Below are 57,671 nucleotides of genomic sequence, written 5' to 3'. Positions count from 1 at the left end.
CGTGGTGGTGATCGCGCTCGCGGTCAGCAACGCGCTCACCCGCTACAACGCGGCGCAGACCGTCTTCCTGCTGCCCTGGGCGGTCCTGGCCGTGCCGCTGGCCACCGCGGTCTACCCGTCGCTGGCCGCGGCCGCGAGCCGCGGCGACGAGGACACCTACCGCACGGCGCTGTCCGGCGCCGCACGGTCGGTGGTACTGCTGGCCGGGCTCGGCGCCGCCGCCCTCGCCGCGCTGGCCGGACCAGCGGCGTACCTGGTCGGCACGGCCCCCGCCTCGTCCGGCATCGCGGGCTTCGCCCCCGGCCTGTTCGGTTACGCTCTGTTTGCCCTGCTCTCCCGGGCGTTGTACGCGCGTGGCGCGACCGTCGCCGCCGCCGTCGCCACGGCGGCCGGTTGGCTGGTCGCCGCCGGGGCCGCGCTCGCCCTCGCCGGGCTCGGCGACGAGCGCCAGGTGCTCGGGCTGGGCCTCGCGAACTCGGCGGGCATGACGGTCCTCGGCGTGTTGCTGGTGCTCGCGGTGCGCCGGCACGCGGGCGCCGCGGCGCTGACCGGGCTGGCCCGCGCGACTACCGTCGGTATCGTTGCCGCCGGAGCGGCCGCGCTCGCTGGATTCGGCGTAGTGACCGGAATCGGACACCTGGCCGGCGCCGACCCGACCGTCGGCGGCAGCCTCGCGCAGGGCATGCTGGGCGGGCTCACCGTGCTGGCCGTGTTCGGCGCGGTGGCTTTCGTCCTCGACCGGCGTTCCGTGGGCGGCCTGTTCGCGCGGCTGCGGCGGCGCGGCTGATCGGCGCGGTTGATCGGCGCGGCTGAGAAGAAGGGGTGTTTTCTTCCGTGGAAGACGGATGGCGCGGCTCGGTGGCTCTCCTGCTCGCCTCGAGCACCGGCGGCATCGGGCAGCACGTCGCCTCGCTGGCCCGCGGCCTGGCCGCGGCCGGCTGCGAGGTCATGGTCTGTGGGCCGGCCGCCACCGATGACCTGTTCGGCTTCTCCGCCGCCGAGGGTGTGACCTTCGTCGCCGTGGAGATCCCCGCCAATCCGGGCGCCTCGGACGCCGGCGTGGTCCGCAAGCTGCGCGGGGTCCTCGCCTCCCGCCCGATCGACGTCGTGCACGCGCACGGCCTGCGGGCCGGCCTGGTCGCCGGGCTGGCCCGGGGGAGCGTCCCGCTGATCGTCACCTGGCACAACTCCGTGCTCGCCAAGGGCCTGCGCGGCCAGGCGTCGGCGCTGGTCGAGCGGGTCGTCGCCCGCAGCGCCACGCTCACCCTCGGCGCGTCCGACGATCTCGTCGCCCGGGCCAGGGTGCTCGGCGCGCGCAACGTCCGGCTCGGCGCGGTCGCCGCCCCCACGCTCGCCCCGCCCAAGCGCTCTCGCGCCGCCGTACGCGCCGAGTTCCGGCTCGCGGCCGGCGTCCCGCTGATCCTGTCGGTCGGGCGGCTGCACCCGCAGAAGCGCTACGACCTGCTCATCGACGCGTCCGCCCGGTGGCGCGAGCTCACCCCGGCCCCGGTTGTCGTGGTGGCCGGCTCCGGGCCCAGCTACATGTCGCTCGCCCAGCAGTCCTCCGAGCGGCACGCGCCGTTCCACCTGCTCGGCCGCCGCCCCGACGTGCCCGATCTGCTCGGCGGCGCCGACCTCGCGGTGGTCACCAGCGATTGGGAGGCGCGGCAGCTGTTCGCCCAGGAGGCGCTGACCGCCGGCACGCCGCTGGTGGCCACGGCCGTGGGTGGGGTGCCCGGGCTGGTCGGCGACGCCGCGCTGCTGATACCGCCCGGCGACGTGGACGCGCTCGACGACGCCGTCCGGCGGATGCTCGCCGACCCGCAACTGCGGGCCGATTACGCGCGGCGCGGGCCGGCGCGGGCGGCGGCGTGGCCGACCGAGCAGGACACCGTGGCCGCCGTGCGGGCCGCGTACGCCGAAGTCACGGCCCGGGTATGAGGCGCATCTGGATCCCGTACGTCCTGGTGCTGCTCGCGGTCGGGGCGAGCCTCGGTGGTCTGGCCGTGCGCCCGGCCGCCGGCGCGCCGCAGAGCACGGTCGACTACGTGATCGTCGCGGGGGCGGCCGGGCTGCGCTGGGACGACCTCGACCCGCAGCGGACCCCGGCGCTGTGGCAGGAGGCGTCCAACGGCTCGATCGGCTGGCTGTCGGTGCGCTCGGCGCAGCGGGTCACCTGTCCGTCCGACGGGTGGGTCACGCTCGGCGCCGGCAACTACGCGGCGTACCCGAGGGTGGCCGGGGCCGGCGGATGCGAGACGCCGAGGCCCGACCTCGAGCAGCCCGACGCGATCGGCGCGAACATCGTCAATCAGCGCAACGTCGTGCAGGACAACCAGGACCGGCTGCCGTACGGCGCGGTGCCGGGCGCGCTGGCCGAGTCGGTGCGCTGCACGGTCGCGGTCGGGCCGGGCGCGGCCATCGCGGCGGCCCGCCCCTTCGGCCGGGTCGACAAGTACCAGGCCGAGCTGCCGGCCGATCCCCGGAGCCTGCTGTCGGACTGCGTGCTCAGCTTCGTCGACCTCGGCACCATCACCGGCTCGGGCGCGTCCCGCGCGGCGCTGGTCGAGCAGGCCGACGCCACCCTGGCCAAGGTCGTCGCGGCCCGTCCCGACCGGTCGCTGCTGCTGGTCGCCGGCGTCTCGGACACCGACCAGGGCTCCCGGCTGCACGTGGCGATCGCCGAGGGCGAGGGCTGGGACGGCGGCTGGCTCACCTCGGCCGGCACCGGCCGCGACGGCTACCTCCAGCTGATCGACCTGGCCCCGACGATCCTCACCGCGCTCGGCAAGTCGTCGCCCGGGAAGCTCTTCGCCGGGCGGGCGGCCAGCATCGTGCCGGGCAAGCCCGTGAGCGTCGCCCAGGCGGTGCAGGGCGACCACAACGCCGACCGGCGGGCCGGCGCCCAGCGCGGCGTCGCCACGATCTTCTTCACCGTGCTGGCGATCCTGCAGTTCGTGCTGTTCGCCGTGATCGTGCCGGTGATGGTGCGGGCGCGCCGGCACAGCGGTCCCAAGGGTCCGGCGCTGCCGTCGGCGCGGGTGGTCGGGGCGGTGGAGCTCGCGCTGATCGCGGCCGCGCTGGCCATCCCGGCCGCGCTGCTCGCCGACGCCTCGCCCTGGTGGCGCGCCGCCCACCCGGCCTGGATCTTCGGCATCGTCACCGGCGCGCTGATCATCGCCGGCACCGCAGCGGTCCGCCTCGTCCCGCGCTACAAGCGCACCCTGTGGCCGCTGACCGCGGTCGCCGCGTTCGGGGCGGTGGTGGTCGGCCTCGACCTGATCACCGGCGCCCAGCTCCAGCTCAACGGCGTGGCCGGGTACTCGGCGATCAACGGCGCCCGGTACGCGGGCGTCGGCGGCGTCGGCCTCGGCGTCTTCGTGACCGGCCTGCTCGTGCTGGCCGGCTGCCTCGCCCAGTGGGTGCGCAAGCCGTTCCGGCCGCTGGTCGTGGTGGTGCTCGGCGGCCTCGGCGTGGTGATGGTGGGCAGCCCGTACCTGGGCGCCGACCCGATCGGCGCGATCGCGGTGACCGCGGGCGTGTGCGTGGCGGCGGCGCTGAGCACCGGCGGCTGGCTGACCTTCCCGCGCTTCGCCTGGTCGGCGCTGGCCGGACTCGTGGTGACCATCGGGTTCGCGGCGGTCGACCTGCGGCGCCCCGAGCTCGAGCAGGGCAGCCTCGGCCGGTTCCTCTCCGAGCTCGCCAGCGGCAGCGCCGGCCCGGCCCTGCAGCGGATGGCCGCCGCGAACGGCGAGACGCTGCTGGGCAGCCCGCTGACCGTCCTCGCGGTGCTCGGCGCCGTGATGATCGCGTTCTGCCAGTTCTCCCCGTGGGGCGGCCTGAACCGCCTGTTCGGCTTGCATCCGGCGATCCGCGCGGCCTTCGCGGGCACGACCGTGGCCACGCTGATCGCGGGGGTGCTGGGCGGGTCGGCGCTGACGGTCGCCGGGGCGGCCGCCGCGCTCCTGGTGCCGGCCGCCGTGCTCACCACGCTGCGGGTGCTGCTGCACGCCGCCGACCGCACGCGGCCCGAGGGCGAGACCGACGGTCCCGGGGGCCCGCTGCTGCGCAAAACGGACCATGATCATTTAATGCCCCGCTGACACGCGCTGCGAGCAGCCCGAACGTGCGCCCGCGTTCGCAGGTGTTACGGTGGACTCCCGTGGATGGGGCTGTGAGCCCCGGTCTGCATGTCCGACCACAGACAACCCACGGGAGCGGGCGTTGGCTTCATCAGTGCGCGACACGCGGCACATCTTCGTCACCGGGGGCGTCGCCTCCTCGCTGGGCAAAGGCCTCACCGCCTCGAGCCTCGGCAATCTTCTGACCGCGCGCGGACTGCGGGTCGTCATGCAGAAGCTCGACCCCTATCTCAACGTCGATCCCGGCACGATGAACCCCTTCCAGCACGGTGAGGTCTTCGTCACGGAAGACGGCGCCGAGACCGACCTCGACGTCGGCCACTACGAGCGGTTCCTCGACCGGGCGCTTTCGGGCAAGGCGAACGTGACGACCGGGCAGGTCTACTCGACGGTCATCGCGCGCGAGCGGCGCGGCGAATACCTGGGCGACACCGTCCAGGTCATCCCGCACATCACCAACGAGATCAAGAGCCGGATCTTCGCGATGGCCGACCCGGACGAGTCCGGCCGGGTCCCCGACGTCGTGATCACCGAGGTCGGCGGCACTGTCGGCGACATGGAATCGCTGCCGTTCCTCGAGGCGATCCGCCAGGTGCGCCACGAGGTCGGCCGCGACCACGTCTTCTACCTGCACGTCTCGCTGGTGCCCTACCTGGCGCCCTCGGGCGAGCTGAAGACCAAGCCGACCCAGCACTCGGTGGCGGCGCTGCGCAACATCGGTATCCAGCCGGACGCGCTGATCTGCCGCAGCGACCGGGAGATCCCCGAGAAGCTCAAGCACAAGCTGGCGCTGTACTGCGACGTCGACCGCGAGGCCGTCATCGCCTGCCCCGACGCGCCGAGCATCTACGACATCCCCAAGGTGCTGCATCGGGAAGGCCTTGACGCGTACGTGGTGCGCCGGCTGAGCCTGTCGTTCCGCGACGTCGACTGGCACACCTGGGACGACCTGCTGCACCGGGTGCACCACCCGAAGCGCACCATCACGATCGCGCTGGTCGGCAAGTACGTCGACCTGCCGGACGCGTACCTGTCGGTGAGCGAGGCCATCCGCGCGGCCGGCTTCGCGAACAATGTCAAGATTCAGATCCGCTGGGTGCCGAGCGACGACTGCGAGACGACGGCCGGCGCCGCCACCGCCCTCAAGGGCGTCGACGGCATCGTCATCCCCGGCGGGTTCGGCGTGCGCGGCATCGAGGGCAAGGTCAACACCTCGACGTACGCGCGGGAGCACCAGATCCCGATTCTCGGCCTCTGCCTCGGCCTGCAGTGCATGACGATCGACGCGGCCCGCAACATGGCGGGGCTCGCGGGGGCGAACTCGCTGGAGTTCGACGAGCGGGCGCCGTACCCGGTGATCTCGACGATGGCCGACCAGGAGGACATCGTGGCCGGCAAGGGCGACCTGGGCGGCACGATGCGGCTCGGCGCCTACCCGGCCGAGCTGACCGAGGGCTCGATCGTCGCCGAGGTCTACGGCGCCACCGAGATCTCCGAGCGGCACCGCCACCGGTACGAGGTCAACAACGACTACCGGGAGAAGCTGTCCCAGGCCGGCCTGGTCTTCTCGGGCACGTCCCCCGACGGGCGGCTCGTCGAGTTCATCGAGCTGGACCGGGCGGCGCACCCGTACTTCGTGGCGACCCAGGCGCACCCGGAACTCAAGTCGCGGCCGACCCGGCCGCACCCGCTCTTCGACGGCCTGGTCCGGGCCGCCGTCGAGTATGCGAAGGCGGACGAGCTGCCGGTCGCGGTGGACCCGTCGTGACGGCGTTCGCGCACGAGACGGTGTCGCGGACGCCGCGTTACCACGGCGCCATCTTCGACGTCGTCTCCGACCAGGTCACGATGTCGGGCGGCGGCACGGTCAACCGCGACGTGGTGCAGGCCAAGAGCGCGGTCGGCGTCGTGGCGATCGACGACATGGACCGGGTGGTGCTGATCCGTCAGTACCGGCACGCCGTCGGCGGCTACCTGTGGGAGCTGCCGGCCGGGCTGCGCGACGTGACCGGCGAGAACCTGGTCACCGGCGCGGCCCGCGAGCTGGCCGAGGAGGCCGACCTCAACGCCGGCCGCTACGACCTGCTGATCGACCTGCACACGTCGCCCGGCTTCACCGACGAGAAGATCCGGATCTTCCTGGCCCGTGACCTCTCCGAGGTGCCCGCGGAGCAGCGGCACGTGCGCACCGACGAGGAGGCCGACCTCGAGATCACCTGGGTCGACCTCGACGAGGCACTCGCCATGATCTCCCGCGGCGAGATCACCAACGCCGCGGCGGTCGGGGGTCTCCTCGCGGCCGCCCGCGCCCGCGACGAGGGCTGGGCAACGCTGCGCCCGGTGGAGACGCCCGAGCCGTGACGTGTTGACTCGTCAACGTTGATGCAGTCAACACGTCAACACGTCAAGTCAATGCGTACGAAGCGCCGGCCCTGGTTGATCAGGGCCGGCGCTTTTGTTCGGTCGGCTCAATCGTTGTCCGGCGCCGGGATGGAGGCGCCCGGCACCTTCGCCGGCGGGACGATGGACGACTCGCCCGGGTAGGGCTTCTTCCAGTCGTGCGACTGGTACCAGGAGAAGTGGTTCATCTGCGCCGGGTTGGCGAAGTCCGCCTTCGCGGTCGGCCCGGTCAGGCGCTGCTGCGCCTTCCACGTCTCCCACTGCGACGCGACCGCCTGCTCGGCCGCCGGGACCACTCCCGAAGGCGCCGGCGCGGCGTTGACGTCCTGGGGCGCCGGCACGTCGGCCCCGCACGGCGGCGGCGCCGCCAGGCCCGCCGTCAGCGAGGTGCGGTTGGGCAGCGCGGTGAACGGAGCGTAGTTGGGCTTCGAGGTGAAGGCGGCCGCCATCGGGGTGGCCGCGCTGTCCTTCTGGTTCATCGGGTGGATCCCGAGGATCTGCTCGATGGTCCGGATCATCGTGATCTGCGAGTAGTAGTGGCTGTCCACCACGCCCCGCTTGGCGTACGGGCTGATGATCTGGATCGGCGCCCGGTGACCATCGATGTGGTCGAGGCCCGCCTGGGAGTCGTCCTCGACCACGAAGATCGCGGAGTCCTTCCAGTACCTGCTGTGCGAGATGGTGTCGACCAGCTTGCCGACCGCGAGGTCGTTGTCGGCGACCTGGGCGGCGCCGTTCGGCGGGCCGCCGGTGTGGTCGCTGGAGAACCAGAACATGTTCAGGTTCGCCGGGCCGTTCTTCTCGAAGTCCTTCTTCCAGATCTCGTACCGGTAGATGTCCGGCACGTCGGTGTCGAACTTCGGGAACCCGGCGACCGAGACGCTGTTCAGCGACGGGATCGGAGAAGACGAGACCATCGGGTACGCGGTGTCCGCACCCGTGGCTGCCATGTTCTTGGTGTCGCAGTAGAGGTTCTGCCAGGTCGCCCCGGCCGGCTTGGTGAGGAACTGGTGGAACTCGCCGAAGTCGCGCACCGACTTGCCGGACGCCTGGGCCCCGGTCCAGATGAAGCCGCTCTTCTGGTGGCCGAGCGCGTCGTCCTCGGTGTCGTAGCTGCGGATGTACTCGCCGGCCGAGGACTCGGTGTACTCGGGGTCGTCGGCCTGCATCAGCCAGTTGTGCCCCTCGGCCGAGTTGGTGCCGATGTCGTACGTGTTGTCGAAGAGCCCGAACTGCTGCGCCAGAGCGTGGTTGTTCGGCGTCACGTTCGCGCCGTACTCGGCCAGGGCCGGGTCGCCGTTGCCGCTCGTGACGTCGCCGAACATCTGGTCGTACGTCCGGTTCTCCTTGACGACCAGGAACACGTGCTTGATCATCGAAGGGTCGCCGATCCGGTCGGGGACCGGTTTTTGCGCCGCGCGGTGATCTTTGGCGAGGGCGACCGATCCCGGCGTCCAGCCGTTCTGAGCGAACACCTTGGCCGTCGAAGCGCGGATCACCCGGTCGCTCGGCAGCGTGAACCGCACCAGGCTCGACGTCGTGTCGTGCGTGCCGTGCCCGGCCGCGGTGGTCGGCCGGCGGGCGTCGACGCCCCGCGTGTTGGACACGACGATCTCGTTGCCGACCGTGGCGATCTCGGCCGGGAAGTAGTCGGCGGGCAGCAGGCCGACGTAGCTGACCGGCTCGAGCGGGCTCGCGTAGCGGTAGACCGCGATGGCGTTCGCCCGGCCCAGCGTGACCAGCAGGTGGCCGTCCTTGGTGAGGGTCGCCGCGTTGGGCTCGTAGCCGACCGAGGCCTCCGGCCAGGGCTGGGTGGCGATGGTCTGGGTGACCTTGTCGCGTGCGGTGTCGATGACCGACACCGTGTTGCTGGCCGTGTTGGTGACGAAGACGGCGCGGCCCTTGGCGTACACCGCGGTCGGGTGCAGGCCGACGGTGATGCTCTTCACGCCCGTGGCGGCGACGTCGATCACGCTGACCGTGCCGGTGGTGGTCGCGCCGGTGACCGGGCTGGCCGGCACCGCAGTGTTGTACGAGTTGATCGTCGTGTCGCCCGGCTGCGCCGTACGCCCGCCCTCGTTGCTCACGTAGAGCTTGTTGCCCACCAAGGCCAGGTCCCGCGGGGCGTTGCCCACCGCCCAGCTCTGCTTGATCGCTCCGGAGGCCGCGTCGAGCGCGACGACCCGGTTCTGCCCGTTGACCGCCGAGTACACGGTCGCGCCGTCGGGCGAGAACACCGCTTGGGCCACGAGCGCCCGCTTGGCGCCGTCCGCCGGGATCGTGACGAACATCGGATTGGCCAGCGACCCGTCCGCGTTGACCGTGAACCGTCGGTAGCCGTCGGCCTGGCTCAGCCACAGCTGCGAGCCGTCCGGCGAGTACGCGGGACCCTCCTGGCCCACGTCGTTGCCGCTGATGCGCAGGTCGGCGGCCGCGTTGTTGCCGATGAGCTGCTGCACCTTGAACGTCTGGAGGTCGACGATCGCCAGGGCCATCCCGCCGTCGGCGACCGCGGCCGCGACGTGGGTGCCGTCCGGGCTGACGACCGACGACATGATCTTGCCGTTGGTGATGACGAGGCGCTTGCCGATCGGGTCGATGTACTGGTCGGCGGAGACGACCTGGCCCCGGCGTGTGGTCTGGCCGACCTGGTCGGTGCCGAACTGGTACGTCTGGGCCACCGCCGCGCCGCCGCCGGCCGCCACGACGACGGCCGTCGCGCCGGCGGAGACGAGCAACAATCGGCGGCCCTTCGCGACCTGCCGCCTTCGGCGTGTCACCTGCATGCGCTATCCCTTCGGAAGGAGCTCGACGGTGCCGTCGAACTGCCAGAGCGGGTTGGGCGCGTCCCCGGCCGGGGTGCGCACCAGGAAGTAGCCATTGACCTCCTTGGGGCCGTCGCCGTCCGCGACGAAACGCCCGTCCGGGGTGATGTCGAGCTGGTAGATCGCGCTGCCGACCGCCGTCGTGTCGGGCAGGCGCCAGGAGACGACGCAGCGCCAGTCGTTGCCGGGGCCCTCGGGGTCGGTCTGCCCACCGCCGCGGGTGCATGCCGCGCTCGCGCCGAGCTGGGCCTCGGTGACGTCGGGCCGGTTCAGCTGTCCGGTCTGGACGCGGTAGAGGTGCGCAAACGCGGTCGCGAGCGAGCGTTGCACCTTGTCCTGCCCGATTCCCGAGCCGGCGCCGAGGCCCGCGACCGCGAGGACCACGACGGTCGCGGCGCCCAGCGCGATCAGGGGGAGGGCGCCGGCCAGGACGGCGCGCCGCGCGGAGCCGTCGTGGTTCAGGTTCGTGAAATCGCGGCGTACGAAGATCAGGTACGCGAGCGCGGTCGCTGTCAGCGCCCAGATCAGGCCGGCCACGACGCTGATCAGCACCGATCGGAGCTGCATCGGGCTCGTGAAAAGGCCGTTCCAGTTGTAGCCCGGCAGCGCGAGACGCACCGCGACGGGCAGCGGGAGCATCTGGGCGAGCTCGATCGCCAGCGCGAAGACCGCGGGCAGCAGCAGCCCCATCGGGGAGCGCCCGAGCGCCACCGACCCCAGCAGGCCGATCCCGGCGAGAGCGAGGGTGGGCGCGAGCGCGCAGAGCCACGCGAGCGCGACCCGCCCGGCGGCGTCGCCCGTGGCGAGCAGGTGGCCGTCCAGGCCGACCAGTGGCCGGTCGCCGACCGCGAGCAGGCCGCCGGCCGTGCTGGACACGAACAACCCGGTGACCATCAGCAGGATCACGGTGAGGCTGGCGAGGGCCTTGGCCACGAAGATCCGGCGTGGCGAGCGGACCGCGACGAGCAGGTGCCGCCACGTGCCGAGCCGGTCCTCGGCCGCGAACACGTCGCCGGCCACCAAGGACGTCAGCAGCGGCAGCGCCCACTGGCCGGCGAAGCCCAGCAGCACGAGCGGGCCGGCCCAGGCGGTGGCGTGCATCCACCGGCCGAAGAGCGTGTCGACCGGCAGCGTGGCCTGCTGGCTCACCCCCGCGACGAAGAGCGCCGGCGCTACCCAGCAGGCGAGCACGACCAGGCGGATCCGCCACTGGGAGACGAGCTTGACCCACTCGAAGCGGTAGCCCCTCGTCACCGGGACCCGCATCGCCGCCGTGGTCATCGGCGCTCCTCGTCGGTCAGGGCCAGGAATGCCGCCTCGAGCGGTGACACCACCGGTGTGAGCTCTCGGAGGGCGATTCCCGCGTCCACGAGCCGCCGGACCAGGTCGTCCAGGGCGGGCGTCAGGGCGCGGACCGCGAGCGGCTCGGCCTTCTCGATCACGGTGACGCCGTTGGTCTCGCCGGCGATCCGGCGAGCGCGGGGCGGGTCGCCGGTGAGCAGGCGGTAGTCGAGCTCACGGTTCTCGGCGGCCAGCTTGCCCAGCGGTCCGGAGAACGCGATCCGCCCGGCGGCGAGGATGGTGACCTCCGAGCAGAGCGCCTCGACGTCGTCCATGCGGTGGCTGGAGAGCACGACGCTCGTGCCGTCCGCGGCGAGCCGGGTGAGCACGTTCTGGACCTGCCGTTTGCCGGCCGGGTCGAGCCCGTTGGACGGCTCGTCGAGGATCAGCAGGCGGGGCCGGGTGAGCAGGGCCGCGGCGAGGCCGAGGCGCTGGCGCATGCCGAGGGAGAAGCCGTTGGCCCGGTCGTCGGCGACGTCGGTGAGGCCGACCCGATCGAGCACGTCGTCGATGTCGTCGCCCTGGTCGCCGCGGAGCCTCGCCAGCGCGGCCAGGTTCTGCCGCGCGGTGAGCGAGGGATAGAGGCCGGGGCCGTCGACGAAGCCGGCGACGCCGTCCGGGCCGGCCAGCGCGCGCCGGACCGGGGCGCCGAGGATCTCGAGCGTGCCACCGTCGGCCACCGACAGGCCCAGCAGCAGGCCGAGCAGCGTCGTCTTGCCGGCGCCGTTCGGGCCGACCAGCCCGTGGATCTGGCCCTTGGGCACGTCCAGGTCCACGCCGTCGAGCGCGACGACCTCGCCGAAGCACTTGGTCAGCCCGCGCGCCCGGACCGCTCTCATGGTTCCTCCCCGCGCCTCCTACGAGGCGTAGGGATAGATATACGTGGCAGTTGCGGACCGCCGGTTGAACTCCCCTGAAACGTCAGACGGCAGGAATCTGCCGCTATCGATACTCGACGATCGTCTAATCAGGCCGGTTTGCCGAACGGCCCGTGCAGGGCCGCCCATTGCAGCAGCATGATGGTCTTCGCGTCGGCGATGCGGCCGTCGGTGGTGCCGGCCAGGGCCTCGTCGAAGGGGAGCTCGATCGCCTCGATGTCCTCGCCCTCGTCGGCCACGCCGCCGCCGGCGGTAGTGCGGCTCGCCGGGGTGTAGGGCGCGGCGTAGAAATGCAGGCGCTCGGTCACCGAGCCCGGGCTCATCCAGGCGCCGAAGACGTGCTCCAGCTCGCCGACCTCGACGCCCAGCTCCTCGGCGGCCTCGCGGCGGATCGCGCCCGCCGGGTCGTCGCCGTCCAGCAGGCCCGCGGCGGCCTCGACGAGCATGCCGTCGGGGTGCCCGTTCACGTAAACCGGGAAGCGGAACTGCCGCGCGAGCAGCACCGTGCGCCGGTCGGGGTCGTAGAGCAGGATCGTCGCGCCATCGCCGCGGTCGTACGTCTCACGTTGCTCGCGGGTCCAGCGGCCGTCGGCGTGCCGGTAGTCGAACGTGGTGCGCCGCAGCACGTGCCAGGCCGTGGCCAGCAGCTCGACGTCGCGGATCACGACATCGGAGTTCCCGGTGAGGTCGCGGCCGATCTGGTCGAGGCCGGTGCGGCCGCGCGCGTCGGGGACGTCGATCCCTGGTGTGGTCATGCCGGGGAACGTACACTCTGAAACGCGCAACAGTCGACAAGAATGAGGATTAACACGCATGCTGGCCGCCGAGCGGCGCGACTTCCTGCTGGCCCGGCTGCGGTCGGAGGGCAAGGTCGTCGCCAAGGACATCGCCGCCGAGATCGGCGTCGCGGAAGACAACATCCGGCGCGACCTGCGCGAGCTCGCGTCGGCAGGGCTGTGCACCCGGGTGTACGGGGGAGCGCTGCCCGCCGCGGCGGCTGCGGCCGACTACGCGACGCGCATTGCCGTCGCGCCGGACAGCAAGCGCAGGGTCGCTGCTGTTGCCGCCGCACTGATCCGGCCGGGCAGCACTGTCCTGCTCGACGGTGGCACCACGGCGCTGGCGCTGGCGGCCGCGCTGCCGCCCGAATTGCCGGTCACGATCGTCACGCACAGCGTGACGGTTGCCGCGGCGCTGGTCACGCACCCGACGATCGAGGTGCAGGTGCTGGGCGGGCGGCTGTTCAAGCATTCCGCGGTGACCTGCGGTGCGGCCGCGGCCGAGGCGGCCGGCCGGGTCAGCGCCGATCTGTTCTTCCTCGGGGTCACCGGTGTTCACCATCGGGCCGGGCTCACCACCGGGGACGCCGACGAGGCCGCGATGAAGCGTGCGCTGGCATCCCGGGCGGCCGAGACGTACGTGCTGGCCAGCGCCGAGAAGATCGGGGCGGCGTCACCGTTCGCGGTGCTGCCGCTGAGCGGCGTCGCCGGCATCGTCACCGACGTCCCCGCCGACGATCCCGAGCTGCGCCGGCTCGTCGAGGCCGGCGCGCACGTGCTCTAAACCGCCACCCGCATCCGCTCGCAGAGGCCCCGCAGTTCGGCGCCGCCGGCCCGCACGTTGGACCGTTCCAGCAGCGTGCGGGCCGACTCCCGGACGTCGGCCGAAGTGTGCACGTGCTGCGGGGCGAGCCGTTCCGCGGTGAGCAGCAAGCGGATCGCCGCCTCGTCGCGGCCGCCCAGCTGGGTCAGGGCGCGCGCGGTGTCGACGTAGTAGAAGACCTGGCGGAAGCCGGCCGCGATGGCGGCGGGTGTGGTGTGCCGGGCGATCTCGGCGGCGCGGGCCGGGTCGCCGCCCAGGTCGGCCTCCATGCTGATCCGCCAGATGGCGACGTTCGTCGGGCCGAAGAACATGCCCATCGTCGTGGTCTCGCCGGTGCGCCGGGCCAGCTCCGCCGCCTCGGCCAGATAGGCACGGCTCTCGTCGAGGCGATCGCGGTCGCGGCCGCGGTTCGCGTACGCGCTGATCAGGTGCAGCGAGCCGAGTGTCTCCGCGCCGCCCGGCCGGGCGAAGTGGCCTTGCAGGTCTTCGGCCGCGCGCTCGGCGAGCGTCAGCGCACGCTGGTACGACCCGCATGCGATGGCCGCGTTCGCCAGCGTGGAGGCGGCCAGGCCACGCAGCACCGGGTCGCCGGTCGCCTCGGCCGCCTCCCGGCACCGTTCACCGCCGACCCACGCGTCCGTGACGTGCCCGAGGTTGCGCAGCACCGACGACGCGACGAAGGTCGCGTCGCAGAGCAGCCGCAGGGCCCGGCCCCGCTCCGGGCCGGCGGTCTCGGCGTGCAGGTCGCGCAGCAGGGCCGGCAGCAGGCGGGCGGCGCCGGCGTAGTCGCAGGCCTGCCGCAACGCGTCGGCCAGGCTCAGCGTCCTGGCGAGCTCGGCGAGCGGCGGCGTCAGATCGGCGGCGGACTCGGCGCCGGGTTCGGCGAGGTCGATGTCGATCAGGGCACGGCGGATGCCGTCGACGCCGGCGAGCGCGGCGGCCGCGGCCCGGTCGGTGGCCGGCACCGGCATCCCGGCCAGGTCGGCGGGGGAGCACTCCAGCGCCGCGGCGATGTCCGCCAGCATGAACCGGTTGTCCGCCGCCTGTCGCCCCCGTTCGATCCTGCTCCAGGTGGCGTGCGAGATCCCGGCCCGGCTGGCGGCGTACCGCATGCTCCACCCGCGCAGCAGGCGGCGCGCCCGGATCCGTTCCCCGATCCCGGGATCGGCGGTCGGTCGTGGAGTCATGCCGGAACCGTAACCCCGCTCGCAGCTTGCGGTGGTACATGTCTGAACCATGTCCGATCTACTGATTCGGCCGCTGCGCGCGGGCGAGGCCGGCCTCTTCGAGTCGCTGCCCGACCCGGGGCTGGTCGGGTTCGCCGCGTTCGGCGACAGCTACACGGCCGGCGCCTACCGTCCGGAGTGGAGTTGGGTCGCGCTGCGCGACGGGGTGGTGGTGGCGCGGGCCGCGTGGTGGGGCGGGCCGGGCGACACCGTGCCGCTGGCCCTCGACTGGTTCGACTTCACCGATCGCGACGCGGCGGTGCGTCTGCTGCTCTCGTCCGGTCTGCGCGCGGAGTACTCGATCAAGGTTCCGGTCGGCTGGCGCACCGTGCCGGCGGTGCGGCGGGAGGCCGAGAAGAGGATCGAGGCGGCCGGGCAGGCGGGTCTGCTTCCGCTGGTGGAGAGATATCGGTACGAGTGGACGCGGGCCTTCGGTCTGCCGGGTTCCGCCGGCCGTCTCGCGCTCCGCCCCGAACCCGACGACGAGGCGTTCCTGGACGCGTTCCGCCTCGTCCACACCGGCACGCTGGACGCGCATGCCCGGCGGACGATCGCGGCCGGCGGCGTCGACGCGGCGGCGCGTGAGGCGGTCGAGCTGCTGCGCTGGATGCCGAGCCCCCGGGAGTGGTGGCGGCTCGCCTACACGCGCGACGGCGAGCTGGCCGGCCTGGCCGTCCCGTGCCGCAACCACAGCGAGCCGGTGATCGGCTACATCGGCGTGGTCCCCGCGCAGCGCGGCCACGGCTACGCCTACGACCTGCTCGCCGAGGCCACGCACCTGCTGGTGGGCTGGGGCGCCGATCGGATCGGCGCCGACACGGACCAGGACAACCACCCGATGGCGGCGGCCTTCGCCCGTGCCGGCTATCCGATCGTCCACGAACACATAGATCTTTTCTGACGGCGTACTCAAGGTCTCCGGCAACAAGCTGGTCAACAAGTCGACCGGCGCGACCGTCAAGCTCTACGGGATCAACCGCTCCGGCGGCGAGTTCGCCTGCATCCAGGGCAACGGCTTCTGGGACGGCCCGATGGACCAGGCGTCGATCACCGCGATGCGTACGTGGAAGGTCCGCGTCGTCCGGGTGCCGCTCAACGAGGAGTGCTGGCTGGGCACGGCCGACGTCCCGGCCGCGTACGGCGGCACGGCCTATCAGAACCAGGTCAAGGCGTACGTGAACCTGCTCGTCCAGAACGGGATCACGCCGATCGTCGAGATGCACTGGAGCTACGGCCTCTACACCGGCAACTCCTCCGGGTGCGGCGACGTCAAGGCGACCTGCCAGAAGCCGATGCCCGACGCGCAGTACGCGCCCTCGTTCTGGACCGGCGTGGCGAACGCGTTCAAGGGCAACGATGCGGTCATCCTCGACCTGTTCAACGAGCCCTACCCGGAGCGGGCCACCGGCGATGAGACCTCGGGCTGGAAGTGCTGGCGCGACGGCGGCACCTGCACCGGCATCGGCTACCAGGTGGCCGGCTTCCAGTCGCTGGTCACCACCGTGCGGGCGACCGGCGCCACCAACATCATCATGATCGGCGGGCTCGCGTACTCGAACAACATGAGCCAGTGGCTGGCCTACAAGCCTGCCGACAGCCTTTCCAACCTGGCCGCGTTCGCGCACATCTACAACTTCAACACCTGCGCGAACACCTCCTGCTGGGACAGCCAGATCGGCGCCACCGCGCAGACCGTGCCGGTGACGCTCACCGAGATCGGCGAGAACGACTGCGCGCACGGCTTCGTCGACTCGCTGATGAATTGGGCCGACGCGCACAACATCGGCTACCTCGGCTGGACCTGGAACACGTGGGACTGCTCGAGCGGCCCGTCGCTGATCAGCAACTACGACGGCACCGCCACCGCGTACGGCCAGGGGCTCAAGGCGCGCGCCTCGCGACCGTCTCCAACTGAATTGTCGTGAACACCCGGGTCTTCGGACCCGGGTGTTCGGACCATATCGACGCCGCGCTATTGACTCTGCCCCGAGGGGAGACTCCACTGTGTGACGGGAACGCAACCCGAACGGGGGTCGTCATGATCAAGCGCCTCGCCGTCCTGCTCGCGGTCCTGCTCGGTCTGGTCACCACGCCGGCCGCGGCTCTCGCCTCCCCGGCATGCCGCGTGCAGGGCCAGATCGTCCGGGCCGGCCATCTGCGCGTCCAGGTGCTCAGCCCGACGCTGCTGCGGTTGGAATACTCCGCCGCCGACTCGTTCGAAGACCGTGCCACCTTCAACGCCGTCGATCGCTCACCGGCCCGCACCTGGTTCCGGGCGAGCACGACCGGCGGCGAGCTGCGGGTCGAGACCAGCGCGGTCACCCTGCACTACCGCATCGGCAGCGGCCCGGTCACCGAAGACAACACCACCCTCGACCTCACCGTCGCCGGCCGGCGAACCAGCGTGCACCCCGAGTTCGGCACCCCGGTCCGCGACGACGCGCTCGGCGGCTGGTATCGCGGGCTCGACTACTACGCCGGCCAGGCCGGCCCGGTCGACCAGCTCACCCTGCACCCCGGCATGCTCAACCGCGGCGGGTGGTACCTGCTCGACGACACCGCCACCGCGCTGCGCACCGGCGACGACTGGCTCACCCCGCGGCCCACCCCGAGCGGCGCCTACCAAGACGGTTACCTGTTCGGCTACGGCCACGACTACAAGCGGGGGCTTGCCGACCTGCGTACGCTGACCGGCCCCTCCCTCCTGCCGCCCGAGTGGTCCTTCGGCACCTGGTTCTCGAAGTACCAGGCGTACAGCACCAACGACTACCGCACCCAGCTGCTGCCCGCCTTCAAGCAGCACAACGTGCCGCTCGACAACCTGGTCGTCGACACCGACTGGAAGGCGCCGAACGCCTGGGCCGGGTGGAACTGGAACTCCAGCCTGTTCCCCGACCCCGAGCCGTTCCTGGCCGAGCTGAAGAAGCAGGGCATCAACACGACGCTCAACGTGCACGCCGCGATCAGCGGCGACGACCCGCGCTTCGCCGCCGCCCAGGCCATCGCGAAAGACAAGCTGAAGCCCGCCGCCAGCAGCTTCGCGCCCAACCCGTACCGGTTCGACTGGGGCGACGCCGACCAGGCCGCGGCCTACGAGGCGCTGCACGACCCGTTCGAGGCGCAGGGCGTGCAGCAGTGGTGGCTCGACTACTGCTGCGACGACAGCCTGGTCAGCACGCCCGGCGTCACCGCCGACGGCTGGGTCAACGAGCTTTACAAGCGCGACGGCGACGCCCGCGGGCAGCGCGGCTTCTCGCTCGCCCGCATCGGCGCCTCGTATCCCGCCTACACGGTGCCCGGCGGCTCCGGCCCGTGGAGCGAGCACCGCAGCACCGTCCATTTCACCGGCGACACCCGGCCCGATTTCGCCACGCTCGCCTTCGCCGCCAAGATGACGCCCGCCGAGGGCAGCATCGGCATGTCCTACGTCAGCCACGACATCGGCAGCTTCGCCGGCAAGCACCTTCCCGACGACCTCTACCTGCGGTGGGTGCAGCTGGGCGCGTTCCAGCCGATCCTGCGCCTGCACTCCGACCACGGCGACCGGCTGCCGTGGGAGTACTCGAACGCGGTGAGCGGCCCGGCCGCCGACTTCCTGCGGCTGCGCGAGTCCCTGGTGCCCTACCTCTACACGGCCGCCCGGCAGAGCTTCGACACCGGTGTGCCGATGGCCCGGGCGCTCTACCTCCAGTGGCCCGAGCTGAACCAGGCCTACCAGCACGACACGCAATACCTGCTGGGCGACGACCTGCTCGTCGCGCCGGTCACCACGCCCGGACTGAGCACCACCACCTCGGTCTGGTTCCCGCCCGGCACCTGGACCGACTTCTTCACCGGCGCCACCTTCCGCGGGCCGGCCACCCGCACGGTCGGGGCCACGCCCGACCACATGCCGGTCTACGTGCGGGCCGGCGGCATAGTCGCGCAGAACACCGGCACGGCCAACGTCGCCAACCAGCCGAAAGACCGGCTCACGCTCACGGCGTACCCGCACGGCGACGGCGCCACCACGGTCTACCGCGACGCCGGCGACGGCCTCGGCTACCAGTCGGGGCAGTACCAGCGGATTCCGGTCCGCTACGACGAGGGCCGCACCTCGTCGCTGACCGTCGGGCCGGTGGCCGGCAGCTACCCCGGAGCGCCCGCCGCCCGCTCCTACACGGCCGCCTTCGCCGGCGTGAGCCGCCCCCACACCGTCACCGTCGGCGGCCACCGGGCTGCCTTCTCCTACGACGCCGCGAAGCACCTGCTGACGGTGGCGGTCCCCGCGACCGCGAACGGCCGGTCCGTCACCGTCACGCACGACGGCGACCCGCTCACGATCAGCCAGCAGCCCGCCGTCGACGTCGCCTTCGAGGCGCCCGACGGCCTGCAGTCCGGCGCTACCAGCCGGCTCGTCACGACCGTCCGCAACGTCGGGCCGGGCACGATCCGCAACGTCGCCGCGAGCGTCGAGGCCCCCGACGGCTGGGTGATCGAGCCGCGCGGCGCCACCACACGGTCGTCGCTGGCCGCCGGCGGCACCTTCACGGTCACGTACGACGTCACTCCGGCCGGTGCATCGCCGCGCACGGCGAACGTGATCGCGCGGGTCGCGTACCGCAACCCCGACGGCACCACGGCCAGCGTGCCGGCCTCGCTCACCGTGCCCATCCGCCCGGTCGCGGTGACCTTCCGCGTGCTCGCGCCGCCGGGCACGCCACCCGACGCGAAGCTGTTCCTGCCCGGCAACATCGACCTGCTCGGCCCGTGGGACCCCGGCAAGCAGGCGATGACCAACCGCGGCGACGGCATCTGGGAGACCACGATCAGCGTGCTGGACGGCACCGACATCCAGTACAAGTACACCCGCGGCACCTGGGAGACGGTGGAGGACTGGGGCTCGATCACCGGCACCGTCAACCGCGACGTGGTCGTCGACGGCGGCATCACCCAGACCATGCTGGTCGACGACACCTCCACCCAGTGGGGTGTCCCCGGCGTGCCCGACGACCACTTGGCCATCCAGTACTGGCGCGACCCGCTGGTCGTCTCCACGAGCGCCGCCGCCGACGCGGTGACCGTGCGCTTCCAACGCGACATCCAGCCCACCGGCGCCGACTTCAGCACCTCCGTCGAGGTGAGCGGCGTCTTCGGCGAGATCGCCGGCTCGGTCGCCGAGACCGCCCCCGGCGTGCTGGCGTGGACCCCGACCGAGGCCTTGCCGCCCGGCACCTACAGCGGCGTGGTCGGCAACGTCAGCAGCACGGGCCCAGGAGGTGTGCCGATCCGGGAGCCCTACACGTTCACCTTCACCATCTCGTAGGCGCCCACCATGGCCACCACGGTGTCGGCCGGCCCTCGCAGACTCAGGAACACCATCGACAGTGGGGTCACCACGCACAGGCCGAACCAGGTGATCCCGGTCAGCAACTCAACGGTGATCCGCAGAGCCACCTGCCGGATGCCGATCCTCGTGCCGGCGACGATCACGCCCGCGCCGATGGTCCGGCACACCACGGATTGCGCCTGGGTCACCGCGTCTTCGCCCGGCGAGAGAACGGGGATGATCATCAGCATGAGTCCGGCGGCCATGAGGGGCCACGCGAATGGGCTCCAACCAGCCGGTACAGGTTCCATGGCCGGATGCTAGAAGCCCCGTGAGCTCAATCAGGGGCCGTGCACACAACCCTCCCAACACCTTCACGCTATGGTCCACCGGCCGAGCCGACGCCACCCTCGCCGCCTTCGGACTCATGCGAGGGTGTTCCGGTTGGAGCACCGCTGTGCTCGGATGAGCGGGTGAGATTCGACGTCGACACGAAGGCCTCGCCCGCGCAGGTGCGGCGGGCCTTCACCGACTTCACCGACCGCCGGCCGCGAATCTTGAGTCGCACACTCGACCCGAAGACCTACGAGGTGCGCGAGCAGGGTGACACCTGGGCGGTCGCCCGGGAAAGCACCCCGGGATCGCCGTTCTGGGTGGTCGCCCGGTACGACTGGTCGGAGCCCGACGCGATCCGCTGGACGGTCACGGAGAGCAGCTACGGCGGTGGCGGCGACGGGTTCGTGCGGATCGCGGCGAGGGACGGCGGAGGCAGCCGGGTGCACGCCGAGTGGACCAGCACGGGGGCGCGTCGCTCGCAGAAGCCCCTGCTTTTCCTCCTGCATCACGGCCCCATGCACCGGCTGATCGCGCGAATGTGGACCTCCACTCTGGACCGGTACGCCCGCGAGTCGAGCGGCTGACGGCGCGGGACCGCTACCTCGACTCCCGGCGGGTGGCCGGCAAGGCCGAGCAGGTCGCCGCCGGTGCGGACCCCGACCGGCGGCCCGGCGCGTACGCCCAGGTCGCCGCCGCGCTGACGCAGGATCCGTTGTTCCTGGTCAGCGCGCTGCTTACGGTGGTGGGCGGGTTAATCGATGGCGCGGCGCGATAGCATGAGCGGGCAGGGCGTTGATGGGGACGAGTACCGCCGCACGCAGCCACGAGAGACCCGGGGACGGTGGAAGCCCGGGGGACTGCGCGGCGAGAAGATCACCCCGGAGCCGTCGGAGGAAAGGCCGGTAGGGCCGAGTAGAACCGACCAAGAGTGGGCCGCTTCCCGCGAAGAAGCGGTCAAGGAGGGTGGTACCGCGGGGCCCGCAAAGCCTCGTCCCTTCGTCGGAGCAACGATGACGGAGGAACGCGATGTACCGCCCCGTGCCGGCCCAGGTCGATCTGCCCGCGCTCGACCACGAGATCCTCGGCCTCTGGCGCCGTGAGCGGATCTTCGAGCGCAGCCTCGAGCAGTCCCGCGGCCGCCCGGAATGGGTGTTCTACGAGGGGCCGCCGACCGCGAACGGCATGCCGGGCGCCCACCACATCGAGGCCCGCGTCTTCAAGGACGTGTTTCCGCGCTACCGCACGATGAAGGGCTTCCACGTCGAGCGCAAGGCCGGCTGGGACTGTCACGGCCTGCCGGTCGAGCTCGCCGTCGAGAAGGAGCTCGGCTTCACCGGCAAGAAGGACATCGAGGCGTACGGGATCGCCGCGTTCAACGAGCGCTGCCGCGAGTCCGTGACCCGGCACACCGACGCGTTCGCCGAGCTCACCGAGCGGATGGGCTACTGGGTCGACCTCGACGACGCGTACCGGACGATGGACCCGGCGTACATCGACTCGGTGTGGTGGTCGCTCAAGCAGATCTTCGACAAGGGGCTGCTGGTCGAGGACTTCCGGGTCGCGCCCTGGTGCCCCCGCGACCAGACGACGCTCTCGGACCACGAGCTGGCCCAGGGGTACGAGACCGACGTCGACCCCGCCGTGACCGTCCGTTTCCCGCTCACCTCCGGGCCGCTCGAAGGCCGGGCCAGCCTGCTGATCTGGACGACCACCCCCTGGACCCTCGTCTCCAACACCGCCGTGGCCGTGCACCCGGAGGTGACCTACGTCGTCGCCACCGACGGCAACGAGAACATCGTGGTGGCCGAGCAGCTGATCCCCGACAAATTCCAGCGGACCGGCGAACGCTTCCAGGGCAAGGAGATGGAGCGCTGGACCTACCAGCCCCCGCTCGACCTGGTCGAGGTGCCCGACGCGCACATCGTCATCCTCGCCACCTACGTCACCACCGAAAGCGGCACAGGCCTGGTGCACCAGTCGCCCGCGTTCGGCCCCGACGACCTGGCCAACTGCCGGGCGTACGGCCTGCCGATGGTCAACCCGGTGTTGCGCGACGGCACGTTCGAGCCCGAGGTGCCGCTGGTCGGCGGGCTGTTCTTCCGGGCGGCGAACGAGCCGATCGTGGCCGACCTGCGCGAACGGGGGCTGCTGTTCAAGCACGAGCCGTACGAGCACCAGTACCCGCACTGCTGGCGCTGCCACACGGCGCTGATCTACTACGCGATGCCGTCCTGGTATGTGCGGACCACGGCCGTACGCGATGCCCTGTTGCGCGAGAACGAGAAGACCACCTGGCAGCCCGAGACGGTGAAGCACGGCCGCTACGGGGACTGGCTCACCAACAACGTCGACTGGGCGCTCTCGCGCAACCGCTTCTGGGGCACGCCGCTGCCGATCTGGCGCTGCGCCGAGGGTCACCTCACCTGCGTCGGCTCGCGCGAGGAGCTGAGCCGCCTGACAAATCGAGATTTGTCCGATCTGGACCCGCATCGGCCGTTCATCGATGAAATCACGCTCGACTGCCCCGCATGTGGCAAAAAATCCCAGCGCGTCGAGGAGGTCATCGACGCCTGGTACGACTCCGGGTCGATGCCGTTCGCGCAGTTCGGCTACCCGTACGCGAACAAGGATCTTTTCGAGAAGCGGTTCCCGGCCCAGTTCATCTCGGAGGCGATCGACCAGACCCGCGGCTGGTTCTACACCTTGATGGCCGTGAGCACCCTCGTCTTCGGCCGCTCGTCGTACGAGACCGTCGTCTGCCTCGGCCTCATCCTCGCCGAGGACGGCCGCAAGATGTCCAAGCACCTCGGCAACATCGTCGAGCCGATCCCGCTGATGGACACGCACGGCGCCGACGCGGTCCGCTGGTTCATGGCCGCGGTCGGCTCGCCCTGGTCGGCGCGGCGCGTCGGGAACACCGCGCTGCAGGAGGTCGTCCGCAAGATCCTGCTGACGTACTGGAACACGGTCGCCTTCCAGGCCCTCTACGGCCGCACCGCCGGTTGGCAGCCGTCGTCCGCCGACCCGGAAGATCGTCCGGTCCTCGACCGCTGGTTGCGGTCGGAGCTGGCGGCGCTCGTCGAGAACGTCGATGCCGCGTACGCGAGCTACGACACGCAGGAGGCCGGCCGCCTGCTCGCCGCCTTCGTCGACGACCTTTCCAACTGGTACGTGCGCCGCAGCCGCCGCCGCTTCTGGCGCGGCGACCCGGCCGCCCTCGCCACCCTGCATGAGGCGCTGCGCACCGTCACGTTGCTGATGGCGCCGCTGACCCCGTTCATCGCCGAGCGGGTCTGGCAAGACTTGATCCTGCCGGTGGAGCCGGATGCCGCGCCGTCCGTGCACCTGGCGGCGTTCCCCTCGGCCAGGCCGGAGCGGCGTGATCCGGAGCTTTCCGCCCAGATGGCGGTCGCGCGGCGGCTGGTCGAGCTGGGCCGGGCCGCCCGCGCCGAGTCCGGCCTGAAGGTTCGCCAGCCTCTCGCGCGGGCCGTGGCGTCGAACGCCGACCTGCCGGAAGACCTGCTCGCCGAGATCGCCGGCGAGCTCAACGTCGGCGCCGTCGCCCCGCTCACCGGGTCGTTCGTCGATTCCACGGCCAAGGCCAATTTCCGTACGCTGGGCAAGCGTTTCGGGAAGCTGGTGCAAGAGGTCGCTCGCGCGATCGCCGGATCCGACGCCGCCGTGCTGGCAGCCGATCTGCGGTCCACCGGGACGACCACGATCACGGTCGACGGCGAGACCGTCACGCTCGGCCCCGACGAGGTCGTCATCACCGAGACGCCGCGGGCCGGCTGGGCCGTCGCCTCCGACGCCGGCGCGACCGTGGCGCTCGACCTGGAGCTCACGCCCGCACTGCTGCGCGCGGGCCGGGCCCGGGAGGCGATCCGCCAGATCCAGGAGGCCCGCAAGGCCAGCGGCCTCGACGTCGCCGACCGCATCGCGCTGGGCTACGCGACCGACGACGACGAGACCGCCCTGTCCTTGACCGAGCACGCCGGCCTGGTGGCCGACGAGGTCCTCGCGACGGAGTTCGGCTCCGGGGCGCCCGATCAGGACGCCCGGATCTTCACCGACGAGTCACTCGGTCTGCGGTTCTGGCTTCAGATCGCGGGATCGTCCCAGAACACGTAGACCGCGCCGTAGGGAACCTGCACCGTCTGCCCGGCGGTGCAGGATCCGGCCGGCGCCGCCCCGCCCGACGTGTAGAGCCGGTTGATCCAGTCGGCCTTGGTCAGGATCCCCTTGCCGCTGTGGCTGTTCACCTTGAGCAGCAGCTCCGGGATGGTCCCGTCCCGCGGCGGCCCCGCCTTGTCGCGCACGGCGGTGACCAGCGAGCCGTCCCGCAGCGACTGCCAGCTCGGCCCCCCGAAGTGGTGCAGCCTGCCGCCGGTGCCGATGAGCTGTGCCTCCGGAACCGACGCCCCTGTGTAGGCGCCCGTGGTCGCACCTTCGGCGACGACGCAGGTGTAGTTCTGCGTTCCCTTGGTAACCACGAAGGCCCCGATCGGACGTGATCCGGCCGGGGGCTTGATATCGGTGGGAATGGCCGGGATCGCGACGGAGCGCGCGTCCGGCGCCGTGGTGGCCGCGCTGGCGTCGTAGCTCACCGCGCCGACAGCGGCGACGACGACGGCCATGCCGGCCACGGACAGCGCGCGCACGCGCGACCGAGTCGTGCTGAACAATATGTCCCCCCAGGGTTGTATGGCGGGTCCCTGTCACCCGCCATCCCGTCTCACGGGGAAGCGCCGCCCATCGATTTAGATCAACTTGGATATTGCCCGTTCGTACCATGTGGACGCTCCGATCATCGGAGCCGTTCCGCGATACGCAGCGCGGTGCCCGAGCACCCCGGTCAGGCAGCCGGCGGGTCAGCGCAGCCGGATGCCGTCACTGTTGCCCACGATCATGGCGCGCATGGCGCTCGATCGTAGGCGCCGGCCGCATCTTCTCCAGCAACGGCACGTCCTCGGCCGGCGTGGCGAGCAGGACCCGGGCCAGCACGGTGGCGTGCGCGACCGGGTCGGCCGCGGCGACCGGCACGAGGCGGCGCAGCTGCGCGGCGAGGCGCGGACCGGGGCCGGAGGCCACGACGATGGCCGCGGAGAGGCGCGCGGCGATCAGCGGGCGCATCCCGGGATCGGGCACGGCGTCGCGCCCGGGATCGCGCCCCGCGATGTGGGTCGGCGGCCGCCCCGGGTCGGGTCCGGCCTGCCCTTCGGCGAAACGGGCGGCGGCCGGGTCGCGCAGCAGGGCGCCGGCGGCTTCGAACGGGTCGGGCGGGGCCGGCCACCAGTGCTCCAGGAACGCGGCGACCCGGGCGGTGTCGCGGGCCCGCAGCGCCCGGTCGGGGTTGGCGCGGGCCGCGGCCTCGGCGGCGTCCAGCGCTATCCGGATCGACTCGGTGTCGCACGGCGCGACGATCGACACCGACTCGGCGAGGGTCAGCCCCGCCATCGCGGCGTGGCCGAGCGGCAGCGCCAATGCCGTGGCCACCAGTTCCGCCGCGACGGGAACGCCGCCGGGCAGCCGGGTGTACGCCTCGGCCAGCGCGGCCAGGTGACGCTGCTCCGACCCGTACGCGCCGGCATTTGCCTCTTTTGCGGCCTCGGCAAGAGCCCGGGCTCGGCGGTGCTCGAGTTCGTGGCCGGCGGCCGGGTCTCCCGCCATGTGGACTCGGGCCAGCAGCGCGACCTCGAGACCGTCGCGGAGCTCCGCCCGGGTGAGCAGCGCCATCATGCTGCTGACCAGGTCCGCGAGGGCCGGCGTCGCCGTTGCCGGATCCATGACGACCAATGGTAGTTACTCAGTGTGATTAAGGGTATCGATTGAGTGGTCGGATCCTGTGCCGTTCTGGCATGGGCGGGTTCCGGAAAGTGACCAACCGGTGACTATCCCTCGCCACCTGCCCGGACCTACATTTTGTAGGTGGAGGAGGCGATGATGCCTGGCGAGTTCAAGGTGGGCGATCTGGTCACGGTCCTGCCGCCGTACGACCGTGATCCGTACATCCTGAACTTCCAGCATTACGGACGGATAGCCGCGGTCGAGCACCGCGAGAACATGGCCACCGACCATTACATGGTCGAGCTCGACGCGACCCTGCCGCCCCGCCGCCGGGTGGGGCCGTTCCCGGCCGGGCGCCTCGCCAAGGGCTGGCGCGATCAGAATGGCCGCTGGCTGTAGGGCTCTCTTCGACGAGCACGGCCCGCGCGGTCTAGTTCTTGACGGCGACGCCGCCCGACATCTGGACGTGGGTGTCCTCGATCGCGGCGGCTTCGGCGTCCGGACGCCAGCGGTTGACCAGCACCACTCCCGGGTCAACCAGGTCGAGGCCGCGGAACAGGGCGGTCACCTCGTCGTCCGTGCGCTCCTTGGCCGGGATGCCGCGGGCGCGATAGACCGCCGCGGCCTCCACCGCCTGCGGGTTGTGGGCGGTCACCGTCGAGATGGCCAGGGTGCTGCCCGCGGGGAAGGGCGCCAGCAGGCCGTCGATGATGGCGTGGGCCTCGTCCTCGGAGGTGATGAACTGCAGCACCGCGATCAGGCTGATCGAGACCGGCTGCGTGACGTCGATGTTCTGCTTCACCTCGGGCGACGTCAGGATGGTTTCGACGTCGCGCAGGTCGGCGTCGATGTACGCGGTCGCGCCCCGCGGGTCCGAGGTGAGCAGGGCTCGGGCGTGGACCAGCACGATCGGGTCGTTGTCGACGTACACGATCGTCGACGTCGCGTCGACGGACTGGACCACCTCGTGCAGGTTGGGGGAGGTGGGCAGGCCGGTGCCGATGTCGAGGAACTGCCGGATGCCGCGCTCGGCGGCCAGGTAGTGGGCCACCCGCGCCATGTACTGCCGGTTCGCCCGCATGGAGATGGGCAGGCTCGGCGCCGACTCGACGATGGCGGCGGCGGCCTGGCGATCGGCCTCGAAGTTGTCCTTGCCGCCGAGCAGGAAGTCGTAGATGCGGGCCGAGTGCGGCACCGCGGTGTTGAGATCAACCGGCATGAGAAGAACTTATCTCACGGTCCATTTGATACGCCGACGGAGTTCGATCTCTGAGACCGGACAAATCGGCCCTTAAGGCGGCCGTGGCGGGGGTAATCTGCGCGATGACGGGACGTCACCTCAGCGTTGAGAAAGGACGGTGTCGGCTGTGAAGGTCGGCATTCCCACCGAGATCAAGAACAACGAATTCCGGGTGGCCATCACCCCCGCGGGCGTCTACGAGTTCGCCCGGTCCGGGCACGAGGTCGTGGTGCAGTCGGGCGCCGGCGCCGGGTCGTCGATCACCGACGGTGACTTCAAGGCGGCCGGCGCGACGATTCTGCCGACCGCCGACGACATCTGGGAGACCGGCGAGCTGATCCTCAAGGTCAAGGAGCCGATCGCCGAGGAGTACCCGCGCATGCGGGCCGGCCAGGTTCTGTTCACCTATCTGCACCTCGCCGCCTCCAAGGAGTGCACCGATGCGCTGGTCGACAGAAAGGTCACCGGCATCGCGTACGAGACGGTAGAGCTGCCCGACCGCTCGTTGCCGTTGCTCGCCCCCATGTCCGAGGTCGCGGGCCGCCTCGCCCCGCAGGTCGGCTCGTACCATCTGATGCGCTCGGGCGGCGGGCGCGGCGTGCTGATGGGCGGCGTGCCCGGGGTCTACGCCGCCAAGGTGGTGGTCATCGGCGCGGGCGTCTCCGGCATGAACGCGGCCGCGATCGCGCTGGGCATGCAGGCGGAGGTCCTCGTGCTCGACCGCAACATCGCGAAGCTTCGCGCGGCGGACGCGGACTATCGCGGCCATCTGCAGACGATCGCCTCCAACGCGTACGAGGTCGAGAAGGCCGTCGTGGACGCCGACCTGGTGATCGGCGCCGTGCTGGTGCCCGGAGCGAAAGCCCCGAATCTGATCTCGAACGAGCTGGTGAGCCGGATGAAGCCGGGCAGCGTGCTCGTCGACATCGCCATCGACCAGGGCGGCTGCTTCGAGGACTCGCGGCCGACCACGCACGCCGACCCGGTCTACCGCGTGCACGAGTCGATGTTCTACTGCGTGGCCAACATGCCGGGCGCGGTGCCGCACACCAGCACCTACGCGCTCACCAACGTCACTTTGCCGTACGCTCTGGAGCTGGCCAACCTGGGCTGCCGCGCGGCGCTCAAGGCCGATCCCGCGCTCGCGCTGGGGCTCAACACGTTCGACGGCAAGGTCACCTACGGACCGGTCGCGGAGGCGCACGGCATGCCGGTTCTGCCCACAGCCGAGGTGCTCAGCTGAGCATCTCCCGTGCCATCGACACCTATCTCGACCATCTGACGGTCGAGCGTGGGCTGTCGCGCAACACCCTCGCCTCCTACCGGCGCGACCTCGACCGGTACGCGGGTTTTCTCGCCTCGTCCGGGCTTTCGTCGCTGGGTGAGGTGCGTGCCGCCGACGTCAGCGAGCACCTCGCCGGGCTGCGCGAGGAGGGGCTGGCGTCGGCGAGTGCCGCGCGGGCCATCAGCGCGGTCCGCGGGTTGCACCGGTTCGCCGTGCGGGAGGGTCTGGTCGCGGTCGACGTCGCGGCCGAGGTCAAGCCGCCCGCGCCACCGAAAAGGCTGCCCAAGGCGCTCGACGTCGACCAGGTCGAGCGGCTGCTCGCGGTCGGCGGCGACACGCCGCTCGGCCTGCGCGACAAGGCTCTGCTGGAGTTCCTCTACGGCACGGGCGCGCGGATCTCGGAGGCGGTCGGCGCGGCCATCGACGATCTCGATCTCGACGGCGAGCCGTCGGCCGTGCTGCACGGCAAGGGCGGGCGCACGCGGGTGGTCCCGGTGGGCGGTTACGCCAAGGCCGCGATCGAGGCTTACATCGTACGGGGACGGCCGGCGCTCGCCGCCAACGGCAAGGGCACACCGGCCGTCTTCCTGAATGCCCGCGGTGGACGGCTGTCGCGGCAGAGCGCGTGGACGATCCTGCACCGCGCCGCGGCCGCGGCCGGCATCCCGGCCGTGAGCCCGCACACGCTTCGCCATTCGTATGCCACCCATCTGCTCGACGGCGGCGCCGACGTGCGGGTCGTCCAGGAATTGCTCGGGCACGCGTCGGTGACCACGACGCAGGTGTACACGCTGGTCACCGTGGACCGGCTACGCGAGGTGTACGCGACCGCACACCCCCGCGCTCGTTAGACGCTGCGCACCCATAGATGGCGACACGCCGGACCGGTGCCCCGACCGGACGGCCCCCGTGGCGTACAGTCGGGCATCGGCTGAGCCGGCCCGCGGCGGAAAACAATTGCCAAACCGGGTCAGAGGCGCGAGTCGGAAGGGGGTGGGGGCCATGGCAGACAAGGGATCACGGGCGGAGGCCTGGACCTCCGCGCTGCGCGATCAACAGAACTCCCTGGACCTCGGCGCCGACCTCGGTCCGGCCGACCCCACGGCGTACACGATGCGCCGCCCGATCCCCGAGCCGATGCCGACCGATCGGCACGGCCCCGCGCGGATCATCGCCCTGGCCAACCAGAAGGGTGGCGTCGGCAAGACGACGACGACCATCAATCTGGGCGCGGCCCTGGCCGAGTACGGCCGGAAGGTCCTGCTCGTCGACTTCGACCCGCAGGGCGCCTGCTCGGTCGGTCTCGGTGTCAACCCGCACAACCTCGACCTGAGCATCTACAACCTGCTCATGCAGGACGACGTCGCCACCGAAGACGTGATCATCAAGACCGACGTGGCCGGCCTGCACCTGCTGCCGGCCAACATCGACCTGTCGGCCGCCGAGATCCAGCTGGTCAACGAGGTCGCCCGCGAGATGGCGCTCGCCCGGGCGCTGCGCTCGGTCCGCAAGGAATACGACTTCATCCTGATCGACTGCCAGCCCTCGCTGGGCCTGCTGGCGATCAACGCGCTGACCATCGCGCACGGCGTGCTCGTCCCGCTCGAGTGCGAGTTCTTCTCGCTGCGCGGCGTGGCGCTGCTGCTCGACACGATCGACAAGGTGCGCGAGCGGCTCAACTTCGACCTCGAGCTCGAGGGCATCCTCGCCACCATGTACGACTCGCGCACCACCCACTGCCGCCAGGTGCTGCAGCGCGTGGTCGAGGCGTTCGGCGACAAGGTGTACCAGACGGTCATCACCAAGACGGTCAAATTCCCCGAGTCCACCGTGGCCGGCGCCCCCATCACCAGTCTCGACCCGGCCTCCTCCGGCGCGCGCAACTACCGCCAGCTCGCCCGCGAGGTCATCGCCGCCAAGGTCGAGCGCGGCTGATCCGTGCTCTTCGCCCTCTCGACGCCGGTGGCGTTCGCCGCCCTCGTCGCGTCCTTCCTGCTCGGCCTCGTGCTGCGCGCCGTCGCGATCCGGATAGCCGCCCGCCGCCTCGGCTTCGCCCACCGCGGCGAGTCGATCACCCCGCGCCTGCGCGAGGACGTCGACCCGTTCGGCGCCGTCGCCGCCGCGATCGGTGGCATGGGCTGGGGCCGGCAGCTCTCGGTCGACGAGATCCCGCGCAACCGCGGCCGCGGCCGGGCCGCCATGGTCTTCCTCGCCGGCCCGCTGACCTGCATCGTCATCGGCGAGATCCTGGTCGCGGCGTACGCGCTCGCGTTCTCGGGAGATCTCCTGACGTTCATCGGCCCCGCCGACGTGCTGCTCGGCATCGACCTGCCGGTGGGCCAGACCATCCTGCTGTCGCTCGGGGTGGGGCTGCTCAGCTTCGGCCTGCTCGCGCTGATCCCCATCCCGCCGCTCGACGGGTTCGGCGTCCTCCACAGCGCGCTGCGCCGCCCCGGCAACGGCATGCAGTGGATGCGGCTGTGGTTCGAGGACAAGAACATCGGCGTACTGATCCTGCTGATCTGCTGCCTGTTCCCCCTGCCGTACTCGTTCCTGCTGCGCATCCTCGACGCGCTCGGGCTGTTCTTCGTACGCGTGTGGGGCTGATCTTCGCTGCGCCCCAGTCACCTGTGCTGACCTGCGGCGTTGAAAGGTGGTTGTGAGCCCGGAACAGCTTGTCGTGCCCGTGGTCTACGGTCAGCAGGTGCCTGAAGACGCTGTGCCCCCCACCTCCGACGACGTCGACGTAGCGCCGGGTGCGGAAGATTCGGGCAAATTCACCGTACGGCTGCAGAACTTCACCGGCCCGTTCGACCTGCTGCTGCAGCTGATCGGCAAGCACAAGCTCGACGTCACCGAGGTCGCCCTGCACACGGTGACCGACGACTTCATCGCCTACATCCGCGCCATGGGCGACGACTGGGACCTCGGCGAGGCCAGCGAGTTCCTGCTGGTGGCCGCGACCCTGCTCGACCTCAAGGCGGCCCGGTTGCTGCCGGCCGCCGAGGTGGAAGACGAAGAAGACCTGGCCCTGCTGGAGGCGCGCGACCTGCTCTTCGCGCGGCTGCTGCAATACAAGGCGTTCAAGGAAGCGGCGGCCTACATCTCCGACCTCGAAGGCACGGGGGCCAAACGCTACCCGCGCGCGGTGTCGATGGAGCCGCGGTACGCGGAGGCGCTGCCCGACCTGGTGCTCGGCATCGGGGTGGAGCGCCTGTTCAAGCTGGCGTTGAAGCAGTTTTCGCCCAAGCCCGGGCCGCCGCAGGTGTCGATCGCGCACATCCACCAGGTGCGGGTGAGCGTCCGCGAGCACGCCCAGCTGCTCCGCGACCGCCTGCGGCGCGCGGGGAGCGCCACGTTCACGCTGCTGATCGCCGACTGCGAGAACACGCTCGAGGTGGTGGCGCGGTTCCTGGCGTTGCTGGAGCTCTATCGCGAGGGGCTGATCGAATTCGAGCAGCCGGTGTCGCTCGAGGAGCTGACGGTCCGCTGGGTCGGCGGCGACGCGGCCGACGTCGAGCTGGACATCGACGACTACGAGGGCAGCAAGCTCGACCCCGATCAAGCGGGCGCGCCGCCGCCGGATGAGTCGGATATGGCGGGGGATTCGGATTTGTCCGCTGAAGACGGCGACGACGATGTTGCCCGCGACGGCGATGTTGCGGGCGACGGCGATGTTGCGGGCGACGGCGATGTTGCGGGCGACGGCGATGTTGCGGGCGACGGCGACGTTGCGGGCGACGACGACGTTGCGGGCGACGGCGACGTTGCGGGCGACGGCGACGTTCTGGGTGGCGGCGACGTTGCGGGCGACGGTGGCGGGGCAGTTGAGGCGGCCGTTGGATTTGACGTGGGCGAGGATCGCGGTGATCTTGGCGGGGGAGATGACGAGACGGCCTCGGCCGTGGTGGAGGAGCGATCGTGAGCAACGACGAGCGGTCCGAGTCGCTGGCCCAGCAAGCCGCCTCGTGGGTGCCGCCCTGGGAGCGGCAGCAGCGGCCGCCCGATCGGGCATATCAGGCCGAGGCCGAGGCGCGCGCGGCGGCCGGGGAGGCCTCCGACGATGTCGAGGACCAACCCGACGACGAAGAGGTTCGGTCGGAGGCCGGGTTCTCCGACGATGACGACTACGACAAGGCCTTCGAGGGGACGAATCCGCCCGGATACTGGTCGCCCGGCTCGCCGGAAGCGCCGGCCGAGACCGACCAGGACGACGTCGATGCGGGCCACGTTGACGAGGGCGACGCTGACGACGGCGAGACCGACGAGGACGACGCTGACGAGGACGAGACCGACGAAGGCGAGACCGACGAGGACGACGCCTATGCCGGGGAGCCCGAAGAGGCGGCTCTGAGCGGGGCGGCGGACGATGAGCCGGTCGGTGTGGATCAGCCGCTCGAGGTCGCCGGGGAGGAGCCGGAGCCGTCGGCGGGCGAGATCGGGCCAGAGCTGCCGATGCCGGAGGCCGTCGAGGAGGCGGCTGAGGAGGCCGAGGACGAGGACGAGGCTCCCGTGGACGCGCCGCTCCCGGCGGACGGCGATGATGCGGGGGACGTGTTCGATCGGGCGGCCGATGACGATGTCAGCGATGACGGGGTCGATGACCTGCCGTTCGGGGACGGGGATGACGCTTCGGGGGAGGACCCTGACGGGCGGCCGGCCGCGGGCGCTGACGGGCCGGCAGCGGACTCCGGCGCGGCGCCGGGCGTAGGCGGGGGCGATCTCGGTGGCTCGGCGGGGGTCGCAGCGGCGGGAGCATTTGCGGCGGGGACAGTGGCGGCGGGGGCCGTTGTGGCCGGGGAAGTGGCGGGAGATCCGTCGAGCACGCTGCCGGCGGCGGGCGACGTGGCCGAGCGGGCGCGTGCTGTCAACGCGGTGCCCGAGCAGGGGCGACGGCGGAAGGACCCCGCTGCTGCGGTTGAGGACGCGGCATCCCGTACGGATAATGATCTTCCGGAATTGGTGGATGACGGTGAGTTGAGCGCGGCGCTCGAGGCGATCCTGCTTGTCGTCGATGAGCCGGTGGCCGAGATGCAGCTTGCGCAGATTCTGGAGCAGCCGACCGAGCGTGTGGCGGCGATGCTGGAGGACATCTCGGCGCGGTACACGGCGGCGGGGCATGGGTTTGATCTGCGGCGGGCTGCTGGTGGCTGGCGTCTCTACACGCGTCCGGAATATGCGGCCTACGTCGAGCGGTTCGTGCTCGACGGGCAGTCGGTCCGGCTGACCCAGGCGGCGCTCGAGACTCTTGCGGTCGTCGCCTACAAGCAGCCGGTGACCCGGTCGCGGATCTCGGCCATCCGCGGCGTCAACTGCGACGGGGTCATGCGTACGCTTGTCACGCGCGGCCTGATCGAGGAATGCGGCATCGAGGGCGAGACGGGGGCTCACCTGTATCGCACCACGCCGCTGTTCCTCGAGAAGCTGGGTCTCAACTCGGTCGATCAGCTGCCGCCGCTCGCCCCATTCCTGCCCGACGATGTGGAAGAAGTACTCGATGCCCCAGGCTGACACCGCCGAACGCCTCCAGAAAGTGCTGGCCGCCGCCGGTGTGGGGTCCCGCCGCGCCTGCGAAGATCTGATCTTCCGGCGGCGGGTCACCGTCAACGGCAAGGTCGCCAAGCTCGGCGACAAGGTCGACCCCGCCACCGCCGAGATCCTTGTCGACGGGCAGCGGGTGATCACCGACACCAAGCTCGTCTACATCGCGATGAACAAGCCCCGCGGCGTCGTCACCTCCCTCGACGACGAGAAGGGGCGCACCGAGCTCGCCGACTTCCTCGGCCAGTTCGACCAGCGGCTCTTCCACGTCGGGCGCCTCGACGCCGACAGCGAGGGCCTGCTGCTGATCACCAACGACGGCGAGCTGACGAACAAGCTCACCCACCCGTCGTACGGGATCTCCAAGACCTATCTCGCCGAGGTGGTCGGGCCGCTGCCCCGCAACGTCGGCCGGCAGCTGCTCGGCGGGGTCGAGCTCGAGGACGGGCCGGCGCGCGTCGACGCGTTCAAGCTCGTCGACGCGCTCGGCAAGACCGCCCAGGTCGAGATCGTGCTGCACGAGGGGCGCACGCACATCGTGCGCCGGATGATGGACGCCGTCGGCCACCCGGTCACCCGGCTGATCCGTACGGCGGTGGGCCCGATCCGGCTCGGTGACCTGCGGCCGGGCGGGTTCCGGCACCTGTCGAACGCGGAGATCGCCGCGCTCTTCAAGGCCGTGTCACGCGACGACGACTAGTTTTCCGACGGTGTGCTCGCGGGCGAAATCGGTCAGCGCCCGCGGGCCCTCGTCGAGCGTGTAGCGCCTCGTGACCGTCGGGGTCAGGTGGATGATCTTGTCGATGCCGCTCTCCATGTCGAGCACCATCTCGAAGGTGACGTCGTCGCGGTCGATGAACTCCGGCTTCGGCGCCGGGAACGTGATCGTGTAGAGGCGGCCGCCGGGGTTGAGGCTTTTCGCCGCTTCCTTGAGTTCGTTGGTCGGTAGCACCAGGTTGAGGACCACGTCCACGTCGATCGGGTACTCGCCGTAGGCGGTCGGCTCTGCCCCCATTTCTCGGATAAATCCGGCGTCGTCGGGTTTGGCCGTGGCGATGATCTTTCCGGCTTCGAGGGCGGGGAGCAGCGTCGTGCCTACCCCGCCGGTTGCGCCGATCACCAGGACCGTCTCGCCGGGCTGGATCTTGGCCTGGGCCAGCAGGGCGTTGGTAGTCAGGCCTACCGTCGGCAGCGCGGCCGCGGTGATCGCATCGAGCTCGGGCGGCCTTTTCGCGATGAAGGGCGTGTCGGCCTCGAAAACCGCATATTCCGCTAGCGTCCCGGTGGTCAGGCTCGGCTTCGGGAACGGCAGCATCCCCGCCATCGCCCGCGGAATGCCATGACCAAAGATCAAATCCCCTGGCGCGTACGTCGTCACGCCGTCACCGACCTCGGTGACCGTTCCCGCGAAGTCGCACCCCGGCACGTGCGGGAACGTCAGGTCGACGATCCCATGGAAGGCGCCGCTCGCGACCCGCAGGTCGATCGCGTTCAGCGAGGCCGCCGCGATCCGCGCCTGGATCTGCCCCGGGCCGGCATGCGGGGTGGGGATGTCGCCGACCGTGTATTCGCCGCACTTCTCGACCAGCACAGCCTTCATCGCTGCTCCTCAGCTCTGCGTCACCGCTCTAAGCGGACCGTGCGGTCACGTTAGGCATAACCGGACCGGACGGTCAACTTGTTAGGGTCGCTGCTGTGACCCGAGCCCTGCGCGCCGACGCCGCGCGCAACCGATCGCTGCTGCTGGCGGCGGCCACCGAGGAGTTCGCTTCCCGGGGCATGGATGCGTCGGTGGCCGACATCGCCCGGCGGGCCGGGGTCGGCAAGGGCACGGTCTTCCGCCACTTCCCGACCAAGGACGACCTGATCGCCGCGATCGTGCTGGACCGGGTCGATTCGCTCGCCGAGCTGGCCCGCTCGCTGTATCAGGCGCCGGACGCCGGGGCGGCGCTGTTCGAGTTCCTCGCCGCGGCCGCGGGGAAACAGCAGCAGCTCGACTTCTCGTTCCTGCGGGACGCCGGAGAGATCAACGACCGGCTGGCCTCGGCGCGGGAGCGGCTCTTCGCGGCGATCGTCGCGCTGGTGGAGAGGGCGCAGGGAGCCGGAGCGGTGCGGACGGACGTCACCGGGCTCGACGTGATCCTGATGATGTGCGTGCCGTCGCACGTGGTCAGCTTCGTGCCGGGGGCGGGGCCAGAGCTGTGGCGGCGTTACCTGGCGCTGGTGATCGACGGGTTGCGGCCGGAGGGGGCGCATCCACTCGGGCCGGCATCGCCGATGAGCGTCTAACGGCCGAGCAGGGCGGAGTCGGGTGCGTTTCCGCTCTCCGCGTTCAGGGCCGCCAGCACGGAGGCGTACATGCGCGTCTTGATTGTCTGCAGTGCGGGACCGGCCTTGGAAGCGTGCTGCTGAGCGAGGGCGATCGCACGACCCCGCACCTCGGATTCGGGCAGCGCTTCGTCGACGATCTGCTTCCCGTACGCGTCAATGCCGCCGAAACGACGGGCCGTGACCATGGCCTCGTGGGCGGTCTGCGGCGTCAGCCGCGACTGGATCAGCGCGCTCATCCCCACCGAGAAGGGGATGTTGATGTCGGCCTCGGGCAGGCACCAGTAGCCGCGGTCGGCGCGCATCACCCGGAGGTCGTGGCAGAGGCTGAGCATGGCGCCGGCGGCGAATGTGTGCCCCTGAAGGGCGGCCACGGTGACCACCGGTAGACTGAGTACGCGGGCGAAGAGCGCGTGCACCGCGGTCGTGTACGCGGTGAACTGCTCGGAATGCTCCATCAACCACTCGAGGTCGAGACCGTTCGACCAGATCTTGCCGGTCGCCGTGGTGACCAGGGCGCGCGGCTCGTCGCCCTTCTCGACCTCGTCGAGCAGGGAGTTGACCGCGGTCAACCAGTCGGGGTGGAAGCGGTTCTCGGTGTCGCCGAGATCGAGCACGAAGACGGCGTCGTGACGGTCGAGTGTGGGCATGGTCTCGCTCCCTCCGCGTTACTCGTCGGTAACATACCCTAGTTCGTCGATCCTTACCACGGCGGGCACAATGGGAGGGTTGGGTCGGGCGGGCGAACTCAGGAGGAACGGTGGCGGAAGAAGTACGGCCGGAGAAATGCGTGGTGGCCGTCGACGGGCCTTCGGGTTCGGGCAAGTCCACCGTCTCCCGGCGACTCGCCGCCGCCATCGACGGGGTGTATCTCGACACCGGCGCGATGTACCGCGCGGTGACCTGGGCGGTGCTGCAGGCCGGCGTCGACCTGGCCGACCCCGAGGCGATCGCCAAGATTGTCCTGGAGACCGAGTTGTCGATCGGCACCGATCCGTCCGCCCCGCACTTCGCGGCGAACGGCGTCCCGGTCGACGGGCCCATCCGCGGGCCCGAGGTGACCGGGGCGGTCTCCGCGGTCGCCGCCGTGCCCGCCGTCCGCCGGCAGTTGGTCGCGCTGCAGCGGGCGATCATCGCCGGGCAGCCGCGGATCGTGGTCGAGGGGCGGGACATCGCCTCGGTGGTGGCCCCCGACGCCGACCTGAAGGTGTATCTGACCGCGTCGCCCGCCGCCCGCGCGGCCCGGCGCAGCGCCGAGGACGCCACCGATGTGGCCGCCACCTCGGCCGACCTGGCACGCCGCGACCAACTCGACTCCTCCCGGGCCGCCGATCCGCTGCGCCAGGCCTCCGACGCCCTCGAGGTCGACACGACCGGCATGGGGATCGACGAGGTCGTCGCGTACCTCTTGAAGCTTCTCAACAGCAAGGTGAGTCAGTGAGTGACCTCTCCGCCGGGGACCTGGATATCTCGGATATTTCCGATTCCACCCCGGCCGGCCCTGTTCCCGTGGTCGCCGTCGTCGGCCGTCCCAATGTAGGCAAATCGACGCTGGTCAACCGCATCATCGGCCGCCGCCAGGCGGTCGTCGAGGACGTGCCCGGGGTGACCCGCGACCGCGTCCCCTACGACGCCCAGTGGACCGGCCGCCGCTTCACCGTCGTCGACACCGGCGGCTGGGAGCCTGACGCCCGCGACCGCGCCGCCGCCATCGCCGCCCAGGCCGAGATCGCCGTGCAGACCGCCGACGTCGTGGTCTTCGTCGTCGACGTGACGGTCGGCGCCACCGACGTCGACGAGGCCGCCGTGAAGATGCTGCGGCGCAGCCACAAACCGGTCATCCTGGTCGCCAACAAGGCCGACAACCAGAACCTCGAGATGGAGGCCGTCAGCCTCTGGTCGCTGGGCCTGGGCGAGCCGCACCCGATCTCGGCCCTGCACGGCCGCGGCTCCGGCGACCTGCTCGACGACATCCTGCACGCACTGCCGTCCCCACCGCCGATCATCGAGGGCGCACCCCGCGGCCCACGACGGGTCGCGCTCGTCGGCAGGCCCAACGTCGGCAAGTCGTCGCTGCTGAACAAGGTCTCCAAGGAGGAGCGCGCGGTCGTCGACCCGGTCGCCGGCACCACGGTCGACCCCGTCGACTCACTGGTCGAGATGGACGGCGAGGTCTGGCAGTTCGTCGACACGGCCGGCCTACGCAAGCGGGTCAACCAGGCCTCGGGCACCGAGTACTACGCCTCGCTGCGAACCGCCGGCGCGGTCGAGGCCGCCGAGGTCGCGGTAGTGCTGCTGGACGCCGCCGAGGTGATCAGCGAGCAGGACCAGCGCGTCCTGACCCAGGTCGTCGAGGCCGGCAGGGCGCTGGTGATCGCCTTCAACAAGTGGGACCTGGTCGACGCGGACCGGCGCATCTACCTCGACAAGGAGATCGACCGCGAGCTGAAGCGCATCCCCTGGGCGATCCGGGTCAACATCTCGGCCAAGACCGGCCGAGCGGTCGACAAACTGGCGCCGGCCCTGCGCCGCGCCCTGGACTCGTGGGAGCAGCGCGTCCCCACCGGCGCCTTGAACCAGTGGCTGACCGCTTTGACCCAGGCAACCCCTCATCCCGTACGGGGTGGGCGCGCGCCGCGGATCCTGTTCGCCACACAGGCGGGGGTGGCGCCGCCGCGCTTCGTGCTGTTCACGACCGGGCCGCTGGATGCCGGGTACATCCGGTTCATCGAGCGCAAACTCCGGGAGGAGTTCGGGTTCGAGGGGTCACCGATCGAGGTGTCGGTCAAGCCCCGGAAGAAGACCGGACCGGGGGGTCGCGGGAAGGCGCACGGGTAGAGGTTGTAGGGTGGTAGAAGTTGCCGCGCGGTGCTTGGTTGGCCGGGTGGCATCGGGCTGTAGCGCAGCTTGGTAGCGCACTTGACTGGGGGTCAAGGGGTCGCAGGTTCAAATCCTGTCAGCCCGACGTGGTGAAAGGCCAGCTCAGCTGGCCTTTTTAATTTCCCGCCGTAAATACTTCCGGATCTCCATGACACGCATTTTTGCCCGAACGCGCGTACGGTTTGCGGAGTCGTCGGTGATTGCGTCCATCTTCCGGCCCCTGGGGGAGTGCGGAGGCGGCCTTCCGGTGCTCGTGGCGCATCGAGAAGATGGCGTTGACCAGGTGTTCCTTTCCGTGATCCGACTGATCGCCGATGTGCGCCTGCGACCTTGAGTATTGCGGTTGTTCGATGTCCACTCTGGATGATCGTGACACCTCGGCGACACGAACGTCCGTACGGTGATCTTGGTGCGGTGGCCGGGGATGCGGGCCGTGCGTGTGCCCGACGGGTGCCATGCTGGTCGCTTGCCGGCGGCTGGCTTCCTGGCGGCTGGCGGCCGGCTCGGGCCTCGTGGCGACGCTTGAACGGTGTCCCGGCGAGGGGTAGATCGTCCTTTCGCTTGGACTCGCCATGACTCCATGATCCGGCTCGGTAGAGGGTCGCGGAAGTGGTCCGTGGTGGTCTCCGGTGGTCCGGCGAGGTTCACCGTCGTCCGGCCGGGCTGAATCCATTGGCCTTGGTGATTTCCGCCTGGGGTGGGTGTGGACCAGGTGATGGATGGTTGAGCCGATCGATGGCTCGTCGACGCAGTCAACCTCCTGCAGAGGTGCCGGCCACGCGCGGTGTGTCCGAGGGTGCCGTTATCGTGTCGCCTGCCGTGCGGTCGGCATTGGCGGCCAGGGCCATCTCGGGCCTCGTGACGGCGCGGCCGGTGCAGCTCACCCCTGACCGGCCCGCTGGTCGGCTTGGCCCTCGGACAGCTACTCATCGGCCCGCTCTCCGACGCGATCGGCCGCTGGGCGCCACTTGCTGGTGTCGGTGTGCACCTACACGCATCGTTGCTGTGCGTGATCGCACCGAACCCGGTGGCCGTCGGCGTGCTGCGTGCCCTACAGGGTCCCGGGCACGGCCGCGGCCGCAATGGTAGCGATTGCGATCGCCCGGGACCCTGTTCAGCGGGGTCGCCGGTTCACCACATCGTGTGTATCTGACGCGGCCTGATGGCGCGCAATTGGCCCTGCGTTGGCCGTGACACCAGCTTTCAGCCCCGACTTCTCGCCACAGCCGAGGTAGTCGAGGTTTCGGAACACGCGCGCACTGCTTTGCGCACGGGCGGCGTGTCACGGAAGATCTCCTTGTGACTGAGCCGATCGATCTGCCGAGACGTGACGAGACGCATCAGGTGGAGCGCGACGGCGTTGTCGAGGTGAACCACATGATCACAAAGCGATTGAAGTGGATTTTCCGCGAGCAGCCGATCGCCGATTACGGCATTGACGGGCACCTGGAGGTCGTGTCAGGCGACGACCAGGTCACTGGCAAGAACATCGGCGCGCAGATCAAGAGCGGGAAGTCCTGGTTCGATACAGCGGCTCCTGGGGGATGGTTATTCGCCGAGTCGACCCTTAAGCACTACAACTACTGGCTCGGACACAGCTTGCCTGTCATTCTGATCTTGCATCACCCGACCACCGAGAAGCTGTACTGGCAGATCGTCGACCAGACCACCGCCACGCGCACGGGTAAGGGCTTCAAGGTGATCGTGCCGGAGGCCAACGTGCTGGACGTTTCGGCGAAGCCGGCGCTCGAGGACATCGCGCGCCGGTTGGGGCCGGCGGCGATCGCCGTTTATGACCGGTCGCTGCAGGTTCTGCCGTGGCCGACTGTCAATGCCCTGCAAACGGCTGAACAGGTCGATCGGACCGCGGCCGCCCGGGTGGCGCAGGTTCTCGCTGAGGGCCGCGCCCAGCCGCGCTTTGCAGTCCAGCAGCTGTTGGCCGCAGCGCCGAGCTGGCTGGTCGGTAGCACCGCAAGTCCGCAGCTGTGGGCCGCTACCGCCGGGTACGCCAATTCCCATGGTCAGCACGATCTCGCATTCGATGCGTTCGACCGGTCCGTGCGGGCGGGCGGTCCGCGGACGCCAAGACGGCGGGCACTTGCCGGCCTCGCTTTGATCACAGTAGGGCGGCGCCGCGAGGCGCGGACCTACCTTGAGCAGGCCAGGGCCGAGGGTGCGGTGCTTCTCGCCGACGTGGGCTTGGCCGCCCTGTCCATGCCCGGCGACCACGCGGCGCAGCTCGAGGTTCCCCCATCGATGCGGGAGGCGACCGACGACGAACTTAACGCCGAGCCCTCGGTGTTGAACTTCCTGGCCGAGCAACGCCTTCGCGACGCCGATATCGATGGGGCCATCGCGTTCGTGCGGCGGGCCGTCACCGGACCTGAAGAACGCAACCCCGACATGCGGCTGCGGCTGGCGGAAATGCTGCGTCGCCGCATCCAGGAGCACGCCGGGTTCGGTGGACCAGACAGCATCGAAGCACGCGGACATGCTCGCGCTGCACGCGACGAGTACCGCCGGTGGTCCGGCCCGAGCGAGAACGCCCTCGCGGAGCTTCTCGATCTGGAAACCCTCGATGGCGACCTGGCCACTGTGGTGAACCTCGCGCTACCGGCTGCGGCCGGCGGGTCCGCGACCGACCGAGAAGCCGCAGCCCCAGAGATCGCCCGCCGGGGTGCTGCCGCCGCCCAGATGTCCGACCGCGGCGATGCCTTGGCGGTCTTCAAACAATCGCTGAACTCGGATCCGTACCTGGACCAGCTCGCCGCGCAGGAACTCGAACTGCGCGGAGGCGATCTGACACAGCGGCGGCAGGCGTGGCTGCGCGCAATGCGTACCGCCGATGACGACCGCAGCCGCGCCGCCTGCATCCTGCGACTGGCCGACCTGGGGGTGTGGCCGATCCCGGAGGCTGAAGACCTGCGCGACCGGTCAATAACTCCTGAATGGACTTACCAGCTCGCCGAATCCGTCGCACAGGCCGCACAGGGTGACCCCGACGGCGCGATTCCGTCACTGCGGCTTATGGCACAGGATCGCGTCATCGCCGCAGTACGTCTGATCATGGTGCTCCAGCGATACCACGGCGGTGCCGCGGCCGCCAGGGAATGGCGCCTTCAGTACGCCCGGTGGCAGGACGCGATGCTCGCCGAGGTCCTCCCGTCAGCCGCGTGGACGGAAAGCGAGGCCGATACGCCGTCCGTGGTCACCGACCTACTCGCTGACACCCGTCTATCGGGCGATACCCGTGCCCTGCTCCGCCGCCAGCTAGTCCAGCATTTGAGCGGGAGCGGCGACTGGGACCGCCTTATCCGAGTGTGCCAGGCAGGTCTGCATGAAAATCAAGACAACTATCTGGTCTGGAGCCTGGCCCAGGCCTTCTACACGATCCGCGACGCTCCCGCAGCCCGCCGCGCTCTCGACCAGCACCGTCCCAACCCGGACACCGAGCAGCAGGCGCGACTCTGGGCGCAGCTGCACCTGGGCGTCGATCTCACCGACCAAGACGCTGCAACCGCAGCGGATCTAGCTGAGCGTTTCGGCGACGTACCCGAACTCGTCGAAGGGCTCATCGGTCTACTGCGCCGCGAGCAGCATCGCCGGCGGCAAGGCCAATCGTTGCCGTGGCCACAGGCACTGCTCGACCGCATCGAGGCGCTGACCGCCAGGGTTTACGCGGACGTGGATCCGGACACGATCGCCGAGGCGACCGTGACCGAACAGCTCGGGCAGATCGGCTACCAGCGACTCGAGGAGCTCCGGCAACGAGTGCAGCAGGGTCGGGAGCCGCTCGCCGCGCTGGCGTCGCTGGTGCGCAGCCCATACGGCAGGATGCTGCTGCTGCGCACCGCTGGCATGACCCCGGCCACCGACCTCGAGCCGGGGATTGCCGCCGTCGGAACGGCCACCGCCCGCCAGGCCCTACACCAAGGCAGCGTCGTGGTGGACCAGTCCGCGTTGTATCTGCAGCAATTACTCGGCCGCGATGGCGAACTGCTGAGGATGCGATTCGCGGAACTGCACACCCCGGCCAGCGCCGCCGACGACGCCACCCGCACCCGCGACAGCGTCTGGGCCGCCACCGCCACCGACGTCATCTTCGGGATCTACAACGGGCAGCCACGGCGCGAGCACATCCCAGCCGAACGGCGCGCCAGCCTACGCGTCCACGCAGCCGAACTCGAAACGATCACCACCCGCCTGAGCCGCCACGACATCGAACCCAGTCATGGCCCAGCCCAAGACGCGATCGCCCTGGCCAGCCGCCTTGGCCTCGCCCTATACGCCGACGATGTCGCGCTGCGCCAGAACGCCCGCGCTCGGGGAGTCCCCGCTTTCAGTACCACCGACCTGATTACCGCAGCTGGGTTGTCAACCGACAAAACGCGCGAAATGGTGCTTCGGCTGGCGGCCGAATACGTCGTCGACCTACCGCTCAGCGGCGACGACCTAGCTCAACTGGAACCCGACGGCGACTGGAGTGGCGCCGGCCTGCTCAACATCAGCCGCGGCCAGTGGTGGAAACGAGCCGGCGCCAGCCGCATCGACCAATGGCGTTTAGTGGCATCTCATGCTGCCCGCGTGTCCGGCGACAACCTCGTGCTCGTCACAAAATACGCGCTGTACGGGAGCCTCCAGGATTGCCCACCCGCGCAACGCACCCAGCGCTACCAGCAGATCGTGGTGGCGGCCATTGATGCCGCTCACGAAGGTGGCCTACCAGTGCCCGGCGACTATCTTGCTCGTCTCGCAGAGGCGACGGCCGACGGGATCGCGCCAAAGCCGCGCTTCGTCTTGCTTGCCCTAGCCGACACTATGCGACAACGAGGGGTAGACGATCCTTGGGCAGCGGCGGCCGAGATGCTTCCGGCATTCTCTGATGCTGAAGATTAGACGGCCAGCCGCCACGTCCACGCCGCAGCTCCATTGTCAACTTTGCCCGGCGCCCCACCTCGTCGTAGTACGTCGGCATCGGCGTGCGATCGATAACGGACGGTGCCGCACCGTTGGCTATCGTTGGCACCGCACTGCGGCCGGGCCACGGGACAGGTATTCCGGCCGCGACGTAACGTCGTCGGCAGGCAACGGAACCAGTGCGCGAAGAGAGACGTGTGGCGGTGTTCATTTCGTGACCATGGTTCCGGAGCTGGTCGACCGGCCGGTCAGTTTCGCCTACAACTACCGCATGCGTTGCAGCTGCGGTGGCGTCGAGGATCTGAGCGCGGCCGACTATGAGGCCGAGATCAACGAAGCTCACATACCATGCTCGCGCTGTTGGGGAAGCATTCACTTCGGCCGAGCCGTTGCCGCGTTGCGCAATCTCAAGGATCCCGCGCTGGAGAATGAACAGCTCGGTCGCTTGGCGTGGTATCACACGAGCACATCGCCAGACTGGCCCTCGCTGACCTACGAGGTACAGGAGCGGCAACGGCTGCGCGACTTCGGCCTCGTCACCGACGAGCAGATCGCTATGCTTTCCGGCCTGGCACTGCACGTCGGCACGTATGAGGCTGCGATCGAGAACGTGTTGCGTCGGATGAAGTACCAGGACGACCGTGACTCCCGGTTCTTCCTGTACCGGGTGGCACTCGACCTGGACTCGACCCGGGTCGAGACTGGCTACCGGGACGAAAACGAGCAGCGCGCGGCCCGTTTGTCCAATACCGAGCTCCGGGCCGAGGGCCTGCAAGCGGTCCGCTACCTCAACGTCTACGAGTCGCCCGGGTCGTTGTCGTTAGCGGTGACCGCGGACGCGATCGCCGCGGTGCACATGGTCGACCTCGACGGACACGGTCTGGTGCCCGATCACGATGCTGAGCTGACCGAGCGGCTCGACTCTTTCCAACGCGACCTCGATGCCGCCCGGCTGCGGCCCCTGCCTTCACCCCGGGAACCGATCTCGGCCATGGAGCAGCTGCAGCGTCGCGCCGCAGCTCGGCGCGGACAGGCCGTCGACCCTGGCCGGCCAACCGGACCGGAGTTCTACAGACTGTGGGAATCGATCGACTCGATCCTGGCCGAGCGCTATCTCGTGGGCGTCAACGCGATCGTTACTCGGGAGTTCCGCGACGCGGTCCGGCCACGGCGACGAGATGACGACGGTGCCGTGCGCGCGTACGCCGACTTCTACGCCACCCGCGCGTTCGCGCTGACCCATCCGTCTGCACTGATCGCCGGCCTGGCATCGCGACCCGCGGCAGCCCTCTGGTCGCGACCAGCTGAGATCGACAGCTGAGGTCGCCGGTCGCGGTTCCTCGCATTGACCCGCACCACGCGGCCAGCTCCGCGGGTCGGCCGCCCGGGGGTTCCGGCGCTGAGCTTGGCCCAAGCCGAACACTGCAAGGGTATGCCGATGGCTGAGTGTCGCGCGGCAGGGTGAACGTCCAAGTGATCCTGCGTCAGGTGCGTTGTGGGAGCGTCGGCTCGCTACGCTGGCCGCGGCTTTGGAGGTAGCTATCTATGGCGGTGTCCGGTCTGGCCGACGGCAACTGGTGGGTCGACGACCCGATCGACGAACAGAGCGACGACCTGTTCGGGCGCGGCCCTTTCGTGGCACGCGCAGTCAATTTGCTCGAGCAGATTGGCTCCCGGTCGAGCAGCACGGTGGTCGGCCTGGTCGGCCCGTGGGGCAGCGGCAAGACGAGCACGATCCGGATGATGGTGGCGGGCCTCAAACCCGACTCGTGGGGCGTCGCCTGGATCAACCCATGGGCGTTGTCTGGCCCTGACGCGGTGGTCACCGAGTTGCTCGCCGCGATCCGCAGCGCGGTCCCGGAGAAGAGCCGCGCCGGCGCCCGGGTCCGGACTCAGCTTTCTAAGTACGGGGCTTTGGCCGCGCCGGCGTTGAATATGGTGCCGTTGGTGGGCGGCGCCATGTCTGAGGTGGCGAAGGAAGCCCTACAGCGGTTCACCGACCAGGGCACGCTCGAGGACCAGGCCGTCCAGGTCCGTGAGGCGCTGCTTGAGCTGGCTCGCCCGACGCTGATCGTCATCGACGATGTCGACCGGCTGCAGCCCGACCAACTCCTGGCAGTGTTTCGGGCAGTGCGGGTTTTGGGCCGGCTGCCACATGTGCACTACGTCCTCGCATACGACCAGCAGACCGTCCTCGAGGTGCTGTCCACGACCCCGATCGCCGATAAGCACGGCGCCCGGGCGGTCGCGTTCCTGGAGAAAATCGTCACGTTGCGCCTCGAGCAGCCGCCCGTCCGGCTGGAGCACGCCGAATCGCTGTTCAACACCGGCTGTGCCGGTGCGCTGAGTCGGGCGTCCGCGACCCTGAGCGAGGACGCGCAGCGCCGGATGATCGAGGAACGCGAGTCGCTCCTGCTGCCGGTCTTGACCGAGCCGCGCGGCATCGCCCGGCTGCTAGCTCAGGTCGACATTTACCTGCCGCTGGTCGACGCCGCCGAGGTCGACGTCGTCGACTTCATCACCGTCACCTTCCTACGGATCACCTATCCACGCCTGTATCAGACCATCGCCGTGCACCGCGGCGCGCTCGTCGATAACGCCGAGATCCCTGATCTCCGCACCGAATTCGATGAGGAAGCGCTGGCCAAGCTCGACGTGCCGGCGCCGCACACCGGCCGGGTAGCGGCCGCCCTGCAACGGCTCTTCCCGCTGCTGGCTGAAGACAGGATCAGAGCGATTCGGGATCAGCACCGGCGGCACGGGCAACAACGGATCAGCGACCCCGACTACACCGAACGCTACTTCGCCCTGACCTCGATCATCGGGGAGATCAGCGACGGTGCCATCGGCCGGGCGATCCGGGAACTGGCCGAGGGACGCCGCCGCACGGCGACCACGGAACTCACCACGGCACTACGACCGGACCTCACCGACGCCCACGCGTGCGCCCGAACGGCGCGGACCCTGCGCCGGGCCGCGTCGCTGTCCGCGGAATTGTCCAGCAGCGAGGCCGCTGCGGTCATCCCGTATGTGTTCGAACAGTTCAGTCATCTTCGCGTTCCTGCGGCCGGAGGCTTCGGGCCCGATGAGGAGGCCACCGTCTGGCTCGCGGCGTTGCTGCAACGAGCCGACAGCGGGCCGCTGCCCGATGCCGGGCCTAGCGAATCCGGTCAGTTGCAGTATCTGTTGAACGCGATCCGGCTGGCCGTTCCCGAGCCAGCTGACGTCACCATCGCACGCCTGGCCGCTCAAACCGCTGGCTCGTCGTGGATCGCGGATGTGGTGAGAGCCGCGTACGAGGCGGCGTGGACGAGGGTCGTGGAGCATACGCGGCTCGGAGATGCTGCACCGATCGAGCCGGTAGGCCTGTACATCTCTCGGCTGGAGTCGGCATTCGGTGACGCCGACATCGACCGGCGGATCACCGCCGCTGTCAACAACGGCCTGCCGATCGCGGATCTCGCGGCCCGCCTCGTCGAAACCGAGGTCGTCTACGGATTTGCCGGCCACCACACCCGTATCGGCGGGTTCGATACGGCGGCCTTCCTACGCCGCGTCGGACGTCAGCACGTCGCCGCCGGCCGGGCGCAGCTGGGTGACGCCGCGGAGGGTGCCCGGCCGGGTGCGATTGATCGGGCCGACGTGTCGTGGGCGAATCGGCGTCGGTTCGCTGCCGGCTGCCTCGTCGAGGCGCTTGTGGCGGGCACCACGGAACCGGGGATGCTGTTGCCGAGCCCGGCTGAGGAATCGCTGCACCCCTTCGCGAATCGCCGCGTGCTGGTGGACGGTGGTGGCGAACCGATCGACCTGACACTCCACGTCTCCATCTTGATGCCGGCGTCGAGCGAAATTCCTGCTCGGGTTAACAACGGATGGGGTCCTTCCGCGGACGCACGGGAAGAGTTCCTTCTCGCCGCGATGGAAGGTTCGCCGATCAGCTCCTGGATTCGTAAGCGTCTAGACGAATGGGGTGCCGCCGCCGAGCCCTGGGCCATCAGCGAGGTCGGCGGCCAGTACTACACCGTTGCGCGTTCCGGCGCCCGGACCGCCGCGCCTGATGACAATTCTCCTCAAGCATCGCCTGTCAGGCTCGGCGTCGAACTGCTTACCGGACAGGCAGCCGGAAGCCCAAATCCGCAGTCACTGCTGATGACGATCGGTATCGGGTTCTACCTCGCCGAACTCGCAGAACAAGACCCGCCCACACCGGCGGAAACCCCAGTGGCTTCCACCTCCGCCGTGCTAACTCTGCAGGGCTTGTTCGAACTCATCGATGCGCTCGTTCACTGCACGCAGACCGCGAAGGAGTTGTGGACGACGTTCGACAATCAAACGCCTCTACCTGATACCTCACTCCTGCGATTGTCGCTGACAACACCCAAAGGACTCGCGGAGGTCGTCGACCTCAGCGCCTACCAACGGCGAGGCGCCGCGAATCGCAGCGAACACACCAAGGTCTACCGCTACCGATCCGGATCCAGCGACTTCACGGCGGCAGCACTGCGGGACTGGCTGAGCGAAGACGGGTACCGACAGCATGAGCGAGCGATCCTGGACATGTGGGACGCGGCACCCCAATGAATTCGCGGATCCGTTACACCGGAGGACCACCTCGAAGACGCGGTCGGCGGGAGCGCTGCTCTGCTCGCCGGCGCATCGCCGTCTTACTCTTGAAGGCTGAGTGTCAACGCCGCCCGAATCTTGACCTTCGTGTTGAGCGGGTTCTAGGAAGCACGTGGTCGGTTTTCAGCCGGAGCCGACAGACGTGCCGTCATCCTGTTCGAGGGAAACCCGATGGCTTGGAAGCTCCGGAATCCCGAACTCATCGACTCCGTCTCCATGCCTGGCCACTGTGCGCGAGCACGCCACGCCTGCCGTCGCGCCCGGACCGATCCGATCGCTGCGATGATCACAGACAAAGGATGCTGTGTCGCTCAGCCGCCGACGGCTGATGCGGTCCGCTGAACGGGGGAACTGCGCTGTGTTACCGACTCTCCACCAACAGCCGTACATCTGTTCTATAGGCTGTTGAGCAGCCAGCTTGACGGGTCGCCACCCTCGTTATTGCGAAGAGTGACCGCGTGGGTACGGGTTCGGTAGTGCGGTGAGGCGCTCGATGCGCAACCATCGGGTCATGATCGTGGGGGGACAGTAGATGGCCAGCCGTCACGATACGGGCACGGTTCCTCCTGGCCAGCTGTCGTTGCCGGACCTGGCGACCGATGCTTTGGGGTGGCAGGGGTTTCTCGTTTCTCGAGTGGCGCTGCTCGGCACTGTCACGTCGATGGTGGTCAGATTCGACCGTGATGCGCACATAGCCCGGCAAGAACGCGGTACGGCGCAGCCTATGCTTGATACCGATACGTTGGCGATGTGGGAGTGGCCGCAGGCTGATGAGACCTTTCCGCGTAGTGTGATCTCGGTTGTTGGCGTGCTGGCTCACGAGGCGCAGTCAGTCAAAACGTTGGTCGGAACCGCTCGCAAGTGGCGCGGATTTTCCGCTAGCGCGGTTCTGGTCCCGAGCGGGCGCCGACTTTCAAAGCAACAGCAGCTCGAATGTGCATACTCCGGTATCGCGGTCGTGGCTGGGACCGGGCAGCGTGTCGAGGTACTCCAGCAGGGATTTCCAGGACGGCTTGCCAATGCCCGGCGCACCGTGGCTGATAGGTGGGTCGAGGAGCAACTCTACGGAACGCTGCTGAGCCGTGCGGAGTCACCGGACGCGATGCTTCCGGTTCAGCTGGGCTAGCGCTTCCTGCCAGCGGCGAAGTGCTGTGGGCGGGTCGAATCTGTCGGTGGTCGCTTCTATTTCCATGTGCCTGACCTGAGCTTGTTGGCAGTGGGCTTGCCAGCTGGCCAGGCGCTGGGCGCGAGTGGACCCGGGTGTCAGGAGCTTGGCGCGCAACTCGAGTACGGCGGTGACGGAATGGATGAACGCAAGTTCCTCCTGACGTTCTTCGGGGTGCAAGGCAAGCTGGCTGATCGGGACGCGCAAGCAGGCGTCACAGTCACACTGCCAGAGAACGTCCTCCGGATCAGCTTTCGCTGCGAAAAGAATCTTCGCCAGGTTGATGTAAGCCATGCACTCCCGGATGACTGCTGCGATCATCGGTGACTCGGTGCTGCCGCCCCCGCCTCCGCCGTCCTTCGGGGCTGGGTAGAGGTGTCGTAGGGAGGTGGTGGTACCGACGGCCGCCGCGAGTGCGCCGGCGCATAGTGATCCCACCGCTGAGATGTCGCACCGCAACAGCAACACGGGTGGTCCGGCCTCGATGATGCGCATGAGGCTGGCGGCGACGCCGACGAGCCCGAACGGGTCGTCCTTATGTTCCAGGACCAGGGCGACCGGAAGGCCGGCGGTAGCGATCTGGTCGGCCAGGTTGGTGGTGGCTCCGGGGTTTCTGAGCCATGACAAGTGAAGCGGTAGCAGTGCGATCGCGTCACCGAGGGCTGCGGTGCGCTCCAGGATGCTTCCGACCCCGGTGTCGTCGCCTTCGGCGACGTACCCGGAGTCTGTCAGCACCGGCAACCCCAATTCGCGCTGTCGGCTGATCCATCCCTGATCGAATTCCGCTGCTGCTGTTAGCCGATTCTTACCCGTGTATCGTTCGGCATCCAGAAGCAAGGGCCGTTGGAAGCCGAGCCGGTTCCGTAGATGGCTGGCAGCGCGGAAGGCCTGTATCTGCCCGGCGTAGCCTCGGTGACCCGCCGCGGTAATGACCAGGCCGCAGCCTTCGGTATTGGCCGTCGCCGCCGCTGATAATGCCTGCTCGCTCCTGCATTGAATTAGCAGCGTCTCCTGGAGCTGCGCCGCGTACGCGGGCACTCGTCGCTTGCTGGCGTCCGGGAGGTCTGGGGGCATCACTTCACAGCCTCCGCCCCGCCGCGGCCGAGCGCGGCACGATGGCTCATGTAGTGGTACTCGAATGGCTGCGGAAGCATGAGGGCCACAGCGGCGACCTTCTCTACCGAGCGGTGCAGTGTGTCGAGGTGAAGGTCAACTACGCTGTTGATCAACTGCGGGTTTTCCTCCGGGAGGACGCCGGGCTCTACTAGACGCCAACCAAGCGTGTTGAGTCTCATGCGTAGCGCCTGATGCGTGTCGGAATCGATGGTGCCTGCACGCTTAGCGGTCTCGATCAGTGCGGCGATCGAGATGCCCCAATGCAATTTGAGACCGATCAGCGGCCGGAAGTCTCGGGGTGTCAGGCCGGCGAGAAACGGCCGTATCGAGGCGGCCGGGGCAATGATCTCGCGAGCGAAGTCGTTGGCCTCCTGCTCGACATCGTCCTCGCCGGTTGATACCTGCCAACCGTGGAGTACCAGATGGCCGGCTTCGTGGGCGACACTGAAGCGCTGCCGGTCGGGGGGCAATGCCGTGTTGACCACGATGATCGGGCTGCGGCCGGGTACGCGCAGGCTGACCGCGTCCTGTGCATCGGTGCCAAGATCGCGCCGAACGATCACGACGCCGAAGCTTTCGACGAGCCTGATCATGTCAACGACTGGTTCCCCGTCCTTGATGCCAGCCTGCGCGCGCAACAGTTGAGCAGCCTGCTCGGGGCTGTGGTTCTCAATGGGCAGTTCCGGCAGGTCGGAGGCGAGCCGGTGCGGGACCTCTTCCAGCAGCCGGGTAGCTGACAGGCTGGCCAACTGGGTCAGGCCTTCAATGCGCCGTGCACTTCCGGCCGCCAGCCGGCTGCGTCGACGTCGGTGATGCACACACGAAACGCCGCCGCCCAGGTGTGGATCCCGCAACGCGAGCAGATCGGCTGGCACCTCCAGGGCTGATGCAACTGCGATCAGAGCCTCGCCCTCTATCTCAGCCTGTCCGCTCTCGACCTTGGAAAGGAAGCCCTGGGACAGGCCAGCCTCCTTGGCCAGCCTGGCCTGGGTCCAGCCTCCACCCTTTGCCTGACGTACAACTGCCAGTGCCGCTCCGCTGCCTCGCACAGTCACCTCTGCACTGTCTAGGATGTCCTGACGCACAGTAACACAGATAGTCCAAAATATTCCGAGATCATTTCGCAGCATTCCGAGCGGGACTTGAGCCCCGAGGGAGCGCCGCGGACAGCTCTTCGGATGTAACTCCAGGGCTCCCAAGTTCGTGGGCGTCCCGGAATGCGCTGCCTGCAGGCGGCCGGCAGACCCGGTACGAGTGCACTGGATTGACGGGCGCCATACGGCAGCGAGGCCCGAGTAATGCGCGACAGGAGATGGCGTCACCTGACGCCGTTGCCGTTCGAGTCCACTGAGGGATCTTTCGCGAGCGGCAAGCAGGTTAAGGAGCGTCTTGAGGGCGCGTCCGAACGAGTTCGTTCGGTCGTCGTCAACGACCTGTGCGCTACATGAAAGTAGCTCGTCAGTACGCCAGGTGCACGGCCCGGGCGATGCCATTCATCCCGCCACACGTCGCCGTAGGTGTGCTCGGCGTGTCGCGGTCCGCGGCAAAGGCGCTTTACCCGTGGCTGAGGGCTTCAGGCGGTCGATTGTCGAACGGTTTGCCGAGCGCGATGCGCCGGAAGGCGTCGATTTCGCGGATGTGGGCGTCGTGGACGTACGGCACCAGCGCCGTCTCGGAGGCGTGCAGGCAGGCGGGGTAGCCGACTTCGTGCAGCGGGTGTCCGGCCGGTGGTGCCGGGCTGAGCGGGTCCCAGCCGATCAGTGCGCAGACTTCTTCGGCGGTGCGGCGCGCGTAGGGACGGGCGAGTGCCCAGAGTGGTTCGGCGTACATCGACCGGAGGCTCCAGAGGTCGCTGCGGTCGGGCGCCTCGGGCGCGGGTGTGCCGGGTAGTTCGGCGGTGGCGAGTTTGTCGAGCCGGTTTCGCAGGCTGTCTCGGCGGCTGGCGATCGGGGCGTTGTCAGCGAGGGCGTTCTCGGCCAGGCTGGCCGCGGCGCCGTTGTCGTCCGGGACGCCCAAGCCGGCCGCCTTGACGGCGGCGCTGACGTGGTCGTCGAAGTCGCGCCAGAACTCGAAGGAGCCGACGCCGCAGGGCCACCAGTCGAGGTAGCTGTTTTTGTCGGTGATCGGTGTGCGGTCAGCGAACAGGGTGGCGATTTGCGGGAATCCGGTGGAGGTGAACCAGTCGGCGAGTTCGACGCGGCCGAGCCAGTCGGTCAGTCGCCACCATGCGTCGCGTTTGACGCGGGAGCTCGCGGCGGGCACGGCGAGCTGCAGCACGAGCGGCCGGAGGTCATCGGCGACGGCGTCGTACAGGTCGATGCCCCAGGCCTCGAGGACCGGGGAGTGGTGAAAGTCGTCGGCATGGAGACCGACGGGAAGGCTCAGTGCTTCCGCGTACGCGGCGGTGAACGGGTGCGCGTCCTGAGCGTCCTGATCGGAGTCGTCGAGTACGACAAGGCGGCCGGTGAGGGTGCGGTGGATCGGGACGTTGAGTTTGCCGGACTTCGCCCAGTTGTAGGCGGTGCGTCGGGGGATGCCGTTGCGGTCGGCCCATTGGGACAGCGGGATCGGGGTCATGAGCCGACGATGGCACAGATGGCACAATGCCATTCACGAAAGCTGTGCCAACTGTGCCATCCACTCGAACTGGCATAACGGTTATAGCGGGATATCGCTATCAGCGAAGTGGATCCGGCCGGGCCGCATTGCCGCCCAAGCAGGGACGATGCCGACCGCGGCGAACCCGGGTAAGTCATTCGTCTAGGCCGAGACCTGCACCGGCCGATCCTCGAGTGCCTCTGTCCGCCCGCGCTCCGTCGCTTCCTGATCGAGTGATATCGACGCGTGCGGGTTGCCTCTCCTCGGTCGGCTCGTTGGTCAAGGTGAAGGTTCCTCTTATCTGGGAGCTATGACAGGAGCGGATGTGCGGACAATGTCCGATACCGATGCGATCGTTCAGGATCCGGTGACAGGGTTGTTCGAGTTCCGGCTTGAGATGGGCCGTGACCACGGTGGGAGCCGGATGCAGGCACGCCGGTCCGGTTTCGCCACGGCGAAGGCGGCGAAGTCCGAGTACGGCCGGTTGTACCGGCAGCGGGACGCGCTGCATCCGAGACCGCGGCTGAGTGACAGCGTGCAGAACATTTGCGAGGGCTGGGTGCTGGCCCGTGAGCAGGAACTTGAGCCCAACACTGTGTACGGCTACCGGTGGCTGCTCGGCTTGATCTACCCGTATGTGGGCGGCGTGCGAGCGTCCCGGCTCAGCGCCAGAATGGTGGAGCGTGCCTACCGCGAGCTGGAAGGAAGCGGCTATTCCCGCACTACCCTGCGAACGCTGAACCTGGTGCTCGCGAAGGTATTCGCGGAACAGGTCGGCAGGAACTTAGGGACGCGTAAGCCGCGCGAGAGCGACGACGAGCGGCCGGTATGGTCGCTGGCCGAGGCGCGACGCTTCGGCGACTACGTCGCTGGGGATCGTTTGTATCCGATGTGGCGGCTGTTACTCGTGTCCGGCCTGCGGCGCGGGGAGCTGTGTGGTTTGCGGTGCGGTGACCTGGAACCGGTGCAGGGCACGTTGACGGTGCGCAGGCAACTGGTGGTCGAGGATCCCGGAAGCCGACTTCGGGTGAAGCCCCCGAAGTCGCACAACGGCGTGCGCACGCTGGTACTCGACCCCGTGACGCTCGACTTGGTTACGGCGGCCGCGGCCGGCCCGGCGTCGCGGTACGTGTTCACCGGCCGGACGGGCCGGCCGATGCGGCCAGACAATCTCACCGACCGATTCAATCAGCTGGCCGTGGCCGCGGAAGTCGGGCCGATCGGCCCGCACCAGATTCGGCATCTGATCGCGTCGAGTCTGCTCGACGCCGGCTACGGCGTTCACGAGGTCGCGGAGCGGCTCGGCCATGATCCGGCCACGCTGATGCGCTACTACACCCGGGTCAACTCAACCCGGCGCCTGCAGGCCACGGACCGAATCGCCGAATTGATGACGTTACCCGAACGCCAGGCAGGGTCGCTGCGGAACTGGCCGGACGAGACATCGCCAGCCGTCGTTCCTGAGGTCCGCAAGGCCTGCCAAGTTACACCTACGCGGAGGCCCGGAAAGCGGGTACCAGGGTCCAAGCGGTCGCTGACGCGATAACGGACGCCGGCTCGCCCGCCGCAGCAAAGAACTCGCGATAATGGCCGATTCCGTGTTGAGTAATCGGCGGAATGGGATCGAGTCGGCCTAGCGGGTCGTAGGCGCTAGTCAAGGGATCGCGTCGATCTCGGGTTAGCACGCCGATCGTTATCCCGAATCGGCTGCCGTGGCGTCGCTGGAACGCACGTAAGACGCTCGAGAGAACTCGTCTGAGGGAACTCGTGCGACGAAACCGCAGGTAGGATGGTTGTGGTGGGATCAGCGGGAGGTGGGTGGTAGCGACACCTTTACTCGGCCTGATACGATTTCTAGTGACCTGGGAAAACGTCATTGAGCACGTCGCTGGGCCTTGCACTTGCTGGGGGTCAAGGGGTCGCAGGTTCAAATCCTGTCAGCCCGACTTGGTGAAAGGCCAGCTCAGCTGGCCTTTTTCATTTCCTCCCGTGAATGCTTTCGGATCACGACGACACGCATTTTTGCCCGAACGCGCGTACGGTTTGCCGGGGCTTCGTTGATCGCGTCCTTCCTGTCGGCCTGTGGGGAAGTGCGGCGTCCGGTCTCCACGCGAGCGCGTGCATCCGGAAAGTGGCGTTGAGCAGGCATTCCCTCCCACGATCCGCCGACCGTCGGCGTGTGGCTGTAACCTTGGGCATCGCGGTTGTTCGATGTCCATTCTGGATGATCACGACACATCAGTGACACGAACGTCCGTACGGTGATCTTGGTCCGACCGCCCGGGTGCAGGCCGTAGCCGGCGGGCGCGGCGGATGCCTTCTGATTGCCTGCCGGTAGGCGGCGTTCAGACCGCCGGCGCCTGTCTCGGCCCTCGCGCCGGTGGCTCAAATCGTGTCCCGGCAAGGTGCAGATCGCCCGTGTGGTTGTCCTGGCCATGGCTTCATGATCCTGCGCGGTGGCGGGCCGCGGAAGTGGTCCGCGGTGGTCTCCGGTGGTCCCGAGGAACGTGGCCGTTGTGGCGGCTGGCTTCGTTCGCGAGTTTGGGCGCCTGTTGTTCGCGACCTTCGGCGCCACGTGGCCAGGCGCCGCGTGCCGCAATGTTCGTGAGAACCGGCACCACTCGCGGATCTTGAACTACCGGTGGTGCCGACGGTCGCTGACGAGCCCGCTCACCCTCTGTGCAAGTGATCATGAGGCGATTCGGGGCGCGAGTGTGCGGCCGATGAGAATGCGTCGCTCAACGGGCGATAGAGGGCGGGGCCGCGCCAGAAATGGTGGTTATCGCAGACAGCGGGCGTTGATGCCGTTTGTGGGCGGGCCCTCGGGCGGCTCCGGGAACCGGCGCATGCCTGTGCTGAGCCGGAGACATGTAGTTCACGGCCCGCCGGATCCCGCCGACATCACGGGCCGACCGGGCGGATCCACGGGTCGAGGATCAGGCGGTCGAGGCCGATCGCGGCCAGCGTGTCGTACAGCGGCTCGGTCAACTGGAGCATCATCACCCGTATCTTGCCGTTCTGCGAGCTGGCCAGGTAGATGTCCGGCCGCCCGGTCTCGTCCATCAGCGCCCCGATTGCTTTGCCGGTGGTGGCCTGCAGCCTGTCCTCGGCGGCGATGCTGTGCCCGCCGGGTACGGCGACCACGCAGAGGTTGTCGGTGTATATCGCCCTCAACGCCGCGCGGGCCTGGTCTACGTCGCCGCTGACCACCTCGACCACCAGGATGCGGGCGTTCCCGACGTGTGTCGCGAACGGCTCTGCGAACTGCTCAGCATGTGCGCGCAGATAGTCGCGGGCCGGCTCGTCGAACCAGTCCTCGCCGTCGCGCCAACCACCGGCGGGGGCCAGGCAAGGCGAGGTGTCCGGCATATCGAGGTCCTGGAGCCGGCCGGTCGACGGGGGCGAGTACGGCATCCGCCGGATGTCGGACAGCCGGCCCGGATGCCACCGCCCGCGCACCGTCGCGCCGTGCGTCGGTTCGACGCCCGGCACCCGGATGCTCCACCGGCAGGGAGCGTTGATGAGGAGGGGGTCCGGGGCCGGCGAGCACATCCTCGAACCCGCCTCGACCGGGCCGCTCGCCTCGACAAGATCGCCCTCCCGGACGATCAGCCCGGACAGCCCCGCTGCATCGCTACCCGGCACGATTGCCCCTCTGCAGTCTCGAAGTCCGCGCACTGGTCAGACGATAATCGCTGATCAACACCCTCGGCGTCGCCCGAGCCAGCCAACCGCACCTGCGAACGGACGACCGCCGCCCGCCTGACCGCGCAGTAGCGACGGCAGTAGCGACGATGGACCGGTCCTTTCTGCCGCAGGCAAGGCACGCCCTGCCTGCTACACCCGTCACCGTGCGTGAACGGTGTACCGGCCGACGACACGTGAGCCCGTCCTCGCTGAGGGGTGGCGCCCAAACTCACGTGTCCTTTGCCAGTACAACTGAGGCAGCGATGGACTCCTGACCTGGGCTGCCTCATTTGAGGTGGCAAGCGGTGGGATTCGGTTTGCAGTTGAAGATGGGGTAGCTCGCAGGATGTCTGAGCTGCCCCGATCTTTTCGGACAGGCGGATTTGTTCTAATTCATGCGGCAAGCTGCCGGTCTTCGAACTCGTTCCGGACTTGCCGGGGTGTCT

44 protein-coding genes and 1 tRNA gene (1 of these 45 running past the window's edge) are annotated in these 57,671 nt (G+C 69.5%); 29 read left to right on the top strand and 16 right to left on the bottom strand.

The window, feature by feature from the left end; all coding sequences use genetic code 11:
• The 5 genes from murJ to ACIA5D_RS49135 all read left to right on the top strand — a co-directional run.
• A protein-coding gene (gene murJ, locus ACIA5D_RS49155) for a murein biosynthesis integral membrane protein MurJ (protein WP_396037637.1) crosses the window boundary here: on the top strand, positions 1–787 show its 3' end. The gene continues 818 nt to the left of window position 1, outside the view; only the last 787 of its 1,605 coding nucleotides appear in the window; the start codon falls outside the window, past its left edge; the stop codon is at positions 785–787.
• Between the two features lie 47 nt (positions 788–834).
• Positions 835–1,941: a glycosyltransferase family 4 protein gene (locus tag ACIA5D_RS49150; RefSeq protein WP_396037636.1), complete on the top strand. Its 1,107-nt coding sequence runs from the start codon at positions 835–837 to the stop codon at positions 1,939–1,941.
• Positions 1,938–4,103, top strand: a complete 2,166-nt coding sequence (locus ACIA5D_RS49145) for a hypothetical protein (RefSeq protein ID WP_396037635.1) — start codon at positions 1,938–1,940, stop codon at positions 4,101–4,103. The genes ACIA5D_RS49150 and ACIA5D_RS49145 overlap by 4 nt, the downstream gene beginning before the upstream one ends.
• Before the next feature lie 121 nt (positions 4,104–4,224).
• Positions 4,225–5,910, top strand: coding sequence for a CTP synthase (locus tag ACIA5D_RS49140; RefSeq protein WP_396037634.1), 1,686 nt, complete (start codon positions 4,225–4,227; stop codon positions 5,908–5,910).
• Complete coding sequence (locus ACIA5D_RS49135; RefSeq protein WP_396037633.1) at positions 5,907–6,503, top strand: NUDIX domain-containing protein; 597 nt, start codon at positions 5,907–5,909, stop codon at positions 6,501–6,503. Before ACIA5D_RS49140 ends, ACIA5D_RS49135 begins: the two co-directional genes overlap by 4 nt.
• Positions 6,504–6,610: 107 nt before the next feature.
• On the opposite strand, the gene ACIA5D_RS49130 is transcribed toward ACIA5D_RS49135, so the two are convergent.
• From ACIA5D_RS49130 to ACIA5D_RS49115, 4 genes are all read right to left on the bottom strand, one after another.
• Positions 6,611–9,328 (bottom strand): alkaline phosphatase family protein, encoded by a 2,718-nt coding sequence (locus ACIA5D_RS49130; RefSeq protein WP_396037632.1) that lies wholly within the window; start codon positions 9,326–9,328, stop codon positions 6,611–6,613.
• Between the two features lie 3 nt (positions 9,329–9,331).
• A complete protein-coding gene (locus ACIA5D_RS49125) occupies positions 9,332–10,648 on the bottom strand; it encodes an ABC transporter permease (protein ID WP_396037631.1) in 1,317 nt (438 codons plus the stop codon).
• On the bottom strand, positions 10,645–11,547 hold the full coding sequence (locus ACIA5D_RS49120; RefSeq protein WP_396037630.1) for an ABC transporter ATP-binding protein: 903 nt from the start codon (positions 11,545–11,547) through the stop codon (positions 10,645–10,647). The genes ACIA5D_RS49125 and ACIA5D_RS49120 overlap by 4 nt, the downstream gene beginning before the upstream one ends.
• Before the next feature lie 128 nt (positions 11,548–11,675).
• Complete coding sequence (locus ACIA5D_RS49115; protein WP_396037629.1) at positions 11,676–12,341, bottom strand: NUDIX domain-containing protein; 666 nt, start codon at positions 12,339–12,341, stop codon at positions 11,676–11,678.
• Between the two features lie 58 nt (positions 12,342–12,399).
• On the opposite strand from ACIA5D_RS49115, the gene ACIA5D_RS49110 reads away from it, so the two are divergent.
• Positions 12,400–13,149, top strand: a complete 750-nt coding sequence (locus ACIA5D_RS49110; protein ID WP_396037628.1) for a DeoR/GlpR family DNA-binding transcription regulator — start codon at positions 12,400–12,402, stop codon at positions 13,147–13,149.
• Here ACIA5D_RS49110 and ACIA5D_RS49105 read toward each other — a convergent pair.
• Positions 13,146–14,375 (bottom strand): helix-turn-helix domain-containing protein, encoded by a 1,230-nt coding sequence (locus tag ACIA5D_RS49105; protein WP_396037627.1) that lies wholly within the window; start codon positions 14,373–14,375, stop codon positions 13,146–13,148. The genes ACIA5D_RS49110 and ACIA5D_RS49105 overlap by 4 nt on opposite strands.
• A 49-nt stretch (positions 14,376–14,424) precedes the next feature.
• Between ACIA5D_RS49105 and ACIA5D_RS49100 the strand changes: the two genes are divergently transcribed.
• The 3 genes from ACIA5D_RS49100 (at position 14,425) to ACIA5D_RS49090 (ending at position 19,719) form a co-directional block, all read left to right on the top strand.
• Positions 14,425–15,315, top strand: a complete 891-nt coding sequence (locus ACIA5D_RS49100) for a GNAT family N-acetyltransferase (RefSeq protein ID WP_396037626.1) — start codon at positions 14,425–14,427, stop codon at positions 15,313–15,315.
• A gap of 130 nt (positions 15,316–15,445) precedes the next feature.
• Positions 15,446–16,339 carry a glycoside hydrolase family 5 protein gene (locus tag ACIA5D_RS49095; RefSeq protein WP_396037625.1) on the top strand — a complete coding sequence of 298 codons (894 nt, stop codon included), beginning with the start codon at positions 15,446–15,448 and terminating at the stop codon, positions 16,337–16,339.
• A gap of 113 nt (positions 16,340–16,452) precedes the next feature.
• Entirely contained in the window at positions 16,453–19,719 is a 3,267-nt protein-coding gene (locus ACIA5D_RS49090) for a TIM-barrel domain-containing protein (protein ID WP_396037624.1), read from the top strand.
• Here the strand turns inward: ACIA5D_RS49090 and ACIA5D_RS49085 are convergent.
• A complete protein-coding gene (locus tag ACIA5D_RS49085) occupies positions 19,692–19,988 on the bottom strand; it encodes a hypothetical protein (protein ID WP_396037623.1) in 297 nt (98 codons plus the stop codon). The genes ACIA5D_RS49090 and ACIA5D_RS49085 overlap by 28 nt on opposite strands.
• 207 nt (positions 19,989–20,195) lie before the next feature.
• Between ACIA5D_RS49085 and ACIA5D_RS49080 the strand changes: the two genes are divergently transcribed.
• The 3 genes from ACIA5D_RS49080 (at position 20,196) to ileS (ending at position 24,189) form a co-directional block, all read left to right on the top strand.
• A complete protein-coding gene (locus ACIA5D_RS49080) occupies positions 20,196–20,642 on the top strand; it encodes an SRPBCC family protein (protein WP_396037622.1) in 447 nt (148 codons plus the stop codon).
• A complete protein-coding gene (locus ACIA5D_RS49075; protein ID WP_396037621.1) occupies positions 20,597–20,833 on the top strand; it encodes a hypothetical protein in 237 nt (78 codons plus the stop codon). Before ACIA5D_RS49080 ends, ACIA5D_RS49075 begins: the two co-directional genes overlap by 46 nt.
• 251 nt (positions 20,834–21,084) lie before the next feature.
• Positions 21,085–24,189: an isoleucine--tRNA ligase gene (ileS, locus tag ACIA5D_RS49070; protein ID WP_396037620.1), complete on the top strand. Its 3,105-nt coding sequence runs from the start codon at positions 21,085–21,087 to the stop codon at positions 24,187–24,189.
• Here the strand turns inward: ileS and ACIA5D_RS49065 are convergent.
• Both ACIA5D_RS49065 and ACIA5D_RS49060 read right to left on the bottom strand, forming a co-directional pair.
• The gene (locus tag ACIA5D_RS49065; protein WP_396037619.1) at positions 24,159–24,719 is read right to left on the bottom strand and encodes a DUF3455 domain-containing protein; all 561 of its coding nucleotides are present in this window, start codon (positions 24,717–24,719) and stop codon (positions 24,159–24,161) included. The two genes, ileS and ACIA5D_RS49065, sit on opposite strands and share 31 nt — an antisense overlap.
• A 229-nt stretch (positions 24,720–24,948) precedes the next feature.
• Entirely contained in the window at positions 24,949–25,845 is an 897-nt protein-coding gene (locus tag ACIA5D_RS49060) for a hypothetical protein (RefSeq protein WP_396037618.1), read from the bottom strand.
• A gap of 141 nt (positions 25,846–25,986) precedes the next feature.
• Between ACIA5D_RS49060 and ACIA5D_RS49055 the strand changes: the two genes are divergently transcribed.
• Positions 25,987–26,244 (top strand): hypothetical protein, encoded by a 258-nt coding sequence (locus tag ACIA5D_RS49055; RefSeq protein ID WP_396037617.1) that lies wholly within the window; start codon positions 25,987–25,989, stop codon positions 26,242–26,244.
• A gap of 31 nt (positions 26,245–26,275) precedes the next feature.
• Here ACIA5D_RS49055 and ACIA5D_RS49050 read toward each other — a convergent pair whose 3' ends face one another.
• On the bottom strand, positions 26,276–27,064 hold the full coding sequence (locus ACIA5D_RS49050; protein ID WP_396037616.1) for an SAM-dependent methyltransferase: 789 nt from the start codon (positions 27,062–27,064) through the stop codon (positions 26,276–26,278).
• A 148-nt stretch (positions 27,065–27,212) separates the two neighbouring features.
• On the opposite strand from ACIA5D_RS49050, the gene ald reads away from it, so the two are divergent.
• The 7 genes from ald (at position 27,213) to ACIA5D_RS49015 (ending at position 34,611) form a co-directional block, all read left to right on the top strand.
• Positions 27,213–28,328: an alanine dehydrogenase gene (gene ald, locus ACIA5D_RS49045; protein WP_396037615.1), complete on the top strand. Its 1,116-nt coding sequence runs from the start codon at positions 27,213–27,215 to the stop codon at positions 28,326–28,328.
• Positions 28,325–29,221 (top strand): site-specific tyrosine recombinase XerD, encoded by an 897-nt coding sequence (xerD, locus tag ACIA5D_RS49040; RefSeq protein ID WP_396037654.1) that lies wholly within the window; start codon positions 28,325–28,327, stop codon positions 29,219–29,221. The genes ald and xerD overlap by 4 nt, the downstream gene beginning before the upstream one ends.
• Positions 29,222–29,372: 151 nt before the next feature.
• A complete protein-coding gene (locus ACIA5D_RS49035) occupies positions 29,373–30,305 on the top strand; it encodes a ParA family protein (protein WP_396037614.1) in 933 nt (310 codons plus the stop codon).
• Positions 30,306–30,308: 3 nt separating this feature from the next.
• Complete coding sequence (locus ACIA5D_RS49030) at positions 30,309–30,977, top strand: hypothetical protein (protein WP_396037613.1); 669 nt, start codon at positions 30,309–30,311, stop codon at positions 30,975–30,977.
• Positions 30,978–31,056: 79 nt separating this feature from the next.
• Positions 31,057–32,295 carry a segregation and condensation protein A gene (locus ACIA5D_RS49025; protein ID WP_396037653.1) on the top strand — a complete coding sequence of 413 codons (1,239 nt, stop codon included), beginning with the start codon at positions 31,057–31,059 and terminating at the stop codon, positions 32,293–32,295.
• 680 nt (positions 32,296–32,975) lie between these two features.
• Positions 32,976–33,881 carry an SMC-Scp complex subunit ScpB gene (scpB, locus tag ACIA5D_RS49020; protein WP_396037652.1) on the top strand — a complete coding sequence of 302 codons (906 nt, stop codon included), beginning with the start codon at positions 32,976–32,978 and terminating at the stop codon, positions 33,879–33,881.
• The gene (locus ACIA5D_RS49015; RefSeq protein WP_396037612.1) at positions 33,850–34,611 is read left to right on the top strand and encodes a pseudouridine synthase; all 762 of its coding nucleotides are present in this window, start codon (positions 33,850–33,852) and stop codon (positions 34,609–34,611) included. Before scpB ends, ACIA5D_RS49015 begins: the two co-directional genes overlap by 32 nt.
• On the opposite strand, the gene ACIA5D_RS49010 is transcribed toward ACIA5D_RS49015, so the two are convergent.
• Complete coding sequence (locus tag ACIA5D_RS49010; RefSeq protein ID WP_396037611.1) at positions 34,594–35,511, bottom strand: NADP-dependent oxidoreductase; 918 nt, start codon at positions 35,509–35,511, stop codon at positions 34,594–34,596. The two genes, ACIA5D_RS49015 and ACIA5D_RS49010, sit on opposite strands and share 18 nt — an antisense overlap.
• 95 nt (positions 35,512–35,606) lie before the next feature.
• On the opposite strand from ACIA5D_RS49010, the gene ACIA5D_RS49005 reads away from it, so the two are divergent.
• A complete protein-coding gene (locus tag ACIA5D_RS49005; protein WP_396037610.1) occupies positions 35,607–36,200 on the top strand; it encodes a TetR/AcrR family transcriptional regulator in 594 nt (197 codons plus the stop codon).
• Here the strand turns inward: ACIA5D_RS49005 and ACIA5D_RS49000 are convergent.
• Complete coding sequence (locus ACIA5D_RS49000; protein ID WP_396037609.1) at positions 36,197–36,889, bottom strand: enoyl-CoA hydratase/isomerase family protein; 693 nt, start codon at positions 36,887–36,889, stop codon at positions 36,197–36,199. The genes ACIA5D_RS49005 and ACIA5D_RS49000 overlap by 4 nt on opposite strands.
• A 110-nt stretch (positions 36,890–36,999) precedes the next feature.
• On the opposite strand from ACIA5D_RS49000, the gene cmk reads away from it, so the two are divergent.
• The 7 genes from cmk (at position 37,000) to ACIA5D_RS48965 (ending at position 49,785) form a co-directional block, all read left to right on the top strand.
• Positions 37,000–37,680, top strand: coding sequence for a (d)CMP kinase (gene cmk / locus ACIA5D_RS48995; RefSeq protein WP_396037608.1), 681 nt, complete (start codon positions 37,000–37,002; stop codon positions 37,678–37,680).
• Between the two features lie 20 nt (positions 37,681–37,700).
• The gene (gene der, locus ACIA5D_RS48990; RefSeq protein ID WP_396037651.1) at positions 37,701–39,077 is read left to right on the top strand and encodes a ribosome biogenesis GTPase Der; all 1,377 of its coding nucleotides are present in this window, start codon (positions 37,701–37,703) and stop codon (positions 39,075–39,077) included.
• A gap of 53 nt (positions 39,078–39,130) precedes the next feature.
• Positions 39,131–39,204 (top strand) — tRNA-Pro (locus ACIA5D_RS48985).
• Between the two features lie 1,214 nt (positions 39,205–40,418).
• Entirely contained in the window at positions 40,419–44,015 is a 3,597-nt protein-coding gene (locus tag ACIA5D_RS48980; RefSeq protein WP_396037607.1) for a DUF4365 domain-containing protein, read from the top strand.
• Positions 44,016–44,250: 235 nt separating this feature from the next.
• Positions 44,251–45,357, top strand: coding sequence for a hypothetical protein (locus ACIA5D_RS48975; RefSeq protein WP_396037606.1), 1,107 nt, complete (start codon positions 44,251–44,253; stop codon positions 45,355–45,357).
• Positions 45,358–45,581: 224 nt separating this feature from the next.
• A complete protein-coding gene (locus tag ACIA5D_RS48970; RefSeq protein ID WP_396037605.1) occupies positions 45,582–48,617 on the top strand; it encodes a P-loop NTPase fold protein in 3,036 nt (1,011 codons plus the stop codon).
• A gap of 574 nt (positions 48,618–49,191) precedes the next feature.
• Entirely contained in the window at positions 49,192–49,785 is a 594-nt protein-coding gene (locus ACIA5D_RS48965) for a hypothetical protein (RefSeq protein ID WP_396037604.1), read from the top strand.
• On the opposite strand, the gene ACIA5D_RS48960 is transcribed toward ACIA5D_RS48965, so the two are convergent.
• The 3 genes from ACIA5D_RS48960 to ACIA5D_RS48950 form a co-directional block, all read right to left on the bottom strand.
• Positions 49,750–50,862, bottom strand: coding sequence for a hypothetical protein (locus ACIA5D_RS48960; protein WP_396037603.1), 1,113 nt, complete (start codon positions 50,860–50,862; stop codon positions 49,750–49,752). The genes ACIA5D_RS48965 and ACIA5D_RS48960 overlap by 36 nt on opposite strands.
• A 35-nt stretch (positions 50,863–50,897) precedes the next feature.
• Entirely contained in the window at positions 50,898–52,025 is a 1,128-nt protein-coding gene (locus tag ACIA5D_RS48955; protein ID WP_396037602.1) for a helix-turn-helix domain-containing protein, read from the bottom strand.
• Positions 52,026–52,494: 469 nt separating this feature from the next.
• On the bottom strand, positions 52,495–53,517 hold the full coding sequence (locus ACIA5D_RS48950) for a hypothetical protein (protein ID WP_396037601.1): 1,023 nt from the start codon (positions 53,515–53,517) through the stop codon (positions 52,495–52,497).
• Between the two features lie 355 nt (positions 53,518–53,872).
• Between ACIA5D_RS48950 and ACIA5D_RS48945 the strand changes: the two genes are divergently transcribed.
• Positions 53,873–55,084, top strand: a complete 1,212-nt coding sequence (locus ACIA5D_RS48945; RefSeq protein ID WP_396037600.1) for a tyrosine-type recombinase/integrase — start codon at positions 53,873–53,875, stop codon at positions 55,082–55,084.
• A gap of 417 nt (positions 55,085–55,501) precedes the next feature.
• Here the strand turns inward: ACIA5D_RS48945 and ACIA5D_RS48940 are convergent, their stop codons facing one another.
• A complete protein-coding gene (locus ACIA5D_RS48940) occupies positions 55,502–55,975 on the bottom strand; it encodes a hypothetical protein (RefSeq protein ID WP_396037599.1) in 474 nt (157 codons plus the stop codon).
• Positions 55,976–56,439: 464 nt separating this feature from the next.
• Entirely contained in the window at positions 56,440–57,183 is a 744-nt protein-coding gene (locus tag ACIA5D_RS48935) for a hypothetical protein (protein WP_396037598.1), read from the bottom strand.
• Between the last annotated feature and the right edge of the window lie 488 nt (positions 57,184–57,671).

This window comes from Actinoplanes sp. NPDC051513, from assembly GCF_044454685.1.
In the GTDB taxonomy this organism is placed as follows: Bacteria; Actinomycetota; Actinomycetes; order Mycobacteriales; family Micromonosporaceae; genus Actinoplanes.
This window is presented reverse-complemented; position numbering and strand designations above follow the sequence as displayed.

Excerpts from the sequence above, each read along its gene's own strand:
- ileS (WP_396037620.1), top strand. The coding sequence starts at position 21,085 with ATGTACCGCCCCGTGCCGGCCCAGGTCGATCTGCCCGCGCTCGACCAC.
- ACIA5D_RS48950 (WP_396037601.1), bottom strand. The coding sequence starts at position 53,517 with ATGACCCCGATCCCGCTGTCCCAATGGGCCGACCGCAACGGCATCCCC.
- ACIA5D_RS49010 (WP_396037611.1), bottom strand. The coding sequence starts at position 35,511 with ATGAAGGCTGTGCTGGTCGAGAAGTGCGGCGAATACACGGTCGGCGAC.
- ACIA5D_RS49115 (WP_396037629.1), bottom strand. The coding sequence starts at position 12,341 with ATGACCACACCAGGGATCGACGTCCCCGACGCGCGCGGCCGCACCGGC.
- ACIA5D_RS49110 (WP_396037628.1), top strand. The coding sequence starts at position 12,400 with ATGCTGGCCGCCGAGCGGCGCGACTTCCTGCTGGCCCGGCTGCGGTCG.
- ACIA5D_RS49000 (WP_396037609.1), bottom strand. The coding sequence starts at position 36,889 with ATGCCCACACTCGACCGTCACGACGCCGTCTTCGTGCTCGATCTCGGC.
- ACIA5D_RS48970 (WP_396037605.1), top strand. The coding sequence starts at position 45,582 with ATGGCGGTGTCCGGTCTGGCCGACGGCAACTGGTGGGTCGACGACCCG.
- ACIA5D_RS49085 (WP_396037623.1), bottom strand. The coding sequence starts at position 19,988 with ATGGCCGCCGGACTCATGCTGATGATCATCCCCGTTCTCTCGCCGGGC.
- ACIA5D_RS49145 (WP_396037635.1), top strand. The coding sequence starts at position 1,938 with ATGAGGCGCATCTGGATCCCGTACGTCCTGGTGCTGCTCGCGGTCGGG.
- ACIA5D_RS49090 (WP_396037624.1), top strand. The coding sequence starts at position 16,453 with ATGATCAAGCGCCTCGCCGTCCTGCTCGCGGTCCTGCTCGGTCTGGTC.
- ACIA5D_RS49050 (WP_396037616.1), bottom strand. The coding sequence starts at position 27,064 with ATGCCGGTTGATCTCAACACCGCGGTGCCGCACTCGGCCCGCATCTAC.
- ACIA5D_RS48965 (WP_396037604.1), top strand. The coding sequence starts at position 49,192 with ATGGCCAGCCGTCACGATACGGGCACGGTTCCTCCTGGCCAGCTGTCG.
- ACIA5D_RS49120 (WP_396037630.1), bottom strand. The coding sequence starts at position 11,547 with ATGAGAGCGGTCCGGGCGCGCGGGCTGACCAAGTGCTTCGGCGAGGTC.
- ACIA5D_RS49095 (WP_396037625.1), top strand. The coding sequence starts at position 15,446 with ATGGACCAGGCGTCGATCACCGCGATGCGTACGTGGAAGGTCCGCGTC.
- ACIA5D_RS49105 (WP_396037627.1), bottom strand. The coding sequence starts at position 14,375 with ATGACTCCACGACCGACCGCCGATCCCGGGATCGGGGAACGGATCCGG.
- ACIA5D_RS48940 (WP_396037599.1), bottom strand. The coding sequence starts at position 55,975 with ATGGCCAGGACAACCACACGGGCGATCTGCACCTTGCCGGGACACGAT.
- ACIA5D_RS49035 (WP_396037614.1), top strand. The coding sequence starts at position 29,373 with ATGGCAGACAAGGGATCACGGGCGGAGGCCTGGACCTCCGCGCTGCGC.
- ACIA5D_RS49015 (WP_396037612.1), top strand. The coding sequence starts at position 33,850 with ATGTGGAAGAAGTACTCGATGCCCCAGGCTGACACCGCCGAACGCCTC.
- ACIA5D_RS49130 (WP_396037632.1), bottom strand. The coding sequence starts at position 9,328 with ATGCAGGTGACACGCCGAAGGCGGCAGGTCGCGAAGGGCCGCCGATTG.
- ACIA5D_RS48945 (WP_396037600.1), top strand. The coding sequence starts at position 53,873 with ATGTCCGATACCGATGCGATCGTTCAGGATCCGGTGACAGGGTTGTTC.
- ACIA5D_RS49125 (WP_396037631.1), bottom strand. The coding sequence starts at position 10,648 with ATGACCACGGCGGCGATGCGGGTCCCGGTGACGAGGGGCTACCGCTTC.
- ACIA5D_RS49060 (WP_396037618.1), bottom strand. The coding sequence starts at position 25,845 with ATGGATCCGGCAACGGCGACGCCGGCCCTCGCGGACCTGGTCAGCAGC.
- ACIA5D_RS49100 (WP_396037626.1), top strand. The coding sequence starts at position 14,425 with ATGTCCGATCTACTGATTCGGCCGCTGCGCGCGGGCGAGGCCGGCCTC.